The 55,484-nt window shown below is 61.2% G+C and carries 61 protein-coding genes (2 of these 61 cut by a window edge); 7 read left to right on the top strand and 54 right to left on the bottom strand.

Translation table 11 applies throughout. The annotated features are described in order from the left end of the window. Window positions 1-1,099, top strand: partial view of a glycerol-3-phosphate dehydrogenase gene (gene glpD, locus IG169_RS20110; RefSeq protein ID WP_193178052.1) — the 3' portion only. It extends 428 nt beyond the left edge of the window; the window shows 1,099 of its 1,527 coding nt (coding positions 429-1,527); the start codon falls outside the window, past its left edge; it ends in the stop codon at window positions 1,097-1,099. A gap of 23 nt (window positions 1,100-1,122) precedes the next feature. On the opposite strand, the gene IG169_RS20115 is transcribed toward glpD, so the two are convergent. Genes IG169_RS20115 through IG169_RS20130 form a run of 4 tightly spaced genes read right to left on the bottom strand, consistent with a single transcriptional unit; the run spans window position 1,123 to window position 5,079 of the window. After that, the gene (locus IG169_RS20115) at window positions 1,123-1,899 is read right to left on the bottom strand and encodes an SDR family NAD(P)-dependent oxidoreductase (protein WP_193178053.1); all 777 of its coding nucleotides are present in this window, start codon (window positions 1,897-1,899) and stop codon (window positions 1,123-1,125) included. Continuing rightward, entirely contained in the window at window positions 1,896-2,831 is a 936-nt protein-coding gene (locus tag IG169_RS20120) for an SDR family oxidoreductase (protein WP_193178054.1), read from the bottom strand. The genes IG169_RS20115 and IG169_RS20120 overlap by 4 nt, the downstream gene beginning before the upstream one ends. Then, window positions 2,828-3,730, bottom strand: coding sequence for a bile acid:sodium symporter family protein (locus IG169_RS20125; protein ID WP_193178055.1), 903 nt, complete (start codon window positions 3,728-3,730; stop codon window positions 2,828-2,830). The genes IG169_RS20120 and IG169_RS20125 overlap by 4 nt, the downstream gene beginning before the upstream one ends. Next, complete coding sequence (locus tag IG169_RS20130; protein WP_193178056.1) at window positions 3,730-5,079, bottom strand: flavin-containing monooxygenase; 1,350 nt, start codon at window positions 5,077-5,079, stop codon at window positions 3,730-3,732. Before IG169_RS20130 ends, IG169_RS20125 begins: the two co-directional genes overlap by 1 nt. 79 nt (window positions 5,080-5,158) lie before the next feature. On the opposite strand from IG169_RS20130, the gene IG169_RS20135 reads away from it, so the two are divergent. Beyond that, complete coding sequence (locus tag IG169_RS20135; RefSeq protein WP_193178057.1) at window positions 5,159-5,854, top strand: TetR/AcrR family transcriptional regulator; 696 nt, start codon at window positions 5,159-5,161, stop codon at window positions 5,852-5,854. Here IG169_RS20135 and IG169_RS20140 read toward each other — a convergent pair. Beyond that, window positions 5,851-6,606 (bottom strand): IclR family transcriptional regulator, encoded by a 756-nt coding sequence (locus IG169_RS20140; RefSeq protein ID WP_210326125.1) that lies wholly within the window; start codon window positions 6,604-6,606, stop codon window positions 5,851-5,853. The two genes, IG169_RS20135 and IG169_RS20140, sit on opposite strands and share 4 nt — an antisense overlap. Window positions 6,607-6,930: 324 nt before the next feature. Here IG169_RS20140 and IG169_RS20145 point away from each other — a divergent pair, with 324 nt between their 5' ends. Together IG169_RS20145 and IG169_RS20150 are read left to right on the top strand one after the other, a co-directional pair. Beyond that, on the top strand, window positions 6,931-7,986 hold the full coding sequence (locus IG169_RS20145) for a sugar phosphate isomerase/epimerase family protein (RefSeq protein WP_193178059.1): 1,056 nt from the start codon (window positions 6,931-6,933) through the stop codon (window positions 7,984-7,986). Between the two features lie 13 nt (window positions 7,987-7,999). Further along, on the top strand, window positions 8,000-9,187 hold the full coding sequence (locus tag IG169_RS20150) for a Gfo/Idh/MocA family protein (RefSeq protein ID WP_193178060.1): 1,188 nt from the start codon (window positions 8,000-8,002) through the stop codon (window positions 9,185-9,187). 12 nt (window positions 9,188-9,199) lie between these two features. Here IG169_RS20150 and IG169_RS20155 read toward each other — a convergent pair whose 3' ends face one another. The 13 genes from IG169_RS20155 to IG169_RS20215 form a co-directional block, all read right to left on the bottom strand. After that, the gene (locus IG169_RS20155; protein ID WP_193178061.1) at window positions 9,200-10,951 is read right to left on the bottom strand and encodes a hypothetical protein; all 1,752 of its coding nucleotides are present in this window, start codon (window positions 10,949-10,951) and stop codon (window positions 9,200-9,202) included. Window positions 10,952-11,075: 124 nt separating this feature from the next. Further along, complete coding sequence (locus tag IG169_RS20160; RefSeq protein WP_193178062.1) at window positions 11,076-12,596, bottom strand: methyl-accepting chemotaxis protein; 1,521 nt, start codon at window positions 12,594-12,596, stop codon at window positions 11,076-11,078. Window positions 12,597-13,083: 487 nt separating this feature from the next. Further along, complete coding sequence (locus IG169_RS20165; RefSeq protein WP_193178063.1) at window positions 13,084-13,428, bottom strand: hypothetical protein; 345 nt, start codon at window positions 13,426-13,428, stop codon at window positions 13,084-13,086. After that, the gene (locus IG169_RS20170; RefSeq protein WP_343225684.1) at window positions 13,412-13,942 is read right to left on the bottom strand and encodes a chemotaxis protein CheD; all 531 of its coding nucleotides are present in this window, start codon (window positions 13,940-13,942) and stop codon (window positions 13,412-13,414) included. The genes IG169_RS20165 and IG169_RS20170 overlap by 17 nt, the downstream gene beginning before the upstream one ends. Window positions 13,943-13,944: 2 nt before the next feature. Next, window positions 13,945-14,334, bottom strand: a complete 390-nt coding sequence (locus IG169_RS20175; protein ID WP_193178065.1) for a response regulator — start codon at window positions 14,332-14,334, stop codon at window positions 13,945-13,947. After that, window positions 14,321-15,376 carry a protein-glutamate methylesterase/protein-glutamine glutaminase gene (locus tag IG169_RS20180; protein WP_193178066.1) on the bottom strand — a complete coding sequence of 352 codons (1,056 nt, stop codon included), beginning with the start codon at window positions 15,374-15,376 and terminating at the stop codon, window positions 14,321-14,323. Before IG169_RS20180 ends, IG169_RS20175 begins: the two co-directional genes overlap by 14 nt. Beyond that, on the bottom strand, window positions 15,373-16,251 hold the full coding sequence (locus tag IG169_RS20185) for a CheR family methyltransferase (protein ID WP_193178067.1): 879 nt from the start codon (window positions 16,249-16,251) through the stop codon (window positions 15,373-15,375). Before IG169_RS20185 ends, IG169_RS20180 begins: the two co-directional genes overlap by 4 nt. Next, the gene (locus tag IG169_RS20190; protein ID WP_193178068.1) at window positions 16,248-16,715 is read right to left on the bottom strand and encodes a chemotaxis protein CheW; all 468 of its coding nucleotides are present in this window, start codon (window positions 16,713-16,715) and stop codon (window positions 16,248-16,250) included. The genes IG169_RS20185 and IG169_RS20190 overlap by 4 nt, the downstream gene beginning before the upstream one ends. A gap of 5 nt (window positions 16,716-16,720) precedes the next feature. Further along, entirely contained in the window at window positions 16,721-18,952 is a 2,232-nt protein-coding gene (locus IG169_RS20195; RefSeq protein WP_193178069.1) for a chemotaxis protein CheA, read from the bottom strand. Between the two features lie 14 nt (window positions 18,953-18,966). Further along, complete coding sequence (locus IG169_RS20200) at window positions 18,967-19,332, bottom strand: response regulator (protein ID WP_193178070.1); 366 nt, start codon at window positions 19,330-19,332, stop codon at window positions 18,967-18,969. Then, window positions 19,325-19,663: an STAS domain-containing protein gene (locus IG169_RS20205; protein WP_193178071.1), complete on the bottom strand. Its 339-nt coding sequence runs from the start codon at window positions 19,661-19,663 to the stop codon at window positions 19,325-19,327. Before IG169_RS20205 ends, IG169_RS20200 begins: the two co-directional genes overlap by 8 nt. A 3-nt stretch (window positions 19,664-19,666) precedes the next feature. Beyond that, the gene (locus IG169_RS20210; protein WP_193178072.1) at window positions 19,667-21,616 is read right to left on the bottom strand and encodes a methyl-accepting chemotaxis protein; all 1,950 of its coding nucleotides are present in this window, start codon (window positions 21,614-21,616) and stop codon (window positions 19,667-19,669) included. A 191-nt stretch (window positions 21,617-21,807) separates the two neighbouring features. Beyond that, window positions 21,808-22,581: a helix-turn-helix transcriptional regulator gene (locus tag IG169_RS20215; protein ID WP_246717473.1), complete on the bottom strand. Its 774-nt coding sequence runs from the start codon at window positions 22,579-22,581 to the stop codon at window positions 21,808-21,810. 344 nt (window positions 22,582-22,925) lie between these two features. Here IG169_RS20215 and IG169_RS20220 point away from each other — a divergent pair, with 344 nt between their 5' ends. Continuing rightward, window positions 22,926-23,348: a hypothetical protein gene (locus IG169_RS20220; RefSeq protein WP_193178073.1), complete on the top strand. Its 423-nt coding sequence runs from the start codon at window positions 22,926-22,928 to the stop codon at window positions 23,346-23,348. 12 nt (window positions 23,349-23,360) lie between these two features. On the opposite strand, the gene IG169_RS20225 is transcribed toward IG169_RS20220, so the two are convergent. The 36 genes from IG169_RS20225 to IG169_RS20400 form a co-directional block, all read right to left on the bottom strand. Continuing rightward, complete coding sequence (locus IG169_RS20225) at window positions 23,361-23,861, bottom strand: flagellar basal body-associated FliL family protein (protein ID WP_193178074.1); 501 nt, start codon at window positions 23,859-23,861, stop codon at window positions 23,361-23,363. After that, window positions 23,858-24,253, bottom strand: a complete 396-nt coding sequence (locus tag IG169_RS20230) for a hypothetical protein (RefSeq protein WP_193178075.1) — start codon at window positions 24,251-24,253, stop codon at window positions 23,858-23,860. The genes IG169_RS20225 and IG169_RS20230 overlap by 4 nt, the downstream gene beginning before the upstream one ends. A gap of 34 nt (window positions 24,254-24,287) precedes the next feature. Beyond that, window positions 24,288-24,830 (bottom strand): rod-binding protein, encoded by a 543-nt coding sequence (locus IG169_RS20235; protein WP_193178076.1) that lies wholly within the window; start codon window positions 24,828-24,830, stop codon window positions 24,288-24,290. A 36-nt stretch (window positions 24,831-24,866) separates the two neighbouring features. Continuing rightward, window positions 24,867-25,223, bottom strand: coding sequence for a hypothetical protein (locus tag IG169_RS20240; protein WP_193178077.1), 357 nt, complete (start codon window positions 25,221-25,223; stop codon window positions 24,867-24,869). Window positions 25,224-25,284: 61 nt separating this feature from the next. Continuing rightward, the gene (locus tag IG169_RS20245; RefSeq protein ID WP_343225685.1) at window positions 25,285-26,040 is read right to left on the bottom strand and encodes a flagellar biosynthetic protein FliR; all 756 of its coding nucleotides are present in this window, start codon (window positions 26,038-26,040) and stop codon (window positions 25,285-25,287) included. Further along, window positions 26,037-28,121 (bottom strand): flagellar biosynthesis protein FlhA, encoded by a 2,085-nt coding sequence (gene flhA / locus IG169_RS20250; protein ID WP_193178078.1) that lies wholly within the window; start codon window positions 28,119-28,121, stop codon window positions 26,037-26,039. The genes IG169_RS20245 and flhA overlap by 4 nt, the downstream gene beginning before the upstream one ends. Window positions 28,122-28,223: 102 nt before the next feature. Next, window positions 28,224-28,490, bottom strand: a complete 267-nt coding sequence (fliQ, locus tag IG169_RS20255) for a flagellar biosynthesis protein FliQ (RefSeq protein ID WP_193178079.1) — start codon at window positions 28,488-28,490, stop codon at window positions 28,224-28,226. Next, complete coding sequence (gene flgD, locus IG169_RS20260; protein WP_193178080.1) at window positions 28,490-28,882, bottom strand: flagellar hook assembly protein FlgD; 393 nt, start codon at window positions 28,880-28,882, stop codon at window positions 28,490-28,492. Before flgD ends, fliQ begins: the two co-directional genes overlap by 1 nt. 5 nt (window positions 28,883-28,887) lie before the next feature. Then, window positions 28,888-29,340: a flagellar biosynthesis repressor FlbT gene (gene flbT / locus IG169_RS20265; RefSeq protein WP_193178081.1), complete on the bottom strand. Its 453-nt coding sequence runs from the start codon at window positions 29,338-29,340 to the stop codon at window positions 28,888-28,890. Beyond that, window positions 29,337-29,684, bottom strand: a complete 348-nt coding sequence (gene flaF / locus IG169_RS20270; RefSeq protein ID WP_193178082.1) for a flagellar biosynthesis regulator FlaF — start codon at window positions 29,682-29,684, stop codon at window positions 29,337-29,339. Before flaF ends, flbT begins: the two co-directional genes overlap by 4 nt. 32 nt (window positions 29,685-29,716) lie before the next feature. Then, the gene (locus IG169_RS20275) at window positions 29,717-30,757 is read right to left on the bottom strand and encodes a flagellar hook-associated family protein (RefSeq protein WP_193178083.1); all 1,041 of its coding nucleotides are present in this window, start codon (window positions 30,755-30,757) and stop codon (window positions 29,717-29,719) included. Between the two features lie 3 nt (window positions 30,758-30,760). Next, window positions 30,761-32,224, bottom strand: a complete 1,464-nt coding sequence (gene flgK, locus IG169_RS20280) for a flagellar hook-associated protein FlgK (protein ID WP_193178084.1) — start codon at window positions 32,222-32,224, stop codon at window positions 30,761-30,763. Between the two features lie 83 nt (window positions 32,225-32,307). Beyond that, complete coding sequence (locus IG169_RS20285; RefSeq protein WP_193178085.1) at window positions 32,308-33,564, bottom strand: flagellar hook protein FlgE; 1,257 nt, start codon at window positions 33,562-33,564, stop codon at window positions 32,308-32,310. A gap of 24 nt (window positions 33,565-33,588) precedes the next feature. Then, a complete protein-coding gene (locus tag IG169_RS20290; protein WP_193178086.1) occupies window positions 33,589-34,353 on the bottom strand; it encodes a response regulator transcription factor in 765 nt (254 codons plus the stop codon). 175 nt (window positions 34,354-34,528) lie between these two features. Beyond that, window positions 34,529-35,098, bottom strand: a complete 570-nt coding sequence (locus IG169_RS20295) for a transglycosylase SLT domain-containing protein (protein WP_428982274.1) — start codon at window positions 35,096-35,098, stop codon at window positions 34,529-34,531. Beyond that, complete coding sequence (locus IG169_RS20300; RefSeq protein WP_193178088.1) at window positions 35,049-36,515, bottom strand: flagellar hook-length control protein FliK; 1,467 nt, start codon at window positions 36,513-36,515, stop codon at window positions 35,049-35,051. The genes IG169_RS20295 and IG169_RS20300 overlap by 50 nt, the downstream gene beginning before the upstream one ends. Then, window positions 36,512-37,744: a hypothetical protein gene (locus IG169_RS20305; protein WP_193178089.1), complete on the bottom strand. Its 1,233-nt coding sequence runs from the start codon at window positions 37,742-37,744 to the stop codon at window positions 36,512-36,514. Before IG169_RS20305 ends, IG169_RS20300 begins: the two co-directional genes overlap by 4 nt. Further along, window positions 37,744-39,084 carry a MotB family protein gene (locus tag IG169_RS20310; RefSeq protein WP_193178090.1) on the bottom strand — a complete coding sequence of 447 codons (1,341 nt, stop codon included), beginning with the start codon at window positions 39,082-39,084 and terminating at the stop codon, window positions 37,744-37,746. Before IG169_RS20310 ends, IG169_RS20305 begins: the two co-directional genes overlap by 1 nt. Beyond that, complete coding sequence (locus tag IG169_RS20315; RefSeq protein WP_193178091.1) at window positions 39,081-39,893, bottom strand: hypothetical protein; 813 nt, start codon at window positions 39,891-39,893, stop codon at window positions 39,081-39,083. The genes IG169_RS20310 and IG169_RS20315 overlap by 4 nt, the downstream gene beginning before the upstream one ends. Before the next feature lies 1 nt (window position 39,894). Beyond that, the gene (fliF, locus tag IG169_RS20320) at window positions 39,895-41,559 is read right to left on the bottom strand and encodes a flagellar basal-body MS-ring/collar protein FliF (RefSeq protein WP_193178092.1); all 1,665 of its coding nucleotides are present in this window, start codon (window positions 41,557-41,559) and stop codon (window positions 39,895-39,897) included. A gap of 164 nt (window positions 41,560-41,723) precedes the next feature. After that, window positions 41,724-42,647, bottom strand: a complete 924-nt coding sequence (locus IG169_RS20325; RefSeq protein ID WP_193178093.1) for a flagellin N-terminal helical domain-containing protein — start codon at window positions 42,645-42,647, stop codon at window positions 41,724-41,726. Between the two features lie 497 nt (window positions 42,648-43,144). Beyond that, the gene (locus tag IG169_RS20330; RefSeq protein WP_193178094.1) at window positions 43,145-44,068 is read right to left on the bottom strand and encodes a flagellin N-terminal helical domain-containing protein; all 924 of its coding nucleotides are present in this window, start codon (window positions 44,066-44,068) and stop codon (window positions 43,145-43,147) included. Window positions 44,069-44,301: 233 nt separating this feature from the next. After that, complete coding sequence (gene fliP, locus IG169_RS20335) at window positions 44,302-45,042, bottom strand: flagellar type III secretion system pore protein FliP (protein WP_193178095.1); 741 nt, start codon at window positions 45,040-45,042, stop codon at window positions 44,302-44,304. After that, window positions 45,039-45,590 carry a flagellar basal body-associated FliL family protein gene (locus IG169_RS20340; protein ID WP_193178096.1) on the bottom strand — a complete coding sequence of 184 codons (552 nt, stop codon included), beginning with the start codon at window positions 45,588-45,590 and terminating at the stop codon, window positions 45,039-45,041. Before IG169_RS20340 ends, fliP begins: the two co-directional genes overlap by 4 nt. A gap of 20 nt (window positions 45,591-45,610) precedes the next feature. Further along, the gene (gene flgH, locus IG169_RS20345) at window positions 45,611-46,318 is read right to left on the bottom strand and encodes a flagellar basal body L-ring protein FlgH (RefSeq protein ID WP_193178097.1); all 708 of its coding nucleotides are present in this window, start codon (window positions 46,316-46,318) and stop codon (window positions 45,611-45,613) included. Then, on the bottom strand, window positions 46,315-46,860 hold the full coding sequence (locus IG169_RS20350; protein WP_193178098.1) for a MotE family protein: 546 nt from the start codon (window positions 46,858-46,860) through the stop codon (window positions 46,315-46,317). The genes flgH and IG169_RS20350 overlap by 4 nt, the downstream gene beginning before the upstream one ends. Continuing rightward, window positions 46,857-47,957 (bottom strand): flagellar basal body P-ring protein FlgI, encoded by a 1,101-nt coding sequence (locus IG169_RS20355; RefSeq protein ID WP_193178099.1) that lies wholly within the window; start codon window positions 47,955-47,957, stop codon window positions 46,857-46,859. The genes IG169_RS20350 and IG169_RS20355 overlap by 4 nt, the downstream gene beginning before the upstream one ends. After that, on the bottom strand, window positions 47,954-48,424 hold the full coding sequence (flgA, locus tag IG169_RS20360; RefSeq protein ID WP_193178100.1) for a flagellar basal body P-ring formation chaperone FlgA: 471 nt from the start codon (window positions 48,422-48,424) through the stop codon (window positions 47,954-47,956). Before flgA ends, IG169_RS20355 begins: the two co-directional genes overlap by 4 nt. A gap of 4 nt (window positions 48,425-48,428) precedes the next feature. Further along, on the bottom strand, window positions 48,429-49,217 hold the full coding sequence (gene flgG / locus IG169_RS20365; RefSeq protein ID WP_193178101.1) for a flagellar basal-body rod protein FlgG: 789 nt from the start codon (window positions 49,215-49,217) through the stop codon (window positions 48,429-48,431). A gap of 10 nt (window positions 49,218-49,227) precedes the next feature. Then, window positions 49,228-49,554: a flagellar hook-basal body complex protein FliE gene (gene fliE / locus IG169_RS20370; RefSeq protein ID WP_193178102.1), complete on the bottom strand. Its 327-nt coding sequence runs from the start codon at window positions 49,552-49,554 to the stop codon at window positions 49,228-49,230. After that, complete coding sequence (gene flgC, locus IG169_RS20375; RefSeq protein ID WP_193178103.1) at window positions 49,554-49,970, bottom strand: flagellar basal body rod protein FlgC; 417 nt, start codon at window positions 49,968-49,970, stop codon at window positions 49,554-49,556. The genes fliE and flgC overlap by 1 nt, the downstream gene beginning before the upstream one ends. Next, window positions 49,970-50,350, bottom strand: coding sequence for a flagellar basal body protein (locus IG169_RS20380; protein WP_193178104.1), 381 nt, complete (start codon window positions 50,348-50,350; stop codon window positions 49,970-49,972). Before IG169_RS20380 ends, flgC begins: the two co-directional genes overlap by 1 nt. Before the next feature lie 75 nt (window positions 50,351-50,425). After that, window positions 50,426-50,968: a hypothetical protein gene (locus IG169_RS20385; RefSeq protein ID WP_193178105.1), complete on the bottom strand. Its 543-nt coding sequence runs from the start codon at window positions 50,966-50,968 to the stop codon at window positions 50,426-50,428. Then, complete coding sequence (locus tag IG169_RS20390) at window positions 50,952-52,286, bottom strand: FliI/YscN family ATPase (RefSeq protein WP_193178106.1); 1,335 nt, start codon at window positions 52,284-52,286, stop codon at window positions 50,952-50,954. Before IG169_RS20390 ends, IG169_RS20385 begins: the two co-directional genes overlap by 17 nt. Window positions 52,287-52,291: 5 nt before the next feature. Then, entirely contained in the window at window positions 52,292-53,014 is a 723-nt protein-coding gene (gene flgF, locus IG169_RS20395) for a flagellar basal-body rod protein FlgF (protein WP_193178107.1), read from the bottom strand. Window positions 53,015-53,022: 8 nt separating this feature from the next. Next, window positions 53,023-53,796: a DUF1217 domain-containing protein gene (locus IG169_RS20400; RefSeq protein ID WP_193178108.1), complete on the bottom strand. Its 774-nt coding sequence runs from the start codon at window positions 53,794-53,796 to the stop codon at window positions 53,023-53,025. Between the two features lie 152 nt (window positions 53,797-53,948). On the opposite strand from IG169_RS20400, the gene motA reads away from it, so the two are divergent. Next, entirely contained in the window at window positions 53,949-54,815 is an 867-nt protein-coding gene (gene motA / locus IG169_RS20405) for a flagellar motor stator protein MotA (protein WP_193178109.1), read from the top strand. Between the two features lie 2 nt (window positions 54,816-54,817). Next, window positions 54,818-55,484, top strand: partial view of a FliM/FliN family flagellar motor switch protein gene (locus IG169_RS20410; RefSeq protein ID WP_193178110.1) — the 5' portion only. It continues 290 nt past the right edge of the window; only the first 667 of its 957 coding nucleotides appear in the window; it begins with the start codon at window positions 54,818-54,820; the stop codon falls past the right edge of the window.

Consider the following 55,484-nt stretch of genomic DNA (forward strand, 5'->3'; position numbering starts at 1 on the left):
ACCGGGTTTCCGCAAGGCGTTCGAATATTCGGACTGCTGGGTGGAGGATTCGCGCCTGGTGATCCTCAACCTGCGCGACGCGCGGGCCCAGGGCGCCGTCATCCTTTCGCGCACGGCCGCCGAAAGCGCCTGTTTCAAAGACGGCAAATGGCGCGCGACACTGCGCGACGTGCGGACCGGCGCGGCGCGGCAGGTGACGGCCTCCGTCGTCGTCAACGCCGCCGGGCCGCGTGTCGACGAGGTGCTGAAGACTGTTTTCGGCCGCAACGACGCGCACAATGTGCGTCTGGTGCGCGGCAGCCATATCGTGGTGAAAAAGAAATTCGATCACGGCAAGCCCTACATCTTCCAGAACGCCGACGAGCGGATCATCTTCGCCATTCCCTATGAGGACGATTTCACACTGATCGGCACCACCGACGCTGAACAGGAGCGGCTCGACGGAAAGCCCGCGATCACGCCGGAAGAGATCGACTATCTGTGCGCGATGGCGAGCGAATATTTCGCCGAGCCGGTGAAAAAGGACGATGTCATATGGACCTATTCCGGCGTTCGGCCGCTTTTTGACGACGGCGCGTCCAAGGCGCAGGAGGCAACGCGCGACTACGTCATCCGCCGAGACGACAAGCTCGGAAACGGCACGCTGATCAACATTTTCGGCGGCAAGATCACGACCTATCGCCGGCTCGCGGAATCCGTGCTCCACGACATCGAGACAATGCTCGGCAAGCGCGAACCGGCGTGGACCAGGGGCGCGACGCTGCCCGGCGGCAATTTCGAAGTCACCGGCTTCGACGAACTGGCGGAACGCATCCTCAAACGTCATCCGTTCGCCGGGCGGGACCTGACCCGTCGGCTGGCGCGGCTCTACGGCACCGACGCCTATGTGATCCTGGACGGTTCGCGATCGATCGATGAACTGGGCCGGCATTTCGGCCACGGGCTCCATGAAGCCGAAGTCCGTTTCCTGATGGAACACGAATGGGCGACGATGGCGGAGGACGTGCTGTTCCGGCGCACCAGGCTCGGCATCCGGATGAGCGCCGAGGAGAAGCAGACGCTAGCGGAATGGATGGACAAACGGCGCGTGATCGCCTGATCGGTAAGCCGAAATGTCGCAAATCAATCGCCGTCGTCGGCGATGTTCCTTTCCATCAGGCGCGAAAACAGCCTCGGTGACAGACGGTTGAGCAACCAGGCCGCACGCGCCACGCGTCCGACCGGGATCATCGCCCGCCCGCGGCGCATGCCGTCGAGGATCACCCTGGCAGCCTCGTCGGCATCCATATAGTCGATCCCGTCGGCTGCGGATCCGGGGCGCGCGATGCCGCCCGGACGCTGTTCGGGATTGCCGAGATTTGTGGCGACGAAGGACGGCGCGGCGATGTGGACGCGCACTCCGTGCGGTTTCTCCTCGGAGGCGAGCGTCCGGAAGAAGCCTTCGAGGGCGTGTTTCGACGCCGAATATGCCGAACGGCGATACAGCGGCGCAAAACCCGCGACCGAGGAAATGGCCAGATGCGCTCCCTTGCTCGCGCGCACTTCCGGCAACAGGGTGGAGGCGACATGGACCGCGCCGAAATAGTTCACATCGAAGACCTTGCGATGGACCTCTATCGGCATGTCGGCGAACAGGCCGATCTGGGTGATGCCGGCGTTGTAGACAACGAGATCGACCGAGGGCCGCGCTTCGGCGATGGCGGCGCAGACCGCGCGCACCTGCGCCTCGTCGGTGAGATCGCAGGCGAAAGTGCTGACCTCGACACCGAGTTTCTTTACCGCTTCCAGTTCCTGCCCCTGCAGATCGAGGATCGCTATGTGCCAGCCGTCGCCCAGCAGCCGGCGCGCCAGCGCGCGGCCGAGACCGCCGGCGCCTCCGGTGATAACCGCGGTTTTCACAGTCCCGCCCCTTGTCGCCAGAGATCGAAGACCTCCGCGCTGGTCTTTTCCGGCACATAGCCGAAATCGATCTTCAGCTTCGTATTGTCGAGAACCGGACGGAACTGCAGGAAGCGCACCTGCTCCGGGCCGTAACGCGACAGGCCGAGCGGGTGGGCGAGGCCGAGCGCGAATTTCAGCAGGCCGGGCGACAGCCACCGGACGGGCTTTCCGAGCGCGGCCGCGAGATCGCGCGTGCCGAGCGCGTCGTCGCCGGCGACATTGTAGATGCCCGACGGGCCGTCGGTCGCGGCGCGCAGAAGGATGCGCGCCAGATCGCGAGTCCAGATGAAGACAAACGGGCTGTCTGAGCCGCGCACGCCAAGTATGCGCTTGCGGCGGAACAACGCCGTGATCTGGTTTTCGATGCCCGCGCCGAGCACCGTGCCGATGCGCAGCACGACCTGTTCCAGTTGCTGGTGCTCGCCGCGGGCGTCCGCCAGCATCTCCTCGACGAGGCGCTTGTGATGAGCGTAAGCGAATTCCTCGTTGCCGCGCAGGCGATCGGTTTCGCGAAGCGGCACCGGGTTGTCGGCATGGTAACCGTAGGCGGCGCCGCTGCTGGTCACGACGATGCGGCGCACGCCATGGGCAATGCAGGCGTCGAGAACCTTGCGCGTCCCCTCGACATCGACGGAATATTCGAACGCGCGTGTCGACCCCTTCGGCGGTGTGACGATCGAGGCAAGATGAACGACGACCTCCGGCCGCCATTCGCCGATCACCGTGTCCGGATCGTCACTTCGGACGTCGAGCGGGCGATATTCGGCATTCGCGGGAAGGCGGGCGGGCGGGCGGATGTCGGTCGCCAGAACCTCCCGGCCGGCCGGCATCTCGGCGAGCAGGGCCTGGCCGATCCCGCCGGCCGCGCCGGTGATCAGGATTCGCGTCATCGCCCGGCCTCCGTGCGCGACATGACCGCGGCCAGCGCCAGCCCGGAGATCGCATGCCAGATACCCCAGAAGGCGGCGACAACGGCCATGCCGCCAAGGCCGTTGAAGAATGCGAAAATCAGGATCAGGCCGAGGCCGGAATTCTGGATGCCGGTCTCGATGGTAATGGCGCGCCGGTCATAGGCGCTGACGCGCGCCAGCGTCGCGGTGAGATAACCGCCGCCGAAGGCCAGCGCGTTGTGGACGATCACAAGGCCCGCGACAGCGCCGGCGAAAGCGAGGAAAAAGTTCCAGTTCGCCGCCAGCGCCAGGACGATGAACCCGATGAAGATCGCCATCGACAACAATTGCAGCGGTCGGCGAATGCGTTCTGTAGTATCGGGTTTGCGCGCATTGAGCAGGATGCCGAGGTAAAGCGGCAGGACGAGCATCAGGAAAACCGTGATCGCGACGGTGACCGGATCGATCGCGGTTTCGTGCAGGATCTTGCGCGTCGGGCCGTAAAGGCTTCCCCACAGCGCGATGTTGAACGGCGTCATCACGATCGCGGAGACCGTGGCGATCGCCGTCATCGATACCGAGAGCGCGGTGTTGCCGCCGGCGCGATGGGTGATGAAATTGGATATGTTGCCGCCCGGACAGGCCGCGACGAGGATCAGGCCGAGGGCGATGGACGGGCGTGGTTCGACGGTGAGGATGAACAGGAACGTGACGACCGGCAGCACGACGAACTGCGAGAACAGGCCGGTGAGAAGCGGCTTCGGCGCCCGAAAGAGGGCGCGGAAATCGGCGGGCTTCAGGTCGAGTGCGATCGAGAACATCACGATGGCGAGGATCGCGTTGAGGAGGTTCAGCGAAGCCGGGCTGAAATGCAGCAGGACGGTGTCGATATCCTTCATCACGCCACCCTTTTCAGTTTGGCGATGCGGGAATTGACCGCGTTCCGGAAGGTCGCCTTGTCGACATAATAGGCCATGCGCGGCAGGTCGATGTAGTTCATGCCGCCGGTCGCCCGTTCGAAACCACGCGCCTTTTCCGCCTTCAGGTTTTTGGCGGCGGCGGTGCCGTCGCGGAGCCCGCGAATGTAGCGGGAAACCATTTCGGCCTGCTCGTGACGACCTTGCCAGCCGAGGCCCGAGGCTTCGACCATCCCCATCAGAAAGACGTCGTCACGCCCGGGATGCATGCAGTTGAGAAAGAGATGCGGCGCATCGCCTTTCCAGTTGAGCAGCGCCGGATCGATGAAGGGGTAATGCAGCCTGTAGCCGGTGGCCGCGAGAACCATGTCGTATTCGCCGCTCGTCCCGTCACGGAAATGGACGGTCTTGCCCTCGAAGCGCTCGACATCGGCGCGGATGCGGATGTCGCCATGGCCGGCGTGGAACAGGATCAGCGAATTGACGACAGGGTGGGATTCGTAGAGCTGGTAGTCTGGTTTCGGGAAGCCATATTTCTCGGGATTGCCGACGAACCATTTCAGGACCAGCCCGTCGACCCGGCGCTTCAGCCACATTGGCAGCCTGATCGCGCCGCCCATCGTGTCGGCGGGCCGGCCGAAAACGTATTTCGGCACGAAATAATATCCCCGGCGCATCGACAGATCGCAAGAGACGCCGTGATGGATTGCATCGACGGCGATATCACAGCCCGAATTGCCCGCCCCGATGATCAGTACACGCTTGCCGTCGAACTGGCGCGGCGAACGGTACCGGCTGGAATGGATCAGTTCGCCGGAAAACTCGCCCCTGAATTCCGGCATGTTCGGCTCCGACAAGGTGCCGTTGGCGATGATGACGCCGGCGAAGACGTCCTCGTGCGCCGCGCCTGCTCCGTCGCGCCAGGTCACGCGCCAGCTTTCGCCATCACCGCCGAGCGGCTCTGTGCTGACGACTTCCGTTTCGAAAAGGTAATGGCGGCGCAGATCGAAATGGTCGGCGAAGCGCCGGAAATAGGTCTTCAACTCGCGATGGGAGGGATATTCGGCGACATCATCATCCATCGGAAAATCGGAAAATTCCGTCATCCGCTTGGACGAGATCAGGTGCGCGGTCTCGTACATGGTCGAGTGCGGACCTTCGATATCCCAGAGCCCGCCAACATCGGAGTGCGCTTCGAAGCCCTGGAAGGCGATGCCCTGTTCGAGCAACGTCTTGGCCATCGCAAGCCCCATCGGGCCGGCACCGATCAGCGCGAATTTTTCGCGATTACGGCCGCCCTTGTCCGGCGCCCGGTCCTTGTTCTGCGTCATGTCTCCTCCCCGGGCGCGACTGCCGCCCGATCCTCACGCTACTATTGAACGATCGTTAAAAATAACGCAAGATGGTTTTATGACCGTACTCGGCACCGAACCCGCGAAGAGAAAACGCGCATCATCGCAACGTTCGCTGGAAACGCGGGCGCGCATTCTCGACACGGCGGAACGGCTGTTTGCGCGCGACGGCTTCGAGGGCACGTCAATCCGCGACATCGCGACGGCGGCGGAGGTTCCTGTCGCGCTCGTCAATTTTCACGGCGGGGCCAAAGAAGACCTCTATTTCACCATCGTCGCGCGGCGAGCCGATACGCTGGCCCGTCATCGCCTGGAGGCACTCGAAGCGGTGAAGGCTTCGGGCGACCCTCTGAGTTTGCGCGCCGTGCTGGACTGTTTCATCCGACCCTATCTCGACCTCGCCGCAACCGGGGGCGAGCAATGGACCGCCTATGCCCGTCTGATCGCCCAAGTTTCCTCCGACGAACGCTGGCGGCCGATCAGCGAACGGTGCTTCGACCCGACAGCAAAACTGTTCATGGACGAACTGGCGGCGCTACATCCTGAAGCCGACCCGCAATGCGTGGCGGGCGCCTTCGTGTTCTCGATCTCGGCGATGCTGTCGCTGGCGACTTCGCGCTGGCGCATCGAGGCGCTTGCCGGCGCCCCGCCCCAAAGCGCTCCGCCGCTCGACAGCTGGGCGGATTTCCTGATCGGTTTCTGTGAAAGCGGCTTTCGCGCCGGGCTCGAAACGAACGCGCCGCGCAATCGCTAGGCGGCGCGGCGATCCTCGGCCAGTTTCCCGCTCAGTTCGGCCGACACGTCGCGAACCCGCTTGCCGATTGCTTCGGTCATTTCGGGTGTCGCGTGTTTTCCGGCGATGGTGACGCAGAGGGTGGCAACGGGACTGTTGCCGCCGTCGAATATCGGCGCGGCAATGCCGGTGACGCCGGGGGTCACCTCGCCATGGGCGACGGCGTAACCGCAGCGGCGGATCTTGCGCAATCCGTCCATGACCTTCTCGACGTCGGCTCCGAGGCCGATCGCGGCCAGTTCCGGCAGGTTCGTCTCGATGGTCGCCAGCAGCTTGCGGCGCGTCAGATGGGCCATGATGGCGCGCGATATGGCGCCCCGCGCCAGAGGCAGCGGCCGGCCTCGCGGGTAGTCGTTTTCCAGGCCTGGCGTTACGCATTCGGACGCGACGACGAGAAGCTTGTTGCCGTACCAGCGCACCAGCAGGGCGGCGCAGGGATAATCGGCGGCGAAGCTTTCGAGATGCGGCTGCGCATAACGGGCGAGCGTATCGGATTTGCGCATCAGGAAATCCATCTCGACGACGCGCGGCCCGAGCGTGAACCCGCCGGACGGCATGGAGGTCAGGAAACCGGCCTCCTTGAGCACCTTCAGATAGCGGTAGAGCGTCGGGCGACTGTAACCGAGCTCAGTCATCAGCTGTTCCGGTGTCCACTCCAGCCGGTCTTCCGTGAAGACATCGAGAAGCGCGAGTACTCGCTCCAGACTGTTCATCTCCGCCACGAATTCATGCCCTCCACATTCGCGCAGCAACCGATGGCTGCATGGTTCCCGGCCGTTGCGGCGAACCGCACACCGGTTGCCGTCGCGCGATGGATGCGCCTGCGGCAAAGTTTTCGCCTCTTAACGGGGAAAGGCGTCGGATGAAAGGGGACGCGAGCACCGGGTCCGAATCGCTGCGTCCGGAAATTCGGTCGCGATGCTGCCGATGGTTGACAATTCCTTCGGCACGATCTTCCTTCGCATCGTTTAATCGTTTAAATTTTTTGCAGACGTGATTTCGAACGGGATAATCCCGTCCAGCGGGAGGAGACAGCGATGAAAACCATCAAGGGACCAGCCCTTTTCCTTGCGCAATTCGCCGGAGACGAGGCGCCGTTCGATTCCTGGGCGTCGATCACGAAATGGGCCGCCGATTGCGGTTACAAGGGCGTTCAGGTTCCGAGTTGGGACGGGCGGCTGATCGACCTCGAAAAGGCGGCATCGTCGAAGGATTATTGCGACGAGTTCAGGGGCGTGGCGGCGGAAAACGGCATCGAGATCACCGAACTCTCCACCCATCTGCAGGGCCAGCTCGTCGCCGTGCATCCGGCCTATGACGAGGCCTTCGACGGCTTCGCGGCGCCGGAGGTGCGCGGCAATCCGAAAGCGCGCCAGGAATGGGCGGTTAGCCAGGTGACGATGGCGCTCGACGCTTCGCGCAACATGGGCATCGGCGCGATGGCGAGCTTTTCCGGCGCGCTTGCCTGGCCCTATGTCTATCCCTGGCCGCAACGCCCGGCGGGCCTAGTCGAGACCGCCTTCGACGAACTGGCAAAGCGCTGGCGCCCGATCCTCGACCATGCCGAGGAATGCGGCGTCGACATTTGCTACGAGATCCATCCGGGCGAAGACCTGCATGACGGGGTGACCTTCGAGATGTTCCTCGAACGCACCGGCAACCACGCGCGCTGCAATATGCTCTACGATCCGTCGCACTACGTGCTGCAGTGCCTCGACTACCTGGAAAACATCGACATCTACCACCAGCGCATCCGGATGTTTCACGTCAAGGACGCGGAGTTCAATCCGACGGGACGGCAGGGCGTCTATTCCGGCTACCAGGGCTGGGTCGACCGGGCGGGACGGTTCCGTTCGCTCGGCGACGGCCAGGTCGACTTCAAGGGCATCTTTTCGAAACTGAGCGCTTACGATTTCGACGGCTGGGCCGTGGTCGAATGGGAGTGCTGCCTGAAGCATCCCGAGGACGGCGCGCGTGAAGGCGCGCAGTTCGTCAAGGATCACATCATCCGCGTGACCGAGAAGGCTTTCGACGACTTCGCCGGCGCGGGCACGGACGAGGCCGCCAACCGCCGCATGCTCGGCATTTCCTGATCAGGGGACAGACATGGCCATCGAGGATTCGAACACAATGGCAGCGCGCCGCATCCGCCTCGGCATGGTTGGTGGCGGACGCGACGCGTTCATCGGCGGAGTCCACCGCATCGCCTCGCGCATCGATGATCGCTACGAACTGGTCGCCGGGGCATTTTCCTCGACGCCGGAGAAATCGAAGGCCTCGGCCGCCGATCTCGGCGTCGCCGCCGACCGCGCCTATGGCGACTATATCGAGATGGCAAAACGCGAAGCGCGGCTGAAGAACGGCATCGAGGCCGTCGCCATCGTAACACCGAACCACATGCACTATCCGGTCGCGCGCGAATTCCTGAAGCGCGGCATTCACGTCATCTGCGACAAGCCGCTGACCTCGACGCTGGCGGATGCGCGGAAACTCGCGAAAGCGGCGGAAGCTTCCTGCGCACTCTTCGTGCTGACGCATAATTATTCTGGCTATCCGATGGTCCGGCAGGCGCGCGAGATGGTGATGAACGGGGATCTGGGCAACATCCGCATCGTCCAGATGGAATATCCGCAGGACTGGCTGGCCGAGAAGATCGAGGACAGCGGCCAGAAGCAAGCGGAATGGCGGACCGACCCGAAACGCTCGGGCCTCGGCGGCGCGATCGGCGACATCGGCACGCATGCGTTCCACCTCGGCAATTTCGTCACCGGCTTGGAGACGGAAGCCGTCCTGGCAGACCTCGACAGCTTCGTGCCCGGCCGCCTGCTGGATGACAATTGCCACGTGCTGCTGCGCTACAAGGGCGGCGCGAAGGGTATGCTCTGGGCAAGCCAGGTCGCGCCCGGTCACGAAAACGGCTTGGCGTTTCGCGTCTACGGCACAAAGGGCGCGCTGGAATGGGTGCAGAAGGACCCGAACTATCTCTGGCACACACCGCTCGGCGAGCCTAGACGGCTGCTGACGCGCGGCGGAGCCGGTGCCGGTGACGCCGCGGCCCGGGTCAGCCGCATTCCGGGCGGCCATCCGGAAGGCTATCTGGAGGGTTTTGCAAATATCTACACTGAAGCCGCCCGGGCCATCATCGCCCGGCGCGAGGGGAAGGCGGTTCCCGACGGCGTCACCTTTCCCGGCATCGGCGACGGTCTGGCCGGCGTCGCCTTCGTCACCGCTTGCGTCGACTCCTCTAAACGCGGCGGCATCTGGGTGAAGTTCGGGGCCTATATGCGGAGCTGACACGAACCGAATTCAAGAATCTACAAAGCCGGCTAATATCTTTTCATATTTTGCGATCAGTTCCGGATCGGGAAATCCGACGCGTAATTCGCGCATCGGATCGTCCGTGGCATTGCGTCCATCCGCTGCAAATTCGGAATAATATTTGCGCGCCAGTTGTTTGTCGTCCAGCGCAATCGCAGCGGCCAACGCGAGTACAACCGCGCGCTTGTCGCCACTGGCAATAATCAGTTGCGCTTCCTGCAAAGCTTCCGGATAGTCACCGCGCCGAAAGGCGTCCAGCGACAGCGGAATTCGCATCCACCCCGGTGGGCCCGGGCTCATGGCAATTCCCGCTTGCACCAGTTCTATACCTAGCTTCCAGTCTCCATAATAAATATAAAAATCGCCGAAATGAGAATACAGATCAGGCTTGGACGGATTAAGAGCAAGAGCTCGCTGGAAATATTTTAGCGCCGCATCCCGCTCACCCATCATCGTGTAAATCATTGCACAGATTTCGTGCGCATTGGCATCGCCGGAGTCAAGAGCGATCGCCCTCATGGCGGCCTCAAGCGCCTCTTGCAACAGAGACGAGCTACCTGGGCTACCAAGACGCGCCCAGTCGAGATATCGCATCAGCGCCCATGACGACCATATCGAGCTATCGCGACTGCCCGCTTCGGTCAGACGTTTCAGACATCTACGGGCATCCGATTCCAATGCGCCTGACTTCCGGAGATCGTAGGCATAAAACTTGATGAGGCATTCGTATTCAGAGATTCCTCTATTGCGGCGTCTCTTGTGCTGCTGTTCCAGTCGCGCAATTGCTTCCGTCCGTATGACGCCGGAGATGCCCGCCAACTGCGGCGCGATGGAACGGACGGCTGCCAGAAGAAGGTCCTGGTATTCGGCATCATTGTGAGGCAGTTCCACGGTACTGGACCAGATCACATTGCGGCTCGCCATATCGCGAAGATGGAATTCGAGCCTGGCGCTGTCATTCACCCCCGTAACACTTCCCGCTATCTGATATTCTGAGGGGCGCAGCTTGGGATGAAAAACCTCATCGGGCATATTCGATGGCAAGCGGCGCACCCTGAGCGACCGGAACTGGGAGAGGTCAATGATCAGTTGCTCCCGGATCCTTTCGACAAGCGCGGCATCGTCGACGTTGGCATCGAATGGCAGAACCTCAACGATCGGGACTTTCGTCGTGTTTTCAGACTCGGCGACGACAATATCTTCTGCATCCCTGGCCAACGGCCCATGCATAACCAGGTGTAGGATCAACCCTCCGGCGGCTAGTATGACCGTAGCCAACAGGCCTTTCAGGATACTCAGTCGCGTGGATGTTATCGGTTTTTCGCGGCCCTGTTCCGAAGTACCTTCGCCAGAACGTCGCAGGATACCAGCTTCAGCATCTTCTCGGTTGGCTTTGGAGAAGGAGGGACGATAGCCCCCGCGCGGGATTTCGATGCGGACAGGGTCGTTGCTTCCCGCTCCCTCGTAATAGGCCGAAAGTGCGGCTCGCAACCGGCTGGCAAAGACGCGAACGACCGGATCAGTTTTCGGATCGAAGGATTCGCGACGGCCCAGCGCCTTGACCGCAATCGCATGCGGAGAGATCGACTCACCACGACCTTCGAGCTCTTCATTCGCCACAAAACGCAAGAAGTGCTCGAGTTTCGGCGAATTTTTCAGGAAACCGGAATCCAATATGCGCCGGAGGGCGTCCTGCGCCTCCGCGGAGTCGACTTTGCCGTCTTTACGCGCGCTTTTCATCCATCAAGCACATAGCCCCGATTCCGCGAAGCGCCAATGCGGCAGTTGAACCCAAATCCGGGTACACTGCTCCATTCGAGCGTTAATGTTTATAGTAAGTGAATACTAACGCTTGTAATTGACGTCAACGCTTCTGTTTCGTCGAGAAGCCGACCCGCAATCCGCCCCAGTGCCGCCCCTTGACGAAGACGGGCGACGACAGGTCCTTCATAAGCTGATATTGACCGCCACCCATGTCGCGGCGGTAGGTCTGCAGCAGGAAGGACTTGGTGTTGCGGCCGGCCGCGAGGCCCGTGCGATCATCAAAGATGCGGCGGTTGCGGCAGTTGGCTGCGTTCCAGACCTGATCGTCGGACTGGGGGCGGGAGTATTTGTGATTGTGCGTGGGAAGGTAACCGTTCCTGTCGACTGCCGCGCAGAACACGACGCGCGGATCGACGTCGAGGAACGCTTCCTGAATCGGCGGCATGACCCGGTCGGTGAACTCGGTAAACGCCGTCAGAACCTGTTGCGGATCGGTTCCGGCCACCGGGCGGTATCGCTCGTCGAACAGCGCCGGCATGGAAATCCCGCCGCTATCGACGGCCTGCTCGAACAGGCGCGCGGTTTCCTGCGCAGCCGCGATGCACGCGCGGATGACGGGCGTGTCTTCTGTTTCGATGCCGCTTTCCTCTACCAGGAGGACCATGTCCTCGGAAAAAGATACAAGGTGATCGAATTTCTCGGAGGTATTCGCCAGCTTGGCGGCGTTTTCCTGCGCCATGCTGTCAAGGACCGTGACCTTATCCAGCACATCGACGCAGATCCTGTTCGCGCGCTCCACCGGTTCCGAGATACCGGAAATTTCGTTCGTCATCGTGGCGACGTTCTCGCCGAAGACATGGAATTTGCGCAGGTCCGCATCGATCGTCCCGGAACGCTCGACGGCGGCCGCCGCCTTTTCCGAATTGGACCGGTTCTGTTTCTGCAACACTTCGACGGACGCGCTCAGCTTTTCCAGCCGCGTGATGATGTCGCGCGATACGCGCTCGGTCTGGCCGGCGAGTTGGCGCACGGATTCGGCAACGACCGCAAAGCCGCGTCCGGCGTCACCGGCATGGGCGGCCATGATGCCGGCATTGATCGCCAGCATCTGCGTCTCGGTGGCGATATCCTTGATCGATTCGGAGAAACCATAGACCTCCGACAGCTGACCGACGACCGCATCGAACTCGCCGGAGACCTCGTTGGACGACCGCGCCATGTCCTGAATATCGCGGATGGCCACGGACATCGCATTTTCGATCGACGTCGCCGTATCGCTCAGCCCGTCGCGCACCGAGGCAGCCGAGCCGACCGCCTCGCGCGCCACGGACGCGGCGTCGGCGCTGGTATCGGCGATCTGCCTGAGCGATCCGGTCAGTTCGTGAAACGCCTCGGCCTCCGCAGCCAGGTCCCTGGCGACATCGCCGACCGTGCCGGAAGTATCGGCGATGTTGACGGAAAGATTGCCGAGCCTCGAACCGACAAGGGAAACCGCGTGCGCAAGCCGTTCGTGACCGTCGACGTCCGGAGCATCCGCCGTAAAATTTTCCGGAGGCCGGGCCACCGGACCGTCGGCGTCATCGAGGACTGCCGCGGCGTTGCCGTGAAGCTGTTGCGCCATGCTGAAACCTTTCGACCCGTCCTGCCGTATTCTCGATAGCCCCTGCGAAACCGTATCCGCCTGCCTGCGCCAACGCGTTTGCCGGGCGTTCATGCGTCCGGCGAGAAATCAGATATGCGAAATTTAGCGGGCGATTGTTGTCCGAACCTTTCAGCATTCCGCCGCTGCCCGGCCGGGCTTCGCAAAATTAACGCCTGATTAAGTTCTGCCTGACTAGGATTGCCACGCAACCCGGGCGGCCTCACATCCGCGGCATGAAGCATCAGGGTTGCTTGCCGACAACGGAATGTCATGTTTCCGAGTCACGGGTTGATTCCCACCCTGAATCAGGTCGGCGTTCACACAAATACCCCACAACACTGCCGGCGAACTCATATCGTACCGTGCCTCGGGAACCGATACCATTAAAGCCCGCCTTCTCAGGCGGGCTTTTTTGATATCCGCTGCGCCGCCGCGACAAGGCCTGCGCGTACCATCGCCGAAGCTGTCAGCCGGCGCGACGGAACGCGTCCAGCGTGTGTTCGAGACCGACATCCACCAGGATCTCCTCCAGATCGTGCAGCGTCGACGGAGAGCTTTCGCCGAACGCGTTCTGCATGATCTTGGTGACTTCCATCAGCCGCTGCCGACAGAAGTCGATCTTCTGGATCGCGACGATCTGCTGCGGCGTGAACTCATCGCTTCCGATCGGAAGATCCTCGATCTCGCCGGCAATCATCGCGAGTTCCTGCACGAGCAGGCCGACGAGTTCCGTCTGGTGGATCTCCGCCTCGGTCCTCTGCTCCGCCTTCTGCATCTCCTCTTGCGAGAAATCCTCAAAAGAAATCGACATCGCCGACACTCTCCATTTGCGTGGAAATCTTCTTGGGTTCTGGCTCGGGAACCGCCATTCCGATAAATTTCTGCCGTGCCTTGCCGGTACAAGGCTCGAACTCGATGCGGCGGCCCTGAAAACCGCCGAGGCTGGTCGACACCAGCGTAAGCCCTTCATTGGTGACGAAATTGGTTGCAAATTCCGAGTTCTTCGCGCCGGCATCGCTGCGCGCGTCGAGGACGCGCGCGCCGCCGAACAGTTTGACCTGAAGCCTGCCGCGGGCCGCGCCCTTGGCAAACAATGCGTTCAGCAACTTCTCCATCAGGTAGACGCCGTAACGCCGCGACTGATCGGAACCGTCACGATCCGGATTGCCGGGCAACAGGAAGTGGTTCATCCCGCCGACCTTTGCGACCGGATCGTAAATGCACGCCGACACGCACGACCCGAGCACCGTGGAGATCACCGTTCCCTCGACGTCAGAAACGGCGTAATCGCCCTGGACGATGGGAATTCTCTGAGCCGTTGCCACGTTCAATTGAGCCGTCCCACCACCGATTCGATCGACTTTTTCAGCACATCGGGCGTGAACGGCTTCGCGATCACGTTGTTAACGCCAAGCTTGACGGCGTTCTGGACAACATTGCTGTCCTTTCGTCCCGTCAGGATGATGAATCCGGTCTTGGCGAGCTTCGGGTGCGCCCGAATGGCGCGCAGCAGCTGGAAACCATCGATATCCGGCATGTAGAGATCGGAAATCGCCAGATGCACCGGCTCAGCCGTCAGCTTCTGGAAGGCCTCGCGGCCGTCCTTGGCGACGCTGATATGCTTGATACCCATAGCCTGCAGCGCTTCAACAGTGACCATGCGGCTGGAAATATGGTCGTCGACGACCATGATCCTCAATACGTCAAGCACAGACATTTTGTGTCACCTCCGTTCGACCGCCGAACAGTGCGGTCGTTATTTCTCTTAGTGGCAAAACGAGGTTTGCAGCGCCGAGCCGTGCGGCTGCGGCAGGCATTCCGTAAACAAGACTGGTTGCGCGATCCTGTGCGACTGTGTGCGCGCCGGCCTGTCTGAGAGCGAGCAGGCCTTCGGCTCCGTCGCTTCCCATTCCGGTCAGGAGCGCCGCAGCGCACTTGCCGCCATAGACCTTGGCGACGGATTCGAACATCACGTCGACGGACGGCATATGGCCGGACCGGAGTTCCCCGGGCGTGACGCGACAGACACGTTCGGTGCGCCCGGAAACGGTAAGATGACCGACACCGCCCGGCGCAATGTAGACATGACCGTCCCTGACGGGGATCCCGTCGCGGGCCTCCACAACGGCTGGACCACAGAGACGGTCCAGGCGTTCGGCAAAACTCTTGGTAAAATGTTCCGGCATGTGCTGCGTGACGAATGTCGGCGGACAGTCTGCGGGAAAGCCTGTCAGCACCTCCGTCAACGCCTCGACGCCGCCGGTCGACGCGCCGATGGCGATCGCGTCGAGACCGTGCACTTTCCTGCCGGTTCCGGTCCGCGACGGCTGTGCATGTTCGGCGGCGGGATTGTGGCGCCCCTTGATCGCGGTCTTGGCGGCTGCGGCGGCCTTGACGTTCTCGCACATGTCCTTCAGCGCGGCCTCATCATCCATGCGCGGTTTGGGCAGGCAGGAGAAAGCGCCGATCTCGAGCGCGGCAATGGTGGCGTCGGCACCCTTTCGTGTCCAGCTCGAGATCATCACGACCGGCATCGGCCTCAGCCGCATCAGCCGTTCCAGGAAATCGAGGCCGTTCATCCCCGGCATCTCGATGTCGAGGGTGATGACATCGGGATTGAGCGCCTTGATCATCTGTCGCGCCTCGTCGGGGTTCGCCGCGGTGCCGACGACCTTGATCTCCGGATCCGTCTCCAAAACGGCGGAAATCAGCTTCTGCATCGACGGCGAGTCATCGACGACAATAGTGCGCGCGATCATCGAATTCCCCCGGATGGCACGTGTTTGTAGGTTGTGATCCCGATCTGTTTCAGGCTCGCCGAGGCGGGACCGCTGACCCGTTCAGAATGGCCGATATAGAGATGGCCGTCGGGTTTCAGCACCGAGCAAAAGCGGGAGAAAATTTGCGCCTGCAGGTCCTGCTCGAAATAGATCAGCACGTTGCGGCAGAAGATAACGTCGAATTTCTGCTTGAACGGCCAGTCGTTGAGCAGGTTCAGAAAGCGGAAGGCGATGAGTTCGCGCACTTGCGGGCCGGCTTCGGCCATGTCGCCCGAACGCTTGAAGAAGCGGTCACGAATGCCCGCCGGCATCTTGGCGACCATCTCGGCGTTGTAACGGCCTTCCTTGGCCTTAGCGAGCGAGTTGTGATCGATATCGCTGGCGAGGATCCGGAAGTTGAAGCGGGCGGCCTCCGGGCAGGACTGCAACACGGTGCAGGCGATCGTGTAGGGCTCGCGCCCGTCCGAGCAGCCGGCCGACCACATCCTGACGGATTCGCCGCGCGACATGCGCTCGGCGAGACCGGGCATGACCGCCGTCGCCAGATGCTCGAAGTGATGCGGTTCGCGATAGAAGTTCGTGACATTGGTCGTGATCGCCGAGATGAGCTCGCGGCGTTCTTCAGCGCCGGAGGACGAACCAACCAGATCGATATAAGCGCCGAAATCGGGCATGTGGAGACGCCGCAGCCGCTTGACGAGCCGCGAATAGACGAGGTCGCGCTTGGCTTCCGGCAGGTTTATTCCGGCTTCACCGCGCACCAGCGCCGCGATTGTCGCAAACTGCTTGTCGGTCAGGAGATATTCGCGACCCGCCTCGGGCTTTTGGACCGCTTCTTGAACAGCAGGGATCATGCAGCTTGCATCTCCAGTTCGGGCATTATCGCCTCAAGGCAGATTTCGCAGATGATCCGCTTGTCGATGACAATCACACGGCGGAACATTTCGCTGGACATCGAGGGATTGACCTCGGGCACCGGACGCAGGTGATCCGGGCCGACATCGAGGATGTCGGAGACAGAATCGACCAGAAGCCCGATGGTCTTGTCGTGCACCTGCACGACGATGATGACATGGCGTTCGCTCGGCGTGCTGGATCCCATGCCGAGACGGGCCGAGAGATCCATGATCGGCAGGATGGTGCCGCGAAGATTGATGACACCGACGATATATTCCGGCGAGTGCGGCAGGCGCGTCGCCTGGCTCCAGCCGCGGATTTCGCGCGTCGAGGTGATTTCGACGCAGAATTCCTGCTCGCCGACGCGGAACGCGATGAATTCCTCGCCGCCAATCGTCGTTTGTTCGTTCTCGTCATGCATGGTCTTCACCCCGCCATGGATTGAATGATTTCGGGCCCGGGTTCGCCGGACTGGTGCGACACGATGTGATCGCAATCGAGGATGAGAGCGATCTGACCGTTACCGAGAATGGTCGCCGCGGCGATGCTCGGCACGCGCTGGTAGTTGCTTTCGAGACTCTTGATGACGACCTGCTGCTGCCCCTCGATCGAGTCGACGAGAAAGGCGCCCAAGCCGTTCTTGCCGCCTTCGACGACCAGGATGGTGCCCCTCGTGTAATCGTCACGCCGCTCGGAGAAGCCCAATTGGCGGCCGACATCGATGATCGGGATCAGGCTGTTGCGCATCTTCACGACACGGTTGTTCTTGCCGATCGTGTAGACGTCGCCGGGCTTGAGCGTCGCGGTTTCGAGAACCGCGGAGACCGGCAGCACGAGCGTCTGACCGGCTTCCTTGACGATCATGCCGTCGAGAACCGCAAGCGTCAGCGGCAAGGTCATCGAGAATAGCGAGCCTTCGCCCGGGCGCGACGCGATGTGCACCCGTCCGCCGAGCGCCTGGATCGACTGGCGCACGACATCCATGCCGACGCCGCGTCCGGAGACGTCGGTGATGGTTTCCGCGGTCGAGAAACCGGGCGCGAAGATGAGATTGTCGATGTCGTCGTCGGAGAGCTTGGCGTCGCGCGCCACGATCCCCTTCTCGATCGCCTTGCTGAGCACGCGTTCGCGGTTGATGCCGGCGCCGTCGTCGTTGATCTCGATCACGATGCGGCCGGACGAGTGGTAGGCGGACAGCTTGACCGTGCCCTGGGCGGGCTTGCCCCTGGCCTGCCGTGTCTCCGGATCCTCGATGCCGTGGTCGACGGCGTTGCGGATCATGTGGGTCAGCGGGTCGATCAGGCCCTCGATAACGGTCGTGTCGACTTCGGTGTGCTCGCCTTCGAGCTCCAGCAGCGCCCTCTTGCCGGTGGCGGAGCAAACTTCGCGAATCACGCGCGACATGCGCATAAAGACCGGCTTCACGGGTTGCGCGCGGATCGCCATCACGCCGCTCTGGATTTCGCGGGTGAGGTTCTGAAGTTCGACAAGCGCGAGGCCTGTCGGCGAAGCGGATCCGAAACCGGCCTGGCCGATGCGTTCGGCCAGCATCGCCTGGTTGATCACCAGTTCGCCCATCAGGTTGATCAGCCGGTCCACCTTCTCGGATTCGACGCGGATCGTCTGACTGGCCTTCTTGACCTCTTTCTTTTCGGCTTTGGAACCGGCCCCGGCATTGTCGTTGCCATCGTCGCCCTGGTCGCCATTGCCGGACGCGTTGGCGCCGACAGCGGTCTCGATCGTGTCGACCAATTCGGCTACCGGATTTGCAGGCGCCGGCGCGTCGGCGCTGGCGGTCTCCGGGTCCTGACCGAAATCGTCGATGTCGACCAGATCGGCTGGCGCCGCGTCATCGCCGCTTTCTTCCAGCGCTTGCAGGAACGCGTCGAGGTTTTCGCCGTCGCCGTCGGGCGGCGATCCGCCGATCTCCTCGATCGACAGGACGCATTCGCCGTCGACCCAGTCGAACACGGCCTCGATGTCATCGCGATCGCGCTCGGTTTCGAAATCGATCTGCCATTTGAGATAGCTCTCGTCCGGCGTCAGGTCGTTCAACTTGGGCAATGCTTCCAGATCGCATGTGACGCTGAGCGTGCCCATGTCGCCGAGTTCGCGGAAGAAGCGCAGCGGATCATGGCCCTTGAGATAGAGGCTGGCATGCGGCGCAAAGGAAATCCGGAATGTGCGGCCCGACGGCGCCTCGACTGCGTCAAAAGCCTCGAGGTCGATCATCACCGGCGCGAAATTGATCTCTTCCTCGTCCTCCTCCTCGTGCGCGCCGCCGAGGCCGAAAGCGGTCTCCAGCTCGCCGGCGAGGCCCGAGGAATCCTCTGGTTCGCTACCGGTGCGTTCCGCCTCGATGACGTCCGACAACACGTCGACGGAACGCAGCAGCAGATCCATGCGCGCTTCGTTAACCTGGCTCAGGTCGTTGCGAATCACATCGAGCGCGTTCTCGAAAACGTGTGCGAAAGAGACGAGCGCGTTGTAACCGAACGCGCCGGCACCCCCCTTGATGGAATGCACTGCGCGAAACACGGCATTGACCGTGTCCATGTCCGGGCCATCCGACTGGATTTCATGCAATCCGGTCTCCAGCTCCGACATCTGGTCAGCGCATTCGGCGAAAAATGTTTCTTTGATATCGTCGAGACTCATATGTCCAATCCGGCCTATGGCATGACGCGGTTAACGGCCCTGGTCAGCTTCTCAGGGTCGAAGGGTTTCACGATCCATCCGGTCGCGCCGGCGCTCTGGGCCCGCTGCTTCTTTTCCGGCGCGCTTTCCGTCGTCAGTACGAGGATCGGGACGCGGTTGTATTCCTCGAACTTGCGCACGTTCTCGATGAACTCGAAGCCGTCCATGACCGGCATGTTGATGTCGGTGATGACAACGTCCGGCTGGGATTCACGAAGTTTCTGGATGCCGTCGGCGCCATCCTCGGCCGTTACGACCTCAAATCCCGCGTTCGCCAGGGTGTGGCGGAGCATTTCACGCATGGTTCGCGAGTCGTCTACGGTCAGTATCTTTTTAAGCATGGTTGGCGTCCCCTACTTCCAATTCAGCTGTTGTCAGGCCAAGGGTGGTCAAATTGTCGGCAAAGACCCCGGACTGGCCGGAGAGCTTCATGGCAATACCGTCCTCGCGCCACATGTGGGCGGCGGACAGCAGAACCTGAATGCATGGCGTATCGATCCGCTCCACGGCGCTCGCATCGAGGTCGATCGGATGGGTGCGGGCGGATAAAAGCAGATCCGCGACATGGGTCGCCGTTTCGCCGGGCAGGCTCGCCGGAAGCGTCAGCACACGGCTCTCACCGGTCTCGGTCAGGCATTTCGCCAGCGGATTGGCGGCAACTTTCTTGATCATGGATCAGAACTCCTCCCATTCGTCTTTGATGGCCGCATTGCCCACGCTTCGCCCACGGAATGCGCCCTGCGCGCGCCGGACGATTTCTTTCCTGGGACGGGCTGCGGGACGTGCGGCCTGGGGTGTTGGATTTGGCTGGCGCGAACGGGCTTCGAACTGCCGGTCAGCAACCCTGAATCGTGCGATGAGCGCGGCGAGGTTTTCGGCCTCCTGCGACAGCGAATGGCTGGCGGCGGTCGCCTGTTCGGCCATTGCCGCATTCTGCTGCGTCGCGCTGTCCATGTCGCCGACGGCGGTGTTGAGCTGCTTCAACGCGATGAACTGTTCGTTCGCACCTGACGCGATCTGGTCGACGACGACTGAAATCTCTACGACCTGGCCGGCAATGCGGTGCAATGTCTCGCCGGTCGCGTTGACGAGTTGCGACCCGGAAGAGACCTGGCTCGAGGATTTCGAAATCAGCGTCTTGATTTCCTTGGCGGCGCCGGCGGAACGCTGCGCCAGCTCGCGCACCTCCTGGGCGACGACGGCAAAGCCCTTGCCCGCATCGCCGGCACGTGCCGCTTCGACGCCGGCATTGAGCGCCAGGAGATTGGTCTGGAAGGCGATCTCGTCGATGACCGAGATGATCTCGTTGATTTCGGCTGCGGACTTTTCGATGTCGGACATCGCCGCAAGCGCACGATTGACGACATCGCCGCTGGATTCGGCGTCTCCGCGGGCAGCGTTCACGATCTTGCGGGTGTTTTCCGCGCCCTCGGCGGATTTTTGCACGGTCGCCGTGATCTGATCCAGCGTCGCCGAGGTCTGCTCCAGGGAGGCCGCCTGCTGCTCGGTGCGGCGCGACAGGTCGTCGGATGCGGTGAAAATTTCCTGTGTGCCGGATTCGATGCTCGTCGCGGTGACCGCGATCTGGGTGAAAACGTCGGCTATTCCGCCGAGCGCCATATTGAAGTCGTGGCGCAGACTTTCGAGTTCACCCTGGAAATGCTCGTCGATCTCGCAATCGAGCTCACCGTCGGCGAGACGGTTGAGCGCGTCGCCAAGAATAGCGACGGCGCGGCGGGTCGCCTCGGCCTTTTCGGCAAGGTCGGCGTCGGCCTGAGCCTTGATGTCGGCCATGCGCTGGCGCTCGGTGGCGGCATGGCGCTCGGATTCCAGCTTTTCGGCCGCGACCTCCTTGAAGACCGTCAGCGCCTTGGCGATGCTGCCGACTTCGTCGCCGCGGTGTACATAGGGGACGTCCGCGTCGGTGTGGCCGCGGGCGAGATCGGTCGTGTAACCGGCAATGTTGACGAGCGGGCGGACGACGGCGCGGTTCAGCGCGACGAGGAAGCCTGCGATCAGCAGAAGCGAAATGCCGGCCGCGGCGTAGTAGATCCAGCCGAGCTCGCGCATGTGGGCGTTGCTGTCGGCCTCGACCGATTTGAGGTAGGCTTCGGCCTCCTGCGATGCACGCAAGACGATCGCCTTGTGCTCCTTGAAGCGCTCCTTGAGAACGCCCAGAGACTGGTTGATCTCGGCAGCGCCGAGACCGATGCCGCCGGAATTTTCAAGCTTGGGGAAGAAATTGTTTTCGGCCTCGATCCAGAAGCGATCGAGGACGGTCGGAGAATCGACCGTAATCAGCTTGCGGATATCGTCCGGAATGTCGGCTTTTTCCCAGCGTTTGAGTTGCTCGAAATATGCGTCCTTCTCGGCCCGGTACTCCTGGAAATAGGCATCCCGGTTCCACGGCTCTTGCGAGGCCTGAACGATGGTCAGATAGGCGTCGACGATGAAAGAGCGTGGCGGATTGATGTCGGCGATCAGGTCCTTGCCGGTGACGACGCGATGGTAATCCTCGCTGCCGATCCTGGTCAGTGAATTGCGGTAGTCCGATATGGCTGTGAGCAGCAGAAGAACCACGGCAATGCCCACAGCGAAAAGCTTCAATCCGTTGGACAGATTCAAGCGGCTTTTCGCCGGCCTTTCGGCTCGCATTGACGGATTTTCGGGATAGCCCATGCCGTAACGGCCCCTGGAATGGAGAGGTCTCTAACATTCCGGGAATTCCGGGCCTTGGCGGGGGCATCATGCCGGGCGAAAAAGCCTCCAAGCAGGAACCCACCTAATCCCATTTACCTTAATGAAAATTAAAAATCTCAGGGTTCGCCGTTAATATCCAGAATGCCCTGACGAATGGCGACTATTATGGCGTGGGTACGGTTGACCGCGTTCAGTTTTTTCGTCGCGCTGATGAGGTAATGATTCACCGTATGCGTCGACAGCGTAAGGATGATTCCGATCTCCTCGCTCGTCTTGCCCTCGGCACACCATCGCAAACATTCCTTCTCGCGCACGGTTATGCGACTGGCAGCGCCCGCATGGCCATCGGGACGCAAGGCGATCTGGTCGAGAATCACCTGTGTCAGACCGTGGCAGAAGAAGAGTTGTTCGGCATTCAGCGGATCCGCACCGGGCATCGACTGCGTGACGAATAGCAATCTCTCGCTCGCGGATGAGCGCCTGAAAAAGACATGAAACAGCGAGTTCGACATTTCGGCCCAGCTCTCGCCATGCGAAAGAACGGCGCGTTGCCGAACGACCGGGTCCGCCGAAAAACTCCAGGAAAACGGCGTGGTCACCGATATCGTCTTGCACGTGAAATCCGCCGTCTCGTCGCAGAGGGTATCCCGAATATATGCGGAGACTTGCGGGTCGAGTGACGACTCGATCGTTTCCACGCGGACCCCGCTATTTGTTAGCAGGCGAAAAATTGCATATCGCCGGGACTTGGCTATCGTGCTTATTTCCGCGACGATCGTATCCGGATCGACGTCATTGTCGGCAAGAGTGGCAAGCATGCCTGCCGGAAGGAGTCCAGGGTGCATATCGGGTAACCCGCGCCTCAGATTCTTGTTATTATTATTGTTCAAGACCTCTCCGGGTCCGCAGGTAACGTCAACCATGTTTCTGTAACGGTATCGCGTGTAACGGTGTTACAGAAACATAAATGCATTTGCAACAATCGGTAACGTGACGGAAGATCGCGACCTTAGCGGCCGTATCCGCCATTTCTGCCTAGAAACCTTTTTTCCCCACATTTTCCGTCCTGCCGGGAAAACGCGGGTGAATTTCCGCATCGTCGCGTGAAAAGCTACGCGCAAGCGATGTGCGCCAATATGGCAGAGGCATGCGATTCGACCTACCGGCGCGAAAAACGCCCGCACCGCGAATCGCCGGACGAAACCTGTACATTTGACAAGCTGTCATCGCGACCATGAATCTCATCCAGTACTCGATCGCCGGAACCGCAGCCTGCATTGCAGCGGTCGGAGGCGTCATGCTGCAGGTCACGCTTTCGCAGCCGTCGGCCGAGGCAACGGATCCGCACGCCGATGAGGCCAAGGTCGGCGAGGGTGTCAAGCTTCCGCCGATTCCGGTGCCGATCTACTCGCGCACACAAAAGATCGGCTACTGCGTGATGCGCGTGGAGTTCGACGGCGCGCATACTGATCCGGAGGAGCGACGCATCGCGGTACCGCGGGTGACCAACGACCTCTATATCGAGTTTTCCGCGACCCTGGAGAAGAATGCCGACGGGCCGGCGGAATGCGCCAGCCGGGTGGGCAAGCGCACCGACAAGTTCGTGATCTACGAAGCGGAATTCTACGAGAAGATCATGCCGGGACAGACGCCGTGATCGCGTAACAGTTCAGTTTTCCGTCGACGTTTCCGACGTCGATTCGAAACGCGCGTCGCCGGGCATGCGGACCGAATCTTTCGGGAAAAAATCCAACTGCTCTATCAGCACTTCGGCGATCACCTCGCGTCCGGCCGTCTTGTTGGCTACATCACGCAGTTCGTCGAGCGACTGGCGAAGCCGCGTCCAGCCGACCGGCGTGGCAAGCGCGCCGGCTTCCGCATAGAAGTGGCTGCTCAACGCATCGAAGATCAGCGTCTGAAGCGGGATCATCAACCCGGCCTCCTCCGACGCCACCGTCTTGACGGTGAAACGGCCGGTCACATAGCCGACGATACCGGTCTCGTTGACATAGGGAATCGCGAAGAGATCGGTCCTGAAGTCGTTGAAGCCGACATGAGCTTCGTGTGCGGGCGCGCTGTCCTCCGGCGTCTCGGAATATTGCTGCCCGAAATAGATACCCGTGAGGGTGGCGCCTGCGACCAAGAGCGCGAACAGGATTTGGCCGATCATCCGTAACCTGCAGGTAGTCTCGACATCGACGGATAGGTACCGTCGGATTCGGCGTGTGTGATCGCGTCTCCGAGAATACTGATGACATCCTTTGTCGCGGCCATGTTGGCCCGAAGCGCGGCGGCGTTGTCATCGACCTTCTTGCGCAGGGCGCGCAGTTCCGCCCTGATTTCCTCGTCGACTTCGAAGCGGGATAATTCGCGCGAAACGAGATTGAGTTCATAGAGGCAGCGATTCTTGCGCGCGTTCGAACCCGAAAGCCCGGCTGCGGGATTCGTTCGCAACAGCCTGGTTTCCTCCTCGATCGCGTCGCCAACGCGCAGAAAAAGAAACTTGAGCTGCTTCTTGCTCAGGGCACTCTGGCGCGTTGCCGGTGCTGCTGCAGGTTTCATGCCCGCTTACTCCCTGTTTTGATCATGGACTCGGTCAACTGTTGTCGCCGGAACCGACGGCCGACATCATCTTGCGGATGAAATCGCGACTGATCTCGTTGGTGCCGCTGCGCGCGGCATCGATGGCGCGGGTTTCGGAAGGCGTAGCCTCCGCATCGTTGATCCCATGCAACGCCTGGACGTTTTCGCCGTCCCTGACGAGATATTTGTTGATCTTCGAGGCAACGCCGAAGTCGGTGTTCTTGACCACCTGCGTGGCAATCTGGTCGGCCATCATCGATTTCCAGACACTGCCGGAAAATCCCCCGCCAAAATAGCTTTCGTCGCTGTCGCCCATCATGTTCTTGACCATGTTGGCAACGAGCAACGCCTCGAATTCCTTCGAAGCCTCTTTCGGATCCTTGCCGTGTGCCACCCGCGACAGGTGGCTTCCCATCGTCGCGGCCTTGGCAATGGTCGATGTGCCATCGCCGCCGACAGTACCGGAAGACAGCCGCGCCTGAACGCTTTGCGCCCTGGCGGGATCCGCGGCTCGCGCAACGTCGAGAATGAGATCGGATGGAAATTCGACCGCCATTAAGTCCTGTTCCAGGTGGTCCTGTTTCGTCCGGTCCTAGCTTATCTTGCCAATCTTGCTTGAAGCTGACAGTTGGCGCGCCAAACGCTGATCGAGCGTTTCAGCCTGCGCGACCGCCTCGTCGCGACGCGTCTCGGACGTACGCTGCTCGCCGTAGCGATTTTCGATCGTTTCCAGCTTCTTCTTCTCCTTGAGAAGTTCGTCGCCGGACGCCTTGACCTGCCGTTCGGCATCCGCCTTCTCCGACAGGGTCGTCTGGAAATAGCTGGCGAGCAAATCCGGAAACAGACCGACGATGGGCCCGCCTTCGTCAAACATCCGGTTCAGCTCCTCCAGGGAGCGTTCGGCCGTCGCCGTCCGGTTCTTCGCTTCGGCAAGGTCGCGTTCGCGCATGGCCTTGATCACGCGCTGGAGGCGCAGAAGACGGGCATAATCGGTCGGTTGGCCGCTCATGTCACTGCAGGGTGTAAACGGCGGCGAACCCGGCGCCGAACAGGCTCAGCATGTAGGGTACCGAGAAGTACATGATGAGCAGACCGATCACGAGGATGAAAGGCAGCGAGATGAAATAGATCGGTATCTGGACCGCGAGCTTGTTGAGCAGGCCGACACCCAGATTGACGATGATCGCGAATCCCAGGAACGGGCTGCCGAGGCGCAATGCCACCAGAAAGCTCTCGCGCAAGACATCGACCAGATCGACGAGGAGCAGGCGCGGCGACGGGAATTGGTCGAGCGGCATGACGTCGTAGGAACCGAGCAGTGTTGTGATGACCAGATGATGGAAATCCAGCGTGAAAAGGATCATCAGGGCGGCAAAGGACAGGAAGACGGTCAATTGCGACTGCATCTCGAAGCCCTCGATACTGGCGCCGAGCATGCCGCCATAGCCGATCGCCATGCCGACGCCGGTAATGATGAATTCTAGCGCGAGCAGATAGAAACGGGCGACCAGGCCGAAAAAGCTACCAATGATCGTTTCGCTGACGACCAGCCGCAAAATCAGGATGCCGGACGGATCGGCGAGTTCGGCCTCCATCTTCGGCGCGACGAAGGTCGACACGGCGACCGCCACGGCGAGCGAGGCAAACAAGCGGATCTGTGGCGAGACGCGCGCACTCGACATGCCCGGCAGAACCATGAAGCAGGCGCCAACGCGGCAAAAAACCAGGAAAGCGGTCAGTATGTCGGCGGGCAACGCCGTGATCACGACACCGTTCCGAGAATGCGGATTTCGATACCCTTGCCGATCTCCAGATGCGACAGCACCGGCGTATCGGGATGCAGGCGCTCGACGATCATGCGCACATAGGGCCGCGCCTCCGGCGAGGTGATGATCGCAAAGCGCCGGTTCTGCTTCTTGAACCCCTCGATCGCCTTGTTGACGTCGGCGCCAAACTCCTCGAGCAGGCGCGGATCGATGTCGAACTGGTGAACGTCGCCCTTGGCGTCGCGCTTCAGGCTCTCACGGAAAACGAGATCCCAGCGGTTGCCGAGGCGCAGGACATGCAGAACGCCATGTTCGGTGATGTCGCCGCACAATTGCTGGGCGATGCGGCCGCGCACATGCTCCACGATGGCTTCGGTCCGCCGCGTCGAAGGCGCAATCTCGGCCACCGCCTCGATGATAAGCGGCAGATTGCGGATCGACACGCGCTCGGCGAGCAACAGTTTCAAAACCGCCTGCAGGCCCGGATAGGAGCTGTGCGTGGTGCAGATTTCCTCGGTGAGTTTCCGGTATTCCGGATCGAGACGCTCGATGATCGCCTTCATCGTCTTGTAGGAGAAAAGCTGGGGCAGATTGTTGCGGATCACCTCGCTCATATGGGTGAGCACGACCGCGACATTGTCGGCCGTCGCGATGCGCGCGGTCTTCATGTCGTCGGCAAAGGTTTCGGGAACCGACAGCGCGTCGATGCCGTATGCCGGTTCGCGCACCTTTTCGAAGGGAATGCCCTTCATCTTTTCGGGCTCGGCGAAAACCATGAGTTCGCCGATACGTAAGGAATGTTCCGCGACCACGGTGCCGTGAACCTTGATCTGATAGGCCTTCGGCTCGATGGCGAAATCGTCGGTGATCTGGATTTCCGGCACGATGAAGCCGTAATCGACGGCAAAGCGCTTGCGCATCTTCTTCATGCGGAAGGCCATTTCCTGGCGGTTCGGCACAAGTTTCGCGGCCAGTTGTTTGCCGAGAACGAGTTCGAGGTCGTTGGAGCGCAGCGATTCCTTAACCGAATCGCGTTCCTCGTCCGCCTGCTTGGCGCGGGCGTCGTCGGCTTCCTGTTTTTCTTCCGCGACACGGCGCGCAGCGGCCAGCGGGCGCATATAGCCGATCCCCGCCAATACGCCGGAAAGAGCAACGAAGGGGATGAAAGGCAATCCGGGCATCAGGCCCAGCGCGGCGAGCATGGCGGCGGCGACGAACAAGGCACGCGGATATTTGCCGAGCTGATCGAGAACGGCCTTGTCGGTCGATCCGACTGTCCCGCCCTTGGACACCAGCAGGCCGGCCGCCAGCGAAACGATCAGGGCCGGAATCTGCGAAACGAGGCCGTCGCCGACGGAAAGTTTGGTGAAGACGTCGACGGCCTCGGAAATCGACATGCCGTGACGCGTGTAGCCGATGATGATGCCGCCGACGATGTTGATCGCGGTGATGATCAGACCGGCGATTGCATCGCCGCGCACGAATTTCGAGGCACCGTCCATCGAACCGTAAAACGAGCTCTCCTGCTCCAGTTCCTTGCGCCGGGAACGCGCCTCCTCTTCGTCGATGATGCCGGCAGACAGATCCGCGTCGATCGACATCTGCTTACCGGGAATGGCGTCGAGGGTGAACCGCGCGCCGACTTCGGCAATACGGGTCGAACCCTTGGTGATGACGAGGAAGTTGATAACGACGAGAATGAAGAAGACGACGAGGCCGATGACGAAGTCACCGCCCATGACGAAGCGCGAGAAGCCGCCGATGACGTGTCCGGCGGCCTCGGTTCCATGCTGGCCTTCCGACAGGATCGTGCGGGTGGTGGCGATATTGAGCGACAGGCGCAACATTGTCGCGATCAGCAGAATCGTCGGGAAGGACGAGAAGTCGAGCGGTTTATGGATCCAGAGCGCCACCATGAGGATCAGCACGGATAATGCGAGCGAGAGCGCTAACCCGAAATCGATCAGGAATGCCGGAACCGGAAGGAACAGGATCGTGAGCATCACGACGATGCCAACGGCAAAACCGATGTCGCGGCTGTTGGCTATTTCCGGCTTGTTGGCAACGTCAAGGATGGCCAAGGGAACGAACCTGACTTGGGATGAATTCGCGCGTCATCATTTCGCGATAGCATCCGTTCCTTGCGCCAAGCTTTGGGCGCAGGCTCCAACGGCAAAAAAGGTTCAGAAACCGGTGACGATCCGGCTGAAGATCACGTCGGTCAACCGGCCGATCTGCGCGCCCATGAACGGGGCGGAAACAGAGACGGTCAGAAGGATCGCAACGATCTTGGGAACAAAGGTCAGGGTGATTTCCTGGACCTGTGTCAGGGCCTGGACGAGAGCGATGGTGACGCCGACGATCATCGCGATCAGCACGGCGGGCGCCGATGTCATCAGCACCGTCCAGATGGCATACTGGACAATGTCGAGGGCATCGGCTTCGGTCATCAGCTGATCGTCACGCCACTGGTGACCTGGACCTGTTCGCCCGAATCGAGGACAGCGATGATGCCGTCGTCGAAGACACGCACTTCGTTGATCGTGCCGGTCACGCTTTTATCCGGCGTGGTCAGTGTACGCCCGATAATCGAGCCTGCCTGCTGGAGATGCCCCATGGAAATCAGGTCGTCGAGCTTGGAGTTTGTCTGGATCCCCTGTTCGACATTGGAGAACGTCGCGAGCTGGGCGACGTATTCCGTCGAATCCATCGGCTTGGTCGGATCCTGGTTCTTCAATTCGGCGACCAGGAGCTTCAGGAACGAATTGTAGTCGACATTCGCCTTGGCGCCCGTGGCCGCCGTCGCCGATTGTGTGCTGGTTGCGCTGGTTACGACAGTCATCGCATTTACCCCACTGCTGCTTCCTTGACGGGTCCGTGTTCCTGCAACGTCCTTGCCGTCGCGGGATTCTGGCGGAGAATCTCCGCCTCGACCGGATAGAGGCCACGGATCGTCTTGAGCGCCTCATAGTATTTTTCCTCGATCACAAGCCGGTCGACATGCTTGAGTTCGGACAGGATCTTCTGGTTGGAGAAGGCCGTGATCAGAGCCGGCAGGCTCTCGCGGAAGAGCGGCATCGCCGCTTCCTTGTCACCTGGCGACATGACCATCACCTGGACGATGAAATAGAGCTGGCGCAAGGGCGTGGTCGCGTCCTCGGCCTGCAGGACGTGGTTTTCCAGCAGGAACTGCACGTCATTGAGAAGTTCCAGCGACACCTTGCGATCGACACGGATCACAGCGCCGTTGATGAATATTCTCTCGTTGGCTTTCAGGAAAATCTTGAAAGAGCTTTTCATTCCACCCCGCCCCGAATGATTTTAGTGATGTCAAGCAGACCATCGATATTGTCGGAGTCCCCCTTGCGGATCGCATCGGCTTCGCGAAGGATCCAGATTCCGATCGATATCAGGCTAGCGCGCAATTCCTTCGGCAATGCGTTGTCATTGCTCGCAAGGTCCTCGAGCAGCATCGTCCAGAGCCGAATCGTGAAGTGAATCGCTTCGATACGCACAAAGGAGTTCGGCCCCTCCTGCAACGCCTTGGTCAGGAGTTCGATCGACTGATCAAAGAGTTCTCGCTCCCGTTCGCGGGCATCCGCGGGGGAGTCTTCTTCGATCTCTGCGTAACGCAACATAATCATTTCTTACAACCCATCGGTAACCAAGCCCTAAATTACAGGTAATCCATGATCGAAAGATTCTGGATCCGCGACGTGATTGAATAGGAGACCTCAATCTGCGTCAGCAGCGTATTGAGTTCGATCGACGTCTGGTACGGATCGACCGATTCCAGGTCGCTGGCAAACGTTTCAAGCAACGACTTCTGCGCCGAAAGCGCATCGTTTGCGCGCTTCAACCGTTCTTCAACGAGACCTGTCTGGCCCTGAAGTTTCGTCATGCCGCCCGTGGCCGATCCGGATTGCGAAATGACAAAATTCGAGACGCCCTCCTTCGCTTCGCCACCCAAATTGCTGTCGAAGAGTTCGGTCGCCACGACGGAAGCCATCATCAGTTCCCGAAATGGTTTCTCGTTGGCACTGACGGAGGTATCGGCGGTCACCTCGGGTGAAATTCGCGACTTGATCACCTCGTCGGTCGCGGACGACATGTTCGCGGTCCAGCCCGCGCCGAGGAACAAGGGTTTCACCGCGGTCTCGAGGAAGTTTTCGATGTCGGTTCGGGTGATGTTGGCGGCGGCCGGATCGTTCTTGTCGAAACCGAAATAACCGAGAAAAGCGGCGTCGAAAGCGGCCTTGCCGCCACCGGTGTCGTAATCGGCGATCGGCTGGTTGTCGGTATTCACTCCGCCGAACAGAAACGTACCGTTGATCTGGGTGTTGAGAATGGACGAGGTCTCCGCGACGACATTTTTCGCGGTTTGCTGCGCGGTCGGATACTGGTTGTTGTCGCCCATGACGATACCGACCGCGTTCATCAGGTTGGACGCGAGCGTATTGATGCGGCTCATGCTTTCCTGGGTCATCGTGAGCCGCGTCTGCACCTGGGCGTTCGTGTCCATAAGACGGCCCGTATGATCGACGTCACCGAGGAAGGAGATCAGCTTACGGCTCTCCGAACCGAGCGCGAGGCCACTGTCGGCATACTTGCCGGTCACCATCTCCTGTTGCAGGCGCGGGAGCGTTTCCTGCATGCGCGAAGTGGAGTTACGCAGCGCAAGCGAAACCGCCAGTGTGGATATCGGAGACGTCTTCATCCGTTACCCCACCGACTGCAAGAGCGCTTTGAGCATGTCGTCGACCGCGCTGACGATACGCGCCGAAGCCTGATACGACTGTTCGAGATCGATCAGGATCGCCATCTCTTCATCGATATTGACTCCGGTCGACGAGGTCAGGGCGTTTTGCAGCCTTTCATGCAGCGCGTTCTTGCCGTCCGCAGCCTCCGAGGCCGTCTTGCGCGTCGACTCCAGCCAGCCCAGCGACGATTCCGCGTAGCCCGAAACCGAATAGGTGCCCGCGATGCCGGCACTAATGTCGGTCGGCAACGGATTGCTCATCGCCTCGACATAGTTGATCAGCCGATCGGAATAGCCGGATCCACCCGTTGTGTTGGAGACATAGGCGATGCCGTTCGCTCCGCCGTCACGCAGCAGTTCCGGATTACCGCCAACCGACGGATCGAAGGCGCCGTTCACACCGAGTGTGAGGGCAATGCCGGTGCTGATGGTACCGCTTGCCGGAATGGCCGGGCCGCCGGAATAGGTGAACAGGCCGGCGAGATCCGGCAGGCCGCCGCCAGTGGTGTCGCTTTCGGCAAATGTGGTGACCAGCCCTCGCGCGACTTCGTCGAGCTGGCTCTGCAACTGAACGGCGATCGTGTCACGCATCTGAACCATCGCCGCGAGCGAACCGGTCGAATTGGTATTGGCGCCATCGCCGCCGATGACCGGAACGCCGTCGATCCGGATCGGATTGCCGGTCACGCCGGGAGAATACGATGTCAGCGGGTCGAAGGTGACCGCTCGCGGCACGGTCTCGAACAGGGTGACACCCTGGCTGGTATAAAGCGCATAGTCGTTATTTTTCCGCTGGAGGACCGAGACGGAAACATATTCCGAAATCTGCTTGAGCAGCGAATCGCGCTGGTCAAGCGCGTCATTAACGTCCGCTCCGACGACCGTACCCTGCACGACCTCGTCGTTCACCTGTTTGAAGTTCGCCAGGAGATCGTTCAGATTTCCGACCGACTCGCTGATATTCTGGTCGATCTCGCCACGGTATTCCTGGATGGCGAGCGATGCGCCGTTCAGGCCGTTTGCAAGCTCCTTTGCGTGGTCGACAGCCGAGGATGCCAGCAGCGTGTTCGACGAGTCCGAAGAATAGAGCTGAAGCGCGTCCTCGAAAGACGCGATAAGCGTCGCCGGCGCGGTCACATTGTCGATGCCGTTGACCAGCCGCTGCAGCCTGTCGGTCCCTTCGGAAATGATCGTCTGGGCCTTGCTGTCCGACTTGGCGAGGAGGCTGTCGCGCAGCAAATCCTCATTGGTGTTGCGGCGGACATTGACGACGCGCGCGCCGCTGTCGGTACTGACGAGTATTGAATCGCGGCGCACATAATTCTCGTTGGACGCCTCGGAGATGTTCCGGGACGTCACAACCGTCTGCCGCGCAGTGTTCAGCAGAGAGTTTTGCGCAGTTCTGATTGCCGCCGTGAGTGACATCGTCAAGCCGTCCGATACAGCCGGTTGCCCGGCAACCGCCGGGTCCGGGTTGGTCTATGCGCGAAGAGCTTGGTCATTCGACATCAGCGCTTGAGGTTGAGGAGCACGTCCATGAGATCGGACCCGGTCTGGAAGACCTTGGAATTTGCAGTGTAGTTTCGCTGCGACTGAATCATCTCGGTCAGTTCTTCCGCGATATCGACGTTGGAACCTTCGAGGGCGCCGGACACTATCGATCCGTTGCTGCCGCTGTCCGCAAATCCGAGACGAACCTCGCCGGAGAGATCCGTCGTCTGGAAAAGGTTTCCCGACATGGATGTCATCTGGTCCGGGCTGGCGACGGCGCCGAGCGGAATGCGGAACAGCGCCTGGGTCGACCCGTCACTGTACTGGGCGTACACCGTACCGTCGGCGGAAAAGTCGACACGATCGATGGTCGCGGGCGCGTTGCCGTTGACATCGGTGTCCGAGACCAGAAAGTCCGTAGCGAGCTGCGTCATGTCGGACATGTCGATCGTAAGCGCCTGACCGCCCGGGACGTTGACGACGATCGAACTGGGGCTCGCGCCGTCAAGATCGCCGCTAACCGGATCGAAGTCGATCGTCTCGGTCGACAGGGGACCCGCCGCATAGGGGAACGACGTCCCGGCCGCCGCATCGGCTTGATCGAACACGGCGACTTCCCACGTGTTGGCCGCCGTCTTGGTGTAGTAGATGTCGAGAATGACTTCCGAACCGAGGTTGTCGTAGACAACCATCGAGGTCTTCTGCGAATATTCGCTGCCCAGAGCGTTGGCCGACGGCAAGGTGCCAGTGACGATCTCGTCCGAGGCCGGGAGGTTGGACGCAAACACGCCCTCGGTCGAAGGCGCCGCCGTCAGATCGTTGGATGTCACGACGACGGGCTCGAGTCCGTCAAACCCGTTCACCACGACGGACGGCTCGCCATTGGCGTAGCTGTAACCGGCGAGGTAGTAGCCGGCCGCATTGATGAGGCGGCCATCGGCATCCGGCACGAAGGAGCCGGCGCGGGTCAGGAAGGAATTGCCGTCTGCGTCCTGCACGACGAAAAAGCCGTCACCGTCGATCGCGAGATCGGACGCCGAGGTCGTGTATTGCGGAACGCCCTGCTGCGAAACCGCCTGCCGCACCGAAGTGACCACGCCGCCGGAATTGTAGCTGCTGGAAGATCCATTGACGACAAGGGTCGAGAACTCAATACCGAAACGCTTGTAGCCGGTGGTGTTAGCGTTGGCGATGTTGTCGGCGATGGTCGACAGCTTGCTCGCCTGTCCCTGCATACCGGATACGCCGGTCCGCATCATACCATAAAGGCTCATGAGGAAATCCCTCCTGTTGCGATATCAGCCTACGGTAGCCTCCAAATCTTGTCCGAACCTGCCCCCGGTTGCGCGCGCGCCGGCGTCCTTCGCGGTCGTCTCGGCACGGGCTGTCTCGACCTTCGCCTCGAGCCGGTAGCCGAGGAAACGCTTGGAATCGATGATTTCGTAACCGAGCACCTTGCGCAGCTTCTTGCGCAATTTGGAGATGTGGCTCTCGATCACGCATTCCTCGACGTCCTGCTCGAAGAGCCCGTAAACGGCGTTGTAGATCTGGCTACGCGTTGCGCGGCGGTCACCGTTGGATGCCAAATATTCCAGGATACGGCGTTCGCGGCGCGGAAGCGGAAAACTGTTTCCGTCGATTTCGGGATCGCGTCCGTCGGTGAAGACACGCAACCGGTCGAGTTCGAATACGGAACGGCTCGTATCGCGCCGGCGCTTGATCGCCGTGACCCGCGCCAGGATTTCGCGGACGTGAACCGGCTTGCGGACAACATCGTCGGCGCCCACTTCGAACTGACGCAGTATTTCCGGTAGCGAATTCTGCTCCAGGACGGAAATCACCGGTAGTTTCGTCACCTGGCGAATCTGGTTCACCGGGCAGGATTCACCTTCGGTCTGCCCGACAAGAAAAGCTTCTATAGATTCCATCTCATTAGTGCAGATTGAATCAAGCCAATTCGGAAGTTCTTTTCCCGATACTCCAAATACAGGGTAACCAATACGCTGGAACATGCCGCTGAAACCTTGCTGAACAAGGTCGCGGTCATCAATAACAACTATCATTTGTTAACCCCCGCCCGAATCACTTCATTGTTCGGCACCTCCGGCTTAACGAAAGGGCGAATCTGTCCACAATCGCAATAAGTCACATATTGCTTTGTTAACTAAATTGTGAGGCAAGGCGAATCATCTGAAAGCGGGCGCTCGCAACCGAGAAAACCGCTACACTCGAAAACAATTAAGAGTTGCAGAAACTTTTCGCAGCCGGGGTCCAGTTTCCGACGCCGGTGGCAACCATATTGCGGATGACCCGGCAGACATACTGCTTCTGAGCGCGGTTATTATCCGGGCCCGCATGATACCGGGCGACCGCCATAGACCAGGTTTTGTATTGTTCTTTCAGGGATTTGAGAAATGAAGCGGCGTACATGACATTGCGGGCCGGATCGAACATGGCAATGTCGGACGGAAACTTGTCGCGATGGTAATACTGATTGATCTGCATACAACCCACGTCGATCAAACGGACACCCCGCCTGCGCGCTGCCTCGAATTCGCGCATTGCCTTTTCAACCGTGTCGGGAAATTTTGTTTCGCCTTCGATGTTCATCGCGAAGGGATGCAAACCGCCCTTGAGACCCGATTCCGTCAATCCGACCGCATAAAGCACGCCAATCGGCACGTCATATTTGCGTGCGGCCTTTGCCAAATAGCGTTCACATATGCCCTGATGCTGAATTCCGGACGCCCGAGCAGCGTCAAATGGTGACCCGGCCATCACGGCGAAGGCCGCCATCGCCAGTGTCATTGCCATGTGCCGGAGTGCGCGCGGTGTCATTGGACGCTAATTCCCGATAGTTCTGCCTTGATTCGTTGGGCGTATTTCCGCGGTTTTCCTGGCTCCCGAATTGCTGCCCCGGCGCTTCGCGGTTCGGCGCATTGTGCGCCTGCTGCTGCGCCGTATCGGACCGGTTTGTGGCAACCGAAACATCCGGCGCGGCGATACCCACTGCGCGCAATGCCGACCTGATCGCATCGGAATCCCCGGAAAGCATTTTCGCGGTCTTGTCGGATTCGGCGCGGATCGTCACCCGCAATTCGCCATCCACGGACTGCAACCGGATATGCACGACACCGAGTTCGGCCGGGTTGAGTTGCAGCCGCATCGTCTTGACCGTACCGCCCTGGGATGTGCCAGTCGTAAGCACCAGCCGCGACGGCGACAGGTCCTCGAGATCTCTTGTAACCGCGGCCACAACCTGACGGCCGGCCGGCGTTTCGGGATTTGCTACAGGTTGCTGACCGGCTCCGACGACCGTGACCGGCCTGGCGGTTTCGGCCGACGGGGTCGGGTTCGCCGGGACCGGGCGAGGCATCCGTTCCTCGGCGCCCGAAAGCGCTTCGTCGGCATTGCCTCGTTCCCCACGCGTGCCGGGTTCGCTCGCCCGGGCGGGAATGACCGTGCCCGCCGGACGCTCAACGGGGCCCATGCGCGCCTTGTCACCTGCAACCGGCGCGACGACCGGTGCGCCGTCACCGGCTTTCTTCCTGTCTTCGGACACGACCGCCTGCATCGCGATGGCGGGCTGTTCGTCCCCGCCGGCGACCGCCGCACCGGCAGAGCCTGCCGCCGCCTGCGCGGTATCGGCATTTCCGGCGGCTTTCGCGGCAGCCAGGTTATCGCGATCGCCTTCCTTGCGCGTATCGGCATTCGCCGCCGGCCGGGCCTGCGCAACGGCTGCGGCACCCGCATTTTGCACCCCGGCGGCGTCCGGCCGGACATCCCGCGCGTCGGTTTCGTCCCTGCCCGTCTCGCGTGACGAAGCATCCTCGCTTCCCTCATCGCCCGAATTGTCCGGAGAAGCCGTGTCCCCGGCGGTAACGCGACCGGCATGCAAAATGTCCGACGGTTCCTTTCCGGCAGCGGCGTCCGTGTCATCACCGGACGGCTTCGGTGCAGTCTCCGCGTCTTCGCCTACAGGAGTTTTCGTTCCGTCTTCGCCATTTTTTTGGACCGCGCCGCGCCAGCGCGCATCGGCGATGACCGAATGCGCCTTTCCGCCGGTTTCCCGCGTTTCCTGCTTGTCCTCCTGCGCGCTGTTGTTCCCGGTCCGGTCGAGCGCTTCCTTGAACGCGCTGTGCGCCTTCTCGCTGGCGTGACCGGAAGGCCCCTTGGGCGATGACGCGGGACCGGCGACGGCGGCCGCAACGGCATTGCTGATCATTGGATACCCTCCAGCAACTTGTCGACGCCCTGCAGCGCCTCGCGGGTGCCGCCGACAAAATCTTCGAAATCGTTCAAAACGGGCTCTGTCTGCTGCTTTGGCGCATCGTGGAAAATGCTTTCGCGCCTGCCATTGGCCGGCGTTGCCATCCCGGCGGGAACCGTGGCTTTCGGATCGGTGACCGCATTGGCGACGGCGAGAACGGCACGCAGGAGTTCGCGATCGCCTTCGGCAAGCGGTTTGGTATCGATATTCCGCAACTGGTTGGCGACCTCGCGAACGTTTTCCGAGGTGATTTGGGATATCTGAGTATAGAATCGTTGGCGGGCATCGATTTCGGGATCGACCGCTTGTGATTCGTCCGTGTTCTCGCTGTCTTGCGCCGGCGTCAACTCGGCGACGCGCCTGACCAGTTCGGACTTGCCTTCCACTGTCGCCGTTCGCATCAGGCGCACGGTCACCGCGCTGCGATAGGGTTCCGGCATGAACTCTATGACCTCCATGACGCTCGCCATGTCCATCCATTCGCCCAGCGCGATGACGCCGGCAATGAACTCCTGCGCGAATTGCATGGCGTAGGGCGAGGCAACGAAGCGACGCGCGTAGCGGCTGGATACGCGCAGGAAGGACACCGGATCCTGACGGCGCCTGTGGATGGTCATCAGGCGACGCAGCGCAGCCTCTTCGATCAGCGTTCCGGGCGCGAGGAGCCGTGCGGTGTCGAAATCGGCGCGCGCCTTGTCGTCGTCCCGCGTTACCAGGCCGCGGACCAGTGCAAGCGAAGCGCCGAACAGCCCGCCCGCTCTCAACGGATCGGCGTTCTTCAGCCGCGATTCCGCAACCCGGGCGCCGCCTTTCTGGTACATGAGAATCGCCACAGCGAGTCGAACGAACTCGTCTTCCTTGTGGCCGAGATCCGTCAGATGCGCTTCCAGCGTCGCCGGATTTCCGCCGAGCATCGCGTAGGAGATCAGCGCCCTGGCGTTTTTCGGGTCGGTAAATTCGGAACGGTCGAGCTTGGCGAAACTTTCGTCAATCAGCCTGGTGAGCTCGCGCTGCATTCCAAGCGCCGACTTGTCACCGTCGGCGATCTCGTCCTGCACGCGCTGCAGCGAACGCACGAGCTTGTACGGCTCGGTGTCAAGTCCGCTCGCGTGCACGCCGGACGCAAGCAGAAGCAACGGACTGCACACCGCCGAGGTCACCAGGATTGGCCGCAACGCGCTCATCACGTGTTTACTCCGACGAGAACCTCGATGCGGCGGTTTTTCGGTGAGAGCGGTTCATCGGGAACCAGCAGTTGGCGGTCGGCGAAGCCGGAAATCTCGCGCACGCGGGTTTCCTCCATGCCGCCGCGCAACAGCATGTAATAGGCCGACTGGGCACGGGCGGCAGACAGGCGCCAGTTGTCGTAATCCTTGGACCGGAACGGGCGTGCGTCCGTGTGACCGCGAATGCGGATCCCGCCCTTCTGCTCGCCAAGCACGTTACCGATCTTTTCCAGCGCGATGACGAGATCATGCGAAGGAATCGCCGAACCGACCTCGAACATGGAGATGTCGAAGGCGTCTGTCAGGGAAATGAGGATTTCGTCGCCGGACGGGACAACAGTCAACTCGCCGGCCAATTTCGACCCCTCGCCGAAGGCTTCGGTGAGTTTCTCGGTGATCTTCTCGCGCATCTGCTCGGCCGCCGCCGCGACGGCCTCGGCCTTGCGGACTTCAGCTACCGCCTGCTCCAGTTTCGCGGCATCGCTGGTCTTGTCCTGCGCATCCTTGGCGATGGCCGCAGTCTTTGCCGGATCTTCCGCCCCCGCGACAACCTTCGCGACAGACATGCCTTCCTGACCGGCTTTCATCTCGCCGGTCTTCATCTGGCCCGAATTTTCCTTGCCGCTCGCCTGATCGCCGGCGTGAGCATTGCCGCTGTCGCTTCCCTTGCCGCCCTTGCCGATCGCGGCGGGGGCCGTCTTGTTCTTGTCGGCGACTTCGCCCTGCCCATCGGTCTCGTAACGGCCGGCGAGTTGTCCGCTGTTGTTGGAGGGGCGAACCTCTTCGTTCCAGAAATTGGGCGAGAAGGGATCCATGAAGGCTTCGCCGCCCGCCGCGTCGTTGATGGCATCGTTGCCGTTGCGGCCGCCCTGCTCCTCGATCGCGCGCAGTTCGCCCGGCGCCTGGTGCGCGGCGATCTCGTTGAGGGCAGAGAACGGATCGGCGAAATACTGGGATTCGGTCTTGGATTGCTTGTCGGAGGGCGAGCTTATGGGCTTTTCCTCGGGGAACTGCTCGTTCGGCGCCTTGACCTCGGTTTCCTGCACGCCCTCGGCATCGTGAAGCCCCTTCACGCTGCGGTTCCGGTCGACGAGCTTGACCGGATTGAAGTAGCTGGCGACGGCCTTCTTGGTCTCCTCGTTAGCCGCGTTGATCAGCCAAAGGACGAGAAACAGCGCCATCATGGCCGTCATGAAGTCGGCAAAGGCGATCTTCCAGGCGCCGCCGTGATGGCCTTCTTCGCCTTCGCCGCCGCGCTTGATAATGATGATTTCCTGAACCTTGTCGGGACTGTTCAAGACATGGCCTCCTGAAGCAGTCGGTCGATTTCGGACAGGCGGGTGGCAAGAACGGATCTCTCGACGCGGGCGACAAGGTCGATATCACTGCCCGGGACGAGCCGCACTTGCGAAGCGTCGCCGGACCATTTGTCCATGAACGCCGACAACAGACCTTCAGGCCCGCGCAGTTCGAAACCGACAGCGTCAGTGTCCTCGAGAAGGGCGGCAACTTCCGCGACCAGCGAGTCCAGCGTGTTCGAAACGATGTCGGCACGGATACGGCCGGACACAAGCGGCGCAAGGTCCGCGGCGATGGCTGCGACGACATCTTCCTTGATCTTCGGTATCGCCGTAGTGACAAGGTGATCGAGCGCTTCACGATGGGCTGCCTCGATCCGCTCGATCTCGGCGCGGTGCGCCTCTTCCAGCATTTCATGAGCGGTCGCATCATCCTCCGCGCCCCCGGATCCCTGATCCAGATCCAGGAGATCGGCCGGCGGCAACGCCGCTTCGGACTCATAGAGGCTATCCAAACCGGGCTCGCCGGCAAAAGGATCGGGCAAATCGTCGGCATCCGCCTCGATGTCCGAAAGGTCCAGGTCACTCGTGCCTGTGTCGCCGCCGACATCGGCGAAAGGATCCGCTGGTTCGGCAAACGGATCCGCGTTCAATCCGGTGAACCCGGCCGGCATATCAAGGGTCGTGAACTCGTCCCGCGAAAGCGCCTCGTGAACCAGTGGCTCGAAGCCTGGCTCACGACTCGGCGCGGGACGCGGTTGCGCCTCCGAGAAATCCGGCAGCAGGTGCAGGAGAGCAGAGCGGCTCAAATCAGGCGGCCTCCTGCCTCACCCAACGACGAAGGATCGCCGCGGCGCGCTCCTCGTCGAGATCGACGATCATGGTCAGGCGCTCCTCGGGAGAAGGCCGCATCTTGGCCAGCAACTCGCTCTGGTCGGACGACTGCGACGACGACGGCAACGGCGGGAGACCCGGAAGGGCGGCGAGCCCCATGTCGTCGCTATCGAAGGCCGCGCCAATCGTCGCGTCCTCAAGCGCCGGCAGTTCGCCGCCACCGGAGAATGCCTCCTGCTGGGCCGGGGCACCACCTTTCAGGACATTGACAAGCGGGCGCAGGCCGAGGAACACGACGAGCAATATCGCGGCGATGAATGCAAGGGCATTGATGAACGTGCCGAGGTGTTCGCCAATCATGTCCATCATGCCCGGCTCGGAAAGCGGAACGCCGTCGAAACCGTCCATGAAATCGACCGCGGTCACCTGGACGAGATCGCCGCGATCCTTGGATATGCCGGCGGCGGCAACCGCGAGCTGGCGGATCTCGTCAAGCTTGGCGTCGATCTGCGCCTGGTCGGCGTTGCCGCCCAACGCTTCGACGATGCGTTTCTGATTGACCACGACGGCGATCGACAGCCGGCTGATCGAATAGCCGTTGGTAACGGTCGCAATTCGTTTGGAATTGATCTCGTAATTCGTGGTTTCCTCGCGGCGCTCGCTGCGATCCGATGATGTCGGGGCCGCCCCGTTGCCCTGCGGCGACTGCGGCAGGTTCTGCTCGACGGTTGCCGGATCGCCCGATGACTGCTGAGAGGAGGCATCCTCGCTGCGCACGACCTGGACGGACCGCTCCACGCGCGATTCGGGGTCGTAGATTGTTTCCTCGACCTGTTTCTGGTCGGTGTTGATGTCGGCCTGGACACTGACCCGGAGGTTCATTTCTCCAATATAGGGCGCAAGTGCCTTGTGGACGCTGTCGGCCACCTCGCTCTCGACAGTCGTCTTGATGCCGAGGTTGCTGGTCGCCGTATTGGTTAGCGGATCGTCGCCGGCCGCGAGAAGCCGGCCGGTCGAATCCAGGACCGTGACGTTTTCCGTCTGCAGTCCCGGAACGGCGGCGGCAACCAGATGGCGAATCGCCATGGCGCTCGATTCCGCGGTATCTCCTTCATAACGCACGATGACCGAAGCGGTCGGCGTCTGCTCGGCAAAGCGGAAATTGCCGCGGTCCGCCAGCACGATATGCACGCGCGCGCCCTTGACGCCGCGAATCGTCTGGATCGACCGTGCGATTTCGCCTTCGAGGGCGCGGACGCGCGTCACCTCCTGCATGAAGGCGGTCAGACCGAGCGAGCCGAGATTGTCGAACAGCTCGTAGCCGGTCCCTGAGCCGTTCGGCAGGCCCTTTTCGGCAAGGATCATCCGCGCGCGGCTGGTCTTTCCCGTCGGCACCAGAATCGACGTGCCGTCAGTATTGACATCGAAAGGGATACCCGCGTCGCCGAGCGCCATGCCCATGCGGGTGATGTCGTCGCGTTCCAGCCCGACGTAAATCGGTTCGAAGGCGGGGCGATTGAGGTAAAAGGCGGCAAGACCGACGCCGCTGACAACCAAGAGCCCGATCGCGGCAAGTATCGCCAGCTTGCGTGTTCCCAGCGCGGTCAGGTTGTTCACGATCTGCTGCAACGGCTCAGGCACTGCGTCGACTCCCTATCCAAGACAGGAAATAGACCGCGAAACTTGTGTGAGAGTGTCTTTACGCCGATCCGGCTTCACAATCGCCGGACTTGTACAGCCGGAAAAAGATCAGGGCAGGCTGCCCGGAGGCAGCCCGCCCTTGAATGGAACCGTCAGTCTGATTTCTACTTGAAGAGTGAAAGGATCGTCTGAGCGTTGGAGTTCGCGATCGAAAGCGCCTGGACACCCAGTTGCTGCTGGACCTGCAAGGCCTGCAATTTGGTCGATTCCTCACTCATGTCCGCGTCGACAAGCTGACCGATACCTCGATCGACCGCGTCCATCAGATTCGACACGAAGTCGTTCTGCATGTCGATGCGCGATTTCGATGCACCGAGATTCGAAGCCGACGTCGTCATGCTCTGGAAGGCCGTATCGACGTTGGAGATCATGTCGGCAAGATCCTGATCGTCAATGTTTGCCGCTGTGATGTCGAGCGTGGAGACCGAGACGGTTACTCCGCCGGTACCGGTCGTGGTGAAGTCGGTGTCCAGGATACCAGTTCCCGCAGCGTTGGAATCGAACAATGTGGTCGACGTGATATCGATCGCAATAGTCGACACCGACACGTTTCCGGCACTGTCACGCGAAAACGAAGAGACGATATTCTTCGTCGCCGAGTAGCTGGCAGAGCCCGAATCGACCGAAAGCCAGTTCTCACCGGAGAACGATGCCGACGACGACATGCTGATAAGCTGGTTCTGCAGTTCGCCGATTTCGGACTGTATCTTGCTCTTGTCCACGCCCGGCTCGCTGGCGGCGACGAGCTTCGATTTGATTTCGTCGACGACCTTGATGGCGCTGTTCATCGCGGTATAGGCGACATCCACCTTGCCGGCGCCGAGCCCGAGGGCGTCCTGGACGGTTGAAAGCGCTGAATTGTCCGAACGCATCGTGGTCGCGATCGACCAGTAGGCGGCGTTGTCGGCGGCTTCCGCGACGGAGTAACCGGTTGAAATACGGCCTTGCGTGACCTCGAGGTTCTTGGTGGTCGCCTGCAGGGATTTCAGTGCGGTCATCGCCGCAGTGTTGGTCATTATGCTGGACATGGTGTCCCTCTCCAAATCTCGAAACAAGGGACATTCCGGGTTAGCCGGTACAGTGGCTGGGCATCATGCCCTATCATGCGATATCCACTGTGCTTGGCCTGCAGCTCGGCCAGTATGTCGTTCCATTCGCGTATTCAATTCGAATGCAACTCGAAGTGCCAAACCCCCGTCGGATGTGCGGGCAACCGCCAGCCCATGCATGTACGACCCCTTGCTCCCGGCTGTCGGGAACAATCGTGCAGCGACGAACTTTACGGATTGCCAGGCCACACAAACGGCCACTCGGCGGAACACGGACTCATAACCAAACGGTAGGCTACGCACCGAAGCTTGCGCGAAACGTTTCGCAGCAAGAAAACTCAAATCACACTTGCCAGAGCCTCTTGGGCGTCAATGGCGAATAACACATATAGAAATTAACGAAAATGCTTAACAAAATGCAAAGAACGGGCCGCCCAAGGACGGCCCGTTCAAAAATATTGTCATTTCTGCCGTTATTAACGGAAGAGCGACAAGACAGTCTGCGCGTTCGAGTTCGCGATCGACAGTGCCTGGATACCGAGCTGCTGCTGAACCTGCAGGGCCTGCAACTTGGTCGATTCCTGACTCATGTCGGCATCGACGAGCTGGCCGACACCCCGGTCGATGGCGTCCATCAGGTTGCCGACGAAGTCGCTCTGCATGTCGATGCGCTTCTTGGACGCACCGAGCGACGACGCCGCGTCGGTCATTTCGGTGAGCGCCGCATCCGTCACCTCGATCATGTCATCGAGCTGCGCGTCCGTGGTCGCGGCACTGATCGTAATATCGCTGGCGCCGCCGGCAATCGAGACCGTCGTGGTGTTGGTGCCGGTGCGGTCCTTCGACAGGATGCCATTGGCCGGCGTGTCCACGTCCGTCAGCATGGTCGCGGTTGTATCGATGTCGACGGTCGAGATCGAGACCGTACCGGATGAGTCACGCGTAAAGGAGGCGACGACAGACTGGGTACCCGGTGCGGTCGCGCCGGTTGCAGTATTGAGGTAGTTTTCGCCGTTGAACGACGCGGATGCAGCAATGCCCACGAGCTGGTTTTGCAGCTCGGTGATTTCGGACTGGATCTTGTCCTTGTCGACACCCGGTTCCTTTGCGGCGACGAGCTTGGTCTTGATCTCGTCGACAACCTTGATGGCAGAATCCATGCCGGTGTAGGCGACGTCGAGCGTGGCGGCGCCCATACCGAGGGCATCCTGGACCGTCGACAGCGCCGAGTTGTCCGAGCGCATCGTGGTCGCGATGGACCAGTAAGCTGCGTTGTCGCTGGCGTCTGCAACGGCGTAGCCGGTGGAGATGCGAGCCTGGGTGGTTTCGAGGGATTTGTTGGTCATGGCGAGCGACTTGAGCGCCGTCATCGCCGAAGAGTTGGTCATAATACTGGACATAGTGTCCCTTTCCCAAAACTAACAAAGGAGGGACATTCCGGGTCAACCGGTACAGAAGCCGGGCATCATGCCCCTATCACAACGATAGCCACTGTGACTGGCCGCAACATGCCGGCGAAACATTAAAAAAGCATTGAATGAGTATTTTTAACCATACGCGGCGCGCTTGGCTAACAATCATGGTAAATGAAGAGTAAATATCTATGGTAAACGGATTGTAAACGCCCGTTGTGTCAGACGACTGAACGCACCATGCTTCCGACCAGGACGTTCCAGCCGTCGATCATGACGAAGAACAATATCTTGAACGGAAGGGAGACGACCGAAGGCGGCAACATCATCATGCCCATGGCCATGACGATGGTGGCGACGACGAGATCGATGACGAGAAACGGCAAAACGACAAGGAAGCCGATCTCGAAGCCGCGCCGGATTTCGGAGATCATGAAGGCCGGGACGACAATGCGGATGTCCAGCGTCTGGTCGGCGCCGACATCCTGGCCGCGCTCCTTGGCAAGATCGGAGAAAAGCCGCAGATCCTGGTCGCGCACATTGTTCAGCATGAACTCGCGAAACGGCGCTGCGATGCGACCGAGTGCCTGCTCCTCGGTTATCTGCTCCTGCATCAGCGGTTGCACACCGTCGTTCCAGGCGCGATCGAAGACCGGCGACATGACGTAAAACGTCATGAAAAGCGCTAGGCTGACAAGGACGAGATTGGCCGGCGTCGTCTGCAGTCCCATGCCCGACCGCAAAATGGAAAAGACGATCACGAACCGGGTGAAGCTCGTCACCATGATCAACAGGCCCGGCGCAATCGCCAGAACGGTCAGCAATCCGAAAAGCTGAACAATATAGCCGCTGGTCTGACCGCTGAACCCCTGCGGCAGGGTAAATCCTGGCTGATCCTGGGCCAGGGCCGGGACGGCAAAAAGCGTCAGGACAAACGCGAGGAGGAAGACAGCTCTTTTCATTCGAGTATGAACGACCTCACGAGAACGCGCTTCACCCGCCCCTCCGAACGAATGGCGGCGCGTTCCTGCAGATCCTCGATGAAGTGCTGATAGCCGCTGCCGCCACGCAGATTGTAAAGTTTCATCGTGTGGACATAGGCGAGAATGTCCTGACCGATCGCCTCGGCCAATTCCTGATCGGCGCTCTCCTCGAAGACGAGTGACAATTCCATGCGTATCCATGTGTCGGGTGGATCGAACAGGTTTGTCGTGATCGGTGGAATGTCGACGACGACGATCTTGTGCTCCGGTTTCTCGGGCGGTTCCGCCGCCGCTCCGTGAGCGGGCGTTGCGCCATGGGTCGCCGCCGCGCCATGTCCCGCGGCGGGCGCGTTTTCGACCTTGTGCTCCGTGGAGGATCCACCCGCCATCGTAGCGGGCTTCAGCATCGTCGCGCTGACACCGAACCCGGCTCCGCCGGCGACCAGGGTGATCACCGCGCAGGTGGCCAGGAACATGACCAGGGACGGCCCCTTCTTGCCTGCCTCGAGATTTTCAATGGTCGCCATCGCCGCCAGCCGCCCCGCCGTCAGAATGGAAGATAGAGATCGAGCGCCTGCTGACCGTAAGGCGGCTGCTGGACCTCGGTGATCCGGCCCTTGCCGCCATAGGAAATGCGCGCTTCGGCGATCCGGTCATAGTCGATCGTGTTTTCGGGCCCTATGTCGGACGGGCGAACGATTCCGGAGATCGTCAGAACCCGCATTTCGGCGTTGACGCGCACTTCCTGCGATCCCTGTACCACGAGATTGCCGTTCGACAATTCCGCCACAACTACGGCGGCGACCGAAAGATCGATCGTTTCAGAACGGGTCGTGCCGCCCGTACCCGAAAAATCGGTCGTGGAATCGACATTGGCATCGGCCGACAGGGCTCCGCTTGCGCTTCCGCTGGAAAAGCTGCCTCCGAGACCGATCTTCTTGGTCGACTTCCGGTTGCGCGCGCTCTTGTTATCCAGCTTGGCACGGTCGTTGATCGCGATCTTGATGGTGACGATATCGCCCTTGTGGACGGCGCGGTTGGCCGTGAACAGCGAGGCGGCATGATCGTCCCACGTCGAGTAGCGACGCGCCATCGGCCGCGCCGGATAAACGTCCGGCTTGGTCATCAGCTGTTCGGCGGCCAGATCGCCGCCAACCGGCGACAGGGCGGGCACCTGGCCGATTTCGCGCGGGTGAACGGCGCAACCGGCAAGGCCGGCACCGGCCGCGATCAAGAGCAAAGGCAGCGCCTTCATTTCCGAATTTCCTGTTTATCCGCCGCGGCCGCCATGATCATCGTGACCATCGCGGCACGATCCGCCGACATCTCGTTGAGGATCGTGCCCGCCGTGCGCGCGTTGAGTTTCGAGAGCAGCGCCGCCGACAGTTCACCGGGCAGTTTCTCCATGCGCTTTGCCGCAGCATCAGGACGCATCTTGGAATAGACATCGACCAGGCCCGCACTGGCGGCGGCCGAGAAGGTTTCGCGCCTCTTGGCCCACATTTCGAGTTCCGCGCGCTTGCCCTCGAGCACCTTGATGCGCGCCTCGATCTCATCGCGAAGCGACTGCAGTTCGGCCTTCTGGATCGCGTAACGCCTCTCGCGGGCGGGATCGGCGATATTCGTGCAGAAGCGTTCGATGTCGTCGGCGTTGGCTTGCGGCGGCTGCGAATCGAGCAACGACGCGGTGTGATTCTGGGCAACAGCCGGGCCGGCGGCCGCCAGCAGTCCGGCAATGACCACGGCGAAAGAAAGGGCCGTTTTTGCCGGCAATTTTTCGGCGTGGTTCACGATCATTGCACCACCAGCTCGGCCTGCATTGCCCCGGAACTCTTGATCGCCTCGAGAATTGCGATGATGTCGGTCGGGCCGACGCCAAGGCGGTTCAGGCCCTCAATCAGGCTTTGCAGATTGGTACCATTGACCGTCGCAAGCTGGGTGCCGGTTTCCGCGACATCGATCGTGGTATTGGGCTCGACCGCCGTCTGCCCCCTCGAGAAAGGCAATGGCTGCACGATCGTCGGGGTTTCGCTCACGCGCACGGTCAACGTACCGTGGCTGATGGCAACCTGGGAAATCCGTACATCTTCACCGATCACCACCGTGCCCGTGCTCTCGTCGAGGACGACGCGCGCCGGCGTGTCGGTTTCGACCATCAGGTTCTCGATGCTTGCCACGAAACGCGCCGCAGACACCTTCTGCGGCTTGCGGATCGCGATGGTTCGCGAATCGACCTCCTTGGCCGGCTTCATTCCGAAGTGCTTGGCGCCGTAGGCATTGATCGCGTCGGTGACCGCGATCACCGTGGTGAAATCCGGATTGCGCAATTGCAGCGTCAACGCCTGCTCGGCGTCGAACTCGGCCAGGACTTCACGCTCCACGATCGCGCCGCCGGAAATGCGTCCGGAAGTCGGTATGCCGCGCGAGACGGTTTCGGCGGCGCCCTGTGCCTGGAAACCGGAAATCGAGACCGGCCCCTGCGCAACCGCATAGATTTCTCCATCGGCGCCGCGCAGCGGCGTCATGATCAACTGGCCGCCACCGAGCGATGTCGCGTCACCGAGGGAGGATACCGACACGTCGATGCGCGAACCCTGGCGCACGAAGGCGGGCAGATTCGCGGTGACGATGACGGCGGCAATGTTCTTCAGCCGGGCCCTGCCTCCCGCCGTGGCGATGCCGAGATTGTCGAGCATCGACCGCATCGACTGCTCGGTGAACGGCGCATTGCGCAAGCCGTCGCCCGTGCCCTGCAGGCCGACGACGAGGCCGTAGCCGACAAGCTGGTTGTCGCGGGCGCTCTGGAGGACGGCAATGTCCTTGACGCGCGACTTCGCCAGAACCGGCGAGGCGATGCAGACAGCCGCCGCCAGAAGAAGAAGGAACCTTCTCATCGTGCCTCCACGGAGACAGTGCCGTCCGGCATCACGACACCCGAGATTGTCCGTCCGCTGAGCGTGTTGCGAACCCGGATCGGCTTGCCGTAACCGGCCGACTGAAGCGCGACCGCATCCATGACGATGGAAAGGCCGCCGCTGCGGTAATAGACGGTCGCGGTTTCTCCCGCCTCGATGGCATAGGCTTCGCGCAGCGCACTCGGCACGATGAGGCGATTGGGCAGGATCGTTTTTGCGGCCACCTTGCCGACAATCGACCCGGCGTCGCGAATGACCTGCACGCCATTGGCGAGCGGCCTGCGAAGCGGCGTCTCGACAACGGCGTCGGCCGGCACTTCCTGGCCGGGATAGATGACCCGGTTGACGGTGATCACGACATCCGCATTTTCCGTCGCGAGCGCGGCGGAAATCCAAAGGCAGATGGCCGGAACCAGGATCCCGGCAATGTGAAGCCACCGTTTCATCGGTTTATCTCAACCCGTTGGAGATGACGCCTGCCATCTGGTCGGCGGCCTGAATGACCTTCGAGTTCATTTCGTAGCCACGCTGGGCGGAGATCAACTCGGTGATCTCCTTGACGGGATCGACGTTCGAATCCTCGAGATAACCCTGCTGGATTGTCGCGAAACCGGGATCGCCCGGCACGCCGGCGACAGGCGCGCCCGACGCCGCTGTTTCGGCGAAGAGGTTGCCGCCGAGCGGCTTGAGGCCGGCGTCATTGGCAAAAGTCGCAAGCGAAATCTGGCCGAGATCCTGAAGATCTGTCTGATCTTCCAGCCGTGCGAACACCTGGCCGCTTTTGTTGACGATCACTTCGACGGTGCCCTCGGGAACGGTTATTTCAGGGGAAACCAGAAAACCGTCGGTGGTCACGAGCTGACCGAGCGCGTTGGTGTTGAACGCCCCTGCCCGCGTATACACCGTTTCGCCGCCGGAGCCCTCGATCTGGAACCAGCCGCGGCCGGTCAGCGCGAGGTCGAAACTGTTGCCGGTGCTCGTCAGGGCACCCTGGGTGTGCACGTTACGGATCGCCGCCGTGCGCACGCCGAGGCCGATATTCGCCCCTTCCGGGATCATCGACTGGTTGCCGCTGTTCGGCGTGCCGGCGAGACGCTCGCTCTGGTAGAGCAGATCGGAAAACTCGGCGCGGGCGCGCTTGAAACCTGTTGTGTTCACATTGGCGATGTTGTTGGCGATGACCTCTAGATTGGTCTGCTGCGCATTCATGCCGGTCGCGGCAATGGACAGGGCCTTCATGGACTACTCCTTAGATTTGCATCCGGCTGATTTCGAGAAAGGCGGTGACGATCTTGTCGCGGATGGCGATCGCCGCCTGCAGGTTCTGTTCGGCGCTCATCACCGCGTCGGTGACTTCGCGAATGTCGGCGTCGCCGGTCAGCGCCTGCATGGAGAGTTTCTCCGCATTGCGAAGATCGCCCACGGTCGTTTCGGCGGCGTTCTGCAACGCATCGGCGAAACTCGGCCCGGTCTGCGCTGCCGGAGCGGCGGCGCCACCTGCGGCGCCACTCGCCGCGCCGGAATTGCCGACCCGATCGAAGCCGCGAATGCTTGCCAGCGCGAGATTGAGATCCATCAACGCGCCCTCATCAGGTCAATCGTCATCGAGATGAGATCCCGCGCCTGTTTCAGAACCTGGAGATTGGCCTGATAGGAGCGGTTGGCATCGCGCATATCCGCCATCTCGACCAGGACGTTGACGTTCGGAAACTTCACATAACCCTTGTCATCGGCGGCCGGATTCGACGGATCGTACTCGATCCGGAAAGCGGCTTCGTCCCTGCCGATCGATTCGACGCTGACCTTTGTCGCCTGGGTTGCGCGATCCAGCTCGGCACCGAATGTCACGAGCTTGCGCTGATAGGGATCGCCGCCAGGGATGTTGGACGTCGAATCGGCGTTGGCGATGTTTTCCGACACGATCCGCAGACGTGTCGATTCGGCGTTGAGCCCGGATGCGGCGACCCTGATGGCGGAATCGAGTAAATCCATTACGAACCCTTCGCGGTCATCAGGATCATCCGGTGAAAGGCCCCGACGATCGCAGTGTTGGTTTCGAAGGCGTGGCGGATTTCAGCGGACTTCACGAGTTCGTCTTCCAGCGACACCGGTTTGCCGGCGGTGGTAAGCCCTGCGGGCTTTTCATCGACGACCTTGAAGGACGCGCCCTCCGGCTGAGCGCCGACATGGTTCGGGCTGGTGGCGCCAAGGCGAACCGTTGCGCTGTCGAGCGCAGCCTTGAACGGCTCGACGTCCACGGCCCGGTATCCCGGAGAATCCGCGTTGGCGATGTTGTTTGCGACGGTGGTCTGACGCAGCGAAAGCCATTTCGCCTGGGTCGAGGCCAGTTTGAAAAGATTGACGGCGTCCATGTCGTGTCCCTTCTCTGACGGGACATTACCGGCGGTTTCTTGCGTGTGCCTTGTCGCGGCACGATCAGAGCAAGGTCAGTTCGGGCGCAGGACCTTTTCTTCCGACGTCACGATGTGCCAACCGCGGTCGTCACGCTCGAAGGCAACGGCAAGCGTGCCGTCGGGCAGGCGCGACCGCGGCCGAATCAGATAGACGCCTTCCGAATCGCCGACGAGCGCCCGCGACGCGTCGACGGCAAGAACCTCGAAACGGGCGCCGTTGCTGGGAAACGCCTGTTTCAAATCTCCGCCGGAGACCGCATTCGGGCTGATCTCACCGGTGGTGACCGGATCGACCGCCGGCGGCCGGCGGTCATTCATCACGAACTTGCCGGTTCCGAGGTCAAAAATGGCATTGCCGGATTTAAGAGCCATAATCTCGGCCTCCGGTATGACGCCACCGCGCGAAAACGCCATGCGCGGCGGACCGTAGGAATCAGGATTGAGATAGACATGCCAGGGGAACAGGGCCGCCGCCGTGCCGATGCACAGTCCGACGGCGCTCAAGACGTAGTCGATCGGCTGCATGTCCTTGAACCAGCGCCTTTTCCGGCGAGGCTGCTTATTTTTTCGTGTCATTCTTCAAATGGTCCGCGAGTTCGGCAAAGGGATCGCTGTCCGGCGAACTGGGCTGCGACTGGGTGAGGGCTTCGTAGATACGCGGGACGGCAAGCACGGCCTGGTCGAGTTCGGGATCGACCCCCTGCTGCCATCCGCTCATCATGCGCAGGTCACGCGTTTCCTCGAACAATGCGATCATCGCACGCAATTGCGAAACAAGTTGCCGCTGCTGCTCGTTCCAGGCCTTGTCGGCAAGGCGCGACACCGAAGAAAGCGGATCGACCGCCGGAAAACGCCCGCGATTGGCGATCGATCTCTGCAGCACGAGATGGCCATCGAGAATGCCGCGCAGCGTATCGGAAACCGGATCGTTGTGGTCGTCGCCGTCGACAAGGACAGTGACGATGGCGGTGATCGACCCGCAGGTCGGGCCGCCGGGGCCGGCGCGTTCGAGCAGGCGGGGCAAGTCGGTGAATACGGACGCCGGATAGCCGCGCGAAACCGGCGGCTCGCCAACGGAAATGGCGACTTCACGCAGCGCGTGGGCGTAACGCGTCACCGAATCGAGCAGAAGCAGGACACGTTTGCCGCGGTCCCGGAACCATTCGGCGACCTCCATGGCGCAGTCCGGCGCGCGGCGGCGCATGATCGCGCTCTCGTCGCTTGTCGCCACGACGGCGACCGCCTTTTTCATCCCTTCCGCCCCAAGCGTGTCCTCGAGGAATTCGCGCACTTCGCGGCTTCGTTCGCCGACCAGCGAGACGACGACCACGTCGAAAGCGCTGGCGCGCGCCAGCATGGCCAGAAGCGTCGACTTGCCAACGCCCGATCCGGCGAACACACCGAACCGCTGGCCGACGCATAACGGCGTGAAGATGTCGACGACGCGAACCCCGGTGCGAAAATGTTCGCCGATGCGCGCCCGCATGAGCGGCGAACGGCGCCCCGCAGTCTCGGGCCTGTCGGCGGAGGGGATCAGCGGCCCCTTGCCGTCGACGGGTTCGCCGATGGCGTTGACCACGCGTCCGAGCCACGCCTCGTCCGGACGGGCATGGACCGACCCCTTGCGCAGCACGACATCGTTGATGGAGAGCGACTGCGCGTTTTCGCAAGGCGCCACGAGGATGCGGTCCGGCTCGATTTGGACCACCTCTCCGCGCGCCGCGTGCGGGCCCTGGCCGATCGACACGAAGTCGCCGAGCGACGAATAGCCCGCCATGCCCTCGGCGGCGATGACATTGGGATTGATTGCCGATACCGTTCCGCCACGTTCCAGCGGCCGCGCGTCAATGGCGGCGGAATCAATGGCATGCCTCAATCTGACCAGCGCGTTCATGATCCTCAGCCGCCGTTGAACGCCTTAATGAGCTGGCCCAATGATTCTTCGGTGCTCTGCGACAGGGAGGCCGCCTCCTCGAAGGAGCGCTGAACCATGATGAGATCGGTAATTTCCTGCAATGCGTTGACGTTGGACTGCTCGATATGGCCCTGCACGATTCCGACAGTGCCGTCGTCAACAATCGGATCCGGATCACCACCCACAACGATGCCCGAGTTGCCGAAGCGCTGAAAATCCGGCGGTGGCTTGAAAGCAAACAGGCCGATCGCGGCGACCTGCTTTCCGCCTTGGCGGATGAAACCATCGGAGCCCAGTTCCGGCACACCGCCGGCGGGATTAAGCGTGATCGGCGATCCGCCAGGATCGAGCACCGGATGCCCCAAAAGGGTAACGAGATCGCCATTGTTGGTCATGGTGAAACGGCCGTCGCGCGTGACAACCGTTCCGGCATCCGTCTGGATGCCGAACCATGCGTCGCCGCGCACGGCGAAATCAAGCGGATTGCCGGTTTGTTCCAGGCCGCCGGAGGTCGCATCGAGATATTCTACGCCCTTCGATGCGAAGGAGACGTCTGTCCCGGACACCTGCCGGACAACCTCCTCGAAACGGATCTGGCCGGCGCGAAAACCGACCGTCTGGCTGTTGGCTATGTTCTCAGCGATCGTGGTCAGCCGCATCTCGCGGGCTACCTGGGCCGAAAGGCCAACATAAATCCCCGTTTCCATTGCCGCTCCTACCGCTTCATCTGTGCGATCTGGAGCATCAGGTCCTGGCTGATGCCGTTCGACGAGGTGTTGAAGAGCTGCGCAATTCCAGTCGCTTGCTGGGTCGCAGCTCCATTGTTGACTTCCCACATGGTCGTGAAACGCTCCAGCAGCTTGTCGAGCTTGTCCGGGTCGGCGAGCGTTTCCAGATCCAGGCGCTTGGAGAACATTTCCACCTGCTTGTCGAGATCAGCGCTGGCAATCGAGTCAGGCAGGCCGAGCGTCGTGCGGACCACCTGCGAGAGCGCCGGGTCGGCGAGGATTTGATAGAAACTGTCGATATTGTCGGCCTTGCGCTGGAAATAGAGCGCGAGACGCACACCCTGATTCTCGTCGCCGGCCTGTTCCTCCAGCGTCTGGCGCAGATACTTGTCGACAACACCCTGCTGCGTCTTGGTAAATGAGGTCGCCGCGGTGCCGAAAGACTTAAAGTCGAACGTCTCGGCAAAGTCGGCGTAGCGTTTGTCCGACAGCGAGTTGGCGAAACTGCCGTCCCCGGTGCCTTCCGTCAGAACCTTCTCCATGAAAGCCTTCGCGTACGTCATGTCGCCAAGACCATGCGCCTTCATCGCGAAGCTGAACAGGCGGTAGTCGGATGTGAGGTCCTTGATCGACTTAACGTTGCCGATGTTCTCGAGGTAATAGTCGACTTCGCGTGAAACGGTCGGCTGCTCGGAGACGCGCTGGATCGTCTTGTCGATATCGCTTGCGGCAAGCTTGTAAGAAACGAGCGTGCTGATCATCGGTTTCGCCCCGGATTTGCGCTGTTACCGGCTATAGCGCGTGCGCCTTGCGCGAGCCTGTCGCGCCGTTTCAGGCCAGGCAAAGCCGCCCTGCCAGCCCCGTGCAAGGTTTGGCCTCTAGTTTCCGCGCAGGCAAACAAGCGGGGTAAGCCGTGGGCGTTATCATTGGACTGGTCGTTACGCTGGGGTGCGTGATCGGGGGCTTCATGGCCATGGGCGGCCATGTGGAGGTTTTGGTCCAGCCATTCGAATTCGTGATCATCGGCGGTGCCGCGATCGGCATCTTTCTCGTCGCCAACCCGATGTCCACGGTGAAAGACAGCGGCAAGGCTACGCTCGAGGCGATCAAGAATGGCGTGCCGACCCGCGACGAGTATCTCGAACTGCTCGGCTTGCTGCACCAACTCCTGCGCGAACTGAAAACCAAGCCGCGCAACGAAGTGGAGAGCCATATCGACAATTCCGACGAATCGCCGATTTTCCAGGAATACCCGCTGATCCTGGCCAACAAGGATCTCACCAGCTTCATCTGCGACTACTGCCGCCTGATCATCGTCGGAAATGCGCGTCCGCACGAGGTGGAAGCGCTGATGGAGGAGGAGATCGGCACAATTCGCCACGACAAGCTGAAATCCTATCACGGCCTGCAGGGCATCGCCGACGGTCTGCCGGCGCTCGGAATCGTCGCCGCCGTGCTCGGCGTCGTCAAGGCGATGGGCGCCATCGACCAGAGCCCCGAAGTCCTCGGCGGCCTGATCGGCGCCGCGCTCGTGGGCACGTTTTTCGGCATCTTCCTGTCCTACGCGGTGGTCGGCCCGATCGCCACGAAGATCAAGATCGTGCGCGAAAAGAAGATCCGGCTGTATTTCGTCGCCAAGCAGACGCTGATCGCCTACATGAACGGCTCGTTACCGCAGGTGGCGCTGGAATTCGGCCGCAAGACAATCTCCAACTACGATCGGCCCTCGCTTGACGATGTCGAGAACGAAGCGATGGGAACGGGCGATAAAGCCGCCTGACGATGACCGAAGCCGCGGCCCAACCGGAACAAAGCAACGACGTCTTCGACCGACTGCTCGGCCGCAAGGGCGACGCCATGCGCCTCGACCCGGCAATCAATGCGGTCGTGAAGTTCCTGGGCGCGCGGCTGCAAACGATCCTGCAGAACGCGGGGCTGGAAGCCAGACTGGAAGTCGTGGGACAGCAACATTCCAGCGCTTCTGCGGAGATGGGAAAAAACAGTTCCGGGGCGATTTGCGTCGTTCTGGGGACGAAATCCGCGAATCCGTCCGCCTATCTGATCTGCGACTATTCGGCGGCGAGCATCATCGCCGAGATCATGCTTGGCGGCGATCCGGAATTCGCCTCGCTTTCGGCAAGCCGAGCGCCAACATCGATGGAGCGCGACCTGGTTTGCCAATTCGCCGATCTGACCGGGCAGGCAATTCAGACAACGCTTTCGACACCGGACTGCCCGAAAATGATCCGGCTGGCCCAGAAGGTTGAAGAGATTCGCGACGGCGAGGACGAAGAACCGGTCGTGGCTTTCGAGACAACACTTGTCTTCGGCGAGGCGAAACCGACCCTGACCCTGGCGATCGCCCATTCCCTGCTGTTGCGAATGGCGCGCCCGGTGCGCGAGACGGTCAAGAAGCCGGCCTCCGGCGGCGCCGGAACACAGAACCGCA

The organism is Oricola nitratireducens (assembly GCF_014904745.1).
Lineage (GTDB): Bacteria > Pseudomonadota > Alphaproteobacteria > Rhizobiales > Rhizobiaceae > Oricola > Oricola nitratireducens.

What these genes read in the sequence shown, in the direction of transcription:
- IG169_RS20400 (WP_193178108.1), bottom strand. Translation starts at nt 53,796, where the DNA reads ATGATCAGCACGCTCGTTTCTTACAAGCTTGCCGCAAGCGATATCGAC.
- IG169_RS20205 (WP_193178071.1), bottom strand. Translation starts at nt 19,663, where the DNA reads ATGATCAAGAAAGTTGCCGCCAATCCGCTGGCGAAATGCCTGACCGAG.
- flbT (WP_193178081.1), bottom strand. Translation starts at nt 29,340, where the DNA reads ATGAAAAGCTCTTTCAAGATTTTCCTGAAAGCCAACGAGAGAATATTC.
- IG169_RS20220 (WP_193178073.1), top strand. Translation starts at nt 22,926, where the DNA reads ATGAATCTCATCCAGTACTCGATCGCCGGAACCGCAGCCTGCATTGCA.
- flgA (WP_193178100.1), bottom strand. Translation starts at nt 48,424, where the DNA reads ATGAAACGGTGGCTTCACATTGCCGGGATCCTGGTTCCGGCCATCTGC.
- flgF (WP_193178107.1), bottom strand. Translation starts at nt 53,014, where the DNA reads ATGGAAACGGGGATTTATGTTGGCCTTTCGGCCCAGGTAGCCCGCGAG.
- fliQ (WP_193178079.1), bottom strand. Translation starts at nt 28,490, where the DNA reads ATGACCGAAGCCGATGCCCTCGACATTGTCCAGTATGCCATCTGGACG.
- IG169_RS20340 (WP_193178096.1), bottom strand. Translation starts at nt 45,590, where the DNA reads ATGGCGACCATTGAAAATCTCGAGGCAGGCAAGAAGGGGCCGTCCCTG.
- IG169_RS20350 (WP_193178098.1), bottom strand. Translation starts at nt 46,860, where the DNA reads ATGATCGTGAACCACGCCGAAAAATTGCCGGCAAAAACGGCCCTTTCT.
- IG169_RS20325 (WP_193178093.1), bottom strand. Translation starts at nt 42,647, where the DNA reads ATGTCCAGCATAATGACCAACACTGCGGCGATGACCGCACTGAAATCC.
- IG169_RS20390 (WP_193178106.1), bottom strand. Translation starts at nt 52,286, where the DNA reads ATGAACGCGCTGGTCAGATTGAGGCATGCCATTGATTCCGCCGCCATT.
- flgC (WP_193178103.1), bottom strand. Translation starts at nt 49,970, where the DNA reads ATGGATTTACTCGATTCCGCCATCAGGGTCGCCGCATCCGGGCTCAAC.
- IG169_RS20120 (WP_193178054.1), bottom strand. Translation starts at nt 2,831, where the DNA reads ATGACGCGAATCCTGATCACCGGCGCGGCCGGCGGGATCGGCCAGGCC.
- IG169_RS20380 (WP_193178104.1), bottom strand. Translation starts at nt 50,350, where the DNA reads ATGGACGCCGTCAATCTTTTCAAACTGGCCTCGACCCAGGCGAAATGG.
- IG169_RS20235 (WP_193178076.1), bottom strand. Translation starts at nt 24,830, where the DNA reads ATGGCGGTCGAATTTCCATCCGATCTCATTCTCGACGTTGCGCGAGCC.
- IG169_RS20295 (WP_428982274.1), bottom strand. Translation starts at nt 35,098, where the DNA reads ATGACACTGGCGATGGCGGCCTTCGCCGTGATGGCCGGGTCACCATTT.
- IG169_RS20190 (WP_193178068.1), bottom strand. Translation starts at nt 16,715, where the DNA reads ATGCATGACGAGAACGAACAAACGACGATTGGCGGCGAGGAATTCATC.
- IG169_RS20185 (WP_193178067.1), bottom strand. Translation starts at nt 16,251, where the DNA reads ATGATCCCTGCTGTTCAAGAAGCGGTCCAAAAGCCCGAGGCGGGTCGC.
- IG169_RS20195 (WP_193178069.1), bottom strand. Translation starts at nt 18,952, where the DNA reads ATGAGTCTCGACGATATCAAAGAAACATTTTTCGCCGAATGCGCTGAC.
- IG169_RS20330 (WP_193178094.1), bottom strand. Translation starts at nt 44,068, where the DNA reads ATGTCCAGTATTATGACCAACTCTTCGGCGATGACGGCGCTCAAGTCG.
- IG169_RS20200 (WP_193178070.1), bottom strand. Translation starts at nt 19,332, where the DNA reads ATGCTTAAAAAGATACTGACCGTAGACGACTCGCGAACCATGCGTGAA.
- flgH (WP_193178097.1), bottom strand. Translation starts at nt 46,318, where the DNA reads ATGAAGGCGCTGCCTTTGCTCTTGATCGCGGCCGGTGCCGGCCTTGCC.
- IG169_RS20225 (WP_193178074.1), bottom strand. Translation starts at nt 23,861, where the DNA reads ATGATCGGCCAAATCCTGTTCGCGCTCTTGGTCGCAGGCGCCACCCTC.
- IG169_RS20305 (WP_193178089.1), bottom strand. Translation starts at nt 37,744, where the DNA reads ATGAGCGCGTTGCGGCCAATCCTGGTGACCTCGGCGGTGTGCAGTCCG.
- IG169_RS20240 (WP_193178077.1), bottom strand. Translation starts at nt 25,223, where the DNA reads ATGCGCGAACGCGACCTTGCCGAAGCGAAGAACCGGACGGCGACGGCC.
- IG169_RS20275 (WP_193178083.1), bottom strand. Translation starts at nt 30,757, where the DNA reads ATGAAGACGTCTCCGATATCCACACTGGCGGTTTCGCTTGCGCTGCGT.
- IG169_RS20165 (WP_193178063.1), bottom strand. Translation starts at nt 13,428, where the DNA reads ATGTCGATTTCTTTTGAGGATTTCTCGCAAGAGGAGATGCAGAAGGCG.
- IG169_RS20125 (WP_193178055.1), bottom strand. Translation starts at nt 3,730, where the DNA reads ATGAAGGATATCGACACCGTCCTGCTGCATTTCAGCCCGGCTTCGCTG.
- IG169_RS20140 (WP_210326125.1), bottom strand. Translation starts at nt 6,606, where the DNA reads ATGAACAGTCTGGAGCGAGTACTCGCGCTTCTCGATGTCTTCACGGAA.
- IG169_RS20130 (WP_193178056.1), bottom strand. Translation starts at nt 5,079, where the DNA reads ATGACGCAGAACAAGGACCGGGCGCCGGACAAGGGCGGCCGTAATCGC.
- fliE (WP_193178102.1), bottom strand. Translation starts at nt 49,554, where the DNA reads ATGGATCTCAATCTCGCGCTGGCAAGCATTCGCGGCTTCGATCGGGTC.
- IG169_RS20300 (WP_193178088.1), bottom strand. Translation starts at nt 36,515, where the DNA reads ATGATCAGCAATGCCGTTGCGGCCGCCGTCGCCGGTCCCGCGTCATCG.
- flgG (WP_193178101.1), bottom strand. Translation starts at nt 49,217, where the DNA reads ATGAAGGCCCTGTCCATTGCCGCGACCGGCATGAATGCGCAGCAGACC.
- IG169_RS20180 (WP_193178066.1), bottom strand. Translation starts at nt 15,376, where the DNA reads ATGATCGCGCGCACTATTGTCGTCGATGACTCGCCGTCGATGCAGAAG.
- IG169_RS20175 (WP_193178065.1), bottom strand. Translation starts at nt 14,334, where the DNA reads ATGTCTGTGCTTGACGTATTGAGGATCATGGTCGTCGACGACCATATT.
- IG169_RS20155 (WP_193178061.1), bottom strand. Translation starts at nt 10,951, where the DNA reads ATGAAAAGCGCGCGTAAAGACGGCAAAGTCGACTCCGCGGAGGCGCAG.
- flgK (WP_193178084.1), bottom strand. Translation starts at nt 32,224, where the DNA reads ATGTCACTCACGGCGGCAATCAGAACTGCGCAAAACTCTCTGCTGAAC.
- IG169_RS20135 (WP_193178057.1), top strand. Translation starts at nt 5,159, where the DNA reads ATGACCGTACTCGGCACCGAACCCGCGAAGAGAAAACGCGCATCATCG.
- IG169_RS20355 (WP_193178099.1), bottom strand. Translation starts at nt 47,957, where the DNA reads ATGAGAAGGTTCCTTCTTCTTCTGGCGGCGGCTGTCTGCATCGCCTCG.
- fliP (WP_193178095.1), bottom strand. Translation starts at nt 45,042, where the DNA reads ATGAAAAGAGCTGTCTTCCTCCTCGCGTTTGTCCTGACGCTTTTTGCC.
- IG169_RS20150 (WP_193178060.1), top strand. Translation starts at nt 8,000, where the DNA reads ATGGCCATCGAGGATTCGAACACAATGGCAGCGCGCCGCATCCGCCTC.
- flgD (WP_193178080.1), bottom strand. Translation starts at nt 28,882, where the DNA reads ATGACTGTCGTAACCAGCGCAACCAGCACACAATCGGCGACGGCGGCC.
- IG169_RS20160 (WP_193178062.1), bottom strand. Translation starts at nt 12,596, where the DNA reads ATGGCGCAACAGCTTCACGGCAACGCCGCGGCAGTCCTCGATGACGCC.
- IG169_RS20290 (WP_193178086.1), bottom strand. Translation starts at nt 34,353, where the DNA reads ATGATAGTTGTTATTGATGACCGCGACCTTGTTCAGCAAGGTTTCAGC.
- IG169_RS20385 (WP_193178105.1), bottom strand. Translation starts at nt 50,968, where the DNA reads ATGACACGAAAAAATAAGCAGCCTCGCCGGAAAAGGCGCTGGTTCAAG.
- IG169_RS20145 (WP_193178059.1), top strand. Translation starts at nt 6,931, where the DNA reads ATGAAAACCATCAAGGGACCAGCCCTTTTCCTTGCGCAATTCGCCGGA.
- IG169_RS20285 (WP_193178085.1), bottom strand. Translation starts at nt 33,564, where the DNA reads ATGAGCCTTTATGGTATGATGCGGACCGGCGTATCCGGTATGCAGGGA.
- IG169_RS20230 (WP_193178075.1), bottom strand. Translation starts at nt 24,253, where the DNA reads ATGAAACCTGCAGCAGCACCGGCAACGCGCCAGAGTGCCCTGAGCAAG.
- flaF (WP_193178082.1), bottom strand. Translation starts at nt 29,684, where the DNA reads ATGATTATGTTGCGTTACGCAGAGATCGAAGAAGACTCCCCCGCGGAT.